The sequence below is a fragment of the Isoptericola sp. BMS4 genome, assembly GCF_011634835.1.
Classification (GTDB): domain Bacteria; phylum Actinomycetota; class Actinomycetes; order Actinomycetales; family Cellulomonadaceae; genus Isoptericola.
The window spans coordinates 3,546,768-3,601,230 of the sequence record NZ_SIRP01000001.1 but is presented as its reverse complement, the minus strand read 5'-3'; the positions used below and the strand labels follow the sequence as shown (position 1 = coordinate 3,601,230).

Below are 54,463 nucleotides of genomic sequence, written 5' to 3'. Positions count from 1 at the left end.
CACTCAACCGCCTACTCTTGACAGCCTGACGACGCGTGTTGCGACGACCGCTTGAACCCGCCTGCGTGTGAGTTGTCAGACCCTGCGCGACGTAGACGTCGCGCACACCCTGACAACTCGGCGGGACCGTGCCCACAGGGCCACGCGACGCACAGATCGCTCCGGCTGTCGGTCGCGCAGCCTTCGCCCGCACCACCCTGCCGTGATGACAGGAACCAGGAGCGTGTACGAGACAGTCCCCGGGCTCGTCGGCCTCATCCGCCGGCAGCATCGGGTCGTCACCCGCGCTCAGCTGGCTGCGCTCGACGTCGGCAGGGACGAGGTCGCCTGCCACCTCCGCGCGCTGCGTTGGCGCGAGCTGAGCCCGACCGTCGTCGTGACGCACCGCGGCCCGCTCACCTGCGAGGCGCAGCGGTGGGCGGCGGTGCTCGGTAGCCCCGCGCGCAGCGTGATCGGTGCGTGGACCGCACTCGAGGTGCACGGGATCACCGGCTGGTACCGGGAGTCGGTCCACCTGGTGGTGCCCCGTGGGGCCGAGCCCGACCGGCACCGGTGGTTGACGGTCCACGAATCGCGCCGGCTGCGGGACGACCACGTCGTCGAGGCCGCCGGGCTCCCGGTGCACACGGTGGCCAGAGCCGCAGTCGACGCCGCGGCGTGGCAGCGATCCTGGCGCACCGCGTCGGGGCTGATGGCCGCCGTCGTGCAGCAGCGGTCGGCGACGACGGACGACCTGTTCACCATGCTCGACGAGGTGGGCCGGGTGCGGCACCGCAAGGTCATGCGGCTGGCGCTCGCGGACGTCGTCGGCGGGGCGGACTCGCTCGCCGAGATCGACCTCGCGCGGCTCTGTCGCGCCGCCGGGCTGCCCGAGCCGACGCGGCAGGCGGTGCGCCGCGACGCGCGGGGCCGACGGCGGTTCCTCGACGTCGAGTGGCTGCTGGCCGGCGGGCGGCGGTTCGTCGTCGAGGTCGACGGCGTCGGGCACATGGAGCGCGACCGGTGGTACGACGACCTGCTGCGTGACGCCGAGATCGGGGCCGACGCGCGGACCGTGCGGATCCGGCTGCCCGCGATGGCGGCCCGGTACGAGCCGGGGCGCGTCGTCGCGATCGTGCGCCGCCACCTCGTCGCATGAGCCGCGCGAGTTGTCAGACCCTGCGCGAGGTATACGCCGCGCTCGGTCTGACAACTCGCCGTACGCGTGAGCTGTCAGACCGTGCGCGAGGGAAACGCCGCTCTCACCCTGACAACTCGTCGTCGCGGCGGCGGCCACGCGAGCGCACGAGCACGAAGACCGCGGCGCTGAGGACCAGGCCGGCGAGCACCACCATCCAGACGTACGCGGGGCCGCCCACCAGGTCCTCGATCAGCACCCGGCTGCGCGACGTCGGGTCGGCCAGCACGACGGCGACGAACGCGGCGACCACCGTGACGACGACGCCGGTCAGCACCCGCTCCCACGCCGTGGTGAGGGAGGCCTGGCCCATGACCCGCCGGCCGGCGCGCACGATGTGGCGGGCGCGCAGCAGCCGCAGGGCGCCGACGGCGCGGATCAGCCGCAGCAGCTGGGTGGGACCGACCGCCAGCACCACCGAGACGGCGATCGCCAGCGTGACGACGACCAGCCACCGGTTCCGCCGCACCCAGGCCCGCTTGTCGTCCGAGGCGACGAACAGCACGACCGTCTCGGCGAGCAGGACCGCGCCGGTGAGCAGGCTGCCGACGGTACCGACCGTCCGGTACGGCTCGGACAGCAGCGTCAGCCAGACGGCGGGGACGGACACGAGCGCCGCGACCAGCACCGGCCAGGCGAACCGTCGCGCCCACCGTTCCTCGCGACCTGCCCTGCCGGCCCCGTCCGGCTCGTCGCACCCGACCGCGGCCACGGGCGTGCCCTCGGCGGGATCCGGACGGTCGCGACGCACCGCACCAGGGTAGGGGAGCGGCGGGAGAGCGCCCCGGCCCCCGGTCACGACCCGGGCCGCACCAGCCCCGTCTCGTAGGCGATGACGACGGCCTGCACGCGGTCGCGGGCGCCGAGCTTGGCGAGGACCCGCCCGACGTGCGTCTTGACGGTCGCCTCGGCGACGTACAGGTCCGCGGCGATCTCGGTGTTGGACCGTCCGCGGGCCATGAGGCCCAGCACCTCTCGCTCCCGCTCGGTCAGCGCGGCGAGGGCGTCGTGCTGGGGTGCGGGCTGGTCCGCGGGCAGCGTCGTGACCAGGTGCTCGAGCAGACGCCGGGTGGACGACGGCGCGATGACGGCGTCCCCGCGGTGCACGGTGCGGATCGCGGTGAGCATCTCCTCGGGCGGGGCGTCCTTGAGCAGGAACCCGGAGGCTCCGCTGCGGATCGCCTCGAGCACGTACTCGTCCAGGTCGAACGTGGTGAGCACGATGACGCGCGGCGCGTCGGCGCCTGCGGTGAGGCGGGCCGTCGCGGTGAGCCCGTCGAGGTGCGGCATGCGCACGTCCATGAGGACGACGTCGACGCGGTGGTCGGCGAGCAGCCGGAGCGCCTGGGCCCCGTCGCCGGCCTCCAGCGCGACCTCGAGGTCGGGCTGCGAGTCGATGACCATGCGGAAGCCCGCGCGCACGAGCTGCTGGTCGTCGACCAGGGCCACGCGCACGGGCGCGCCCGACGGGTCGGTGGGCGGGACGGTCATGCGGTCTCCAGGTCTGGGCTGTCGGGGATGTCTGGGCTGCCGGTGCCGCCGGCGTCGTGGCCACCGGGCACGGGCGCCGACCCCGGCAGGGGCAGGGCGAGGTGCACCCGGTACCCGCCGCCCGAGCGCGGGCCGCTCGTCAGGGTGCCGCCGTACAGACTGGCGCGCTCGTGCATCCCGCGCAGCCCGAAGCCGGGCTCCGACTCCTCGGCGGCGGCCGCGCCGCGCCCGTCGTCGAGCACCTCGAGTTCGACCTCGTCGGGGGTCCAGTGCAGCGCGACGGTGACGGCGGGGTCGGGGCCGGCGTGCTTGCGCACGTTGCTGAGCGACTCCTGGCACACGCGGTACAGGGTGAGCCCCATGCCGGCGGTCAGCGGTCGGGGCTCCCCGAGGCGGGTGTAGGCGACCCGCAGCCCTGCCCCGCGCGCCTGGTCGACGAGGTCGTCGAGCTCCTCGACACCGGGCTGCGGCGCCGGGGAGCGCGGTGCGCTGAGCTCGGGGCGTGCGGCCGGGTCGTCGTCCTCGCGCAGGACGCCGAGGAGGCGACGCATCTCGGTCAGGGCTGTGCGCCCCGTCTCGCTGATGGTGCCGAGGACGCGGGCGGCGGCGGCCGGGTCGGACGCCGCGACGTACCGCCCGCCGTCGGCCTGGGCGACGACGATCGACAGGGAGTGCGCCACGATGTCGTGCATCTCGCGGGCGATCCGCGCGCGCTCGGCGGACGCCGCGATCTGCGCCTGCTGGTCGCGTTCGATCTCGAGCCGGTGGGCGCGGTCGCGCAGCACCTCGAGGGTGACGCGGCGGGACCGGCGGGTGAGCGCGAACGCCCACACGGCGAGCGCGGTGACCAGGCAGAAGAGGCCGACGGGCACCATGTGCACGATGCTCGCGGTGTCGCCCACGGCCAGTCCGGCGGCGATCGGGAACGCGACCAGGCACCCCGTCGCGGCCGACGAGATCGCCGTGACGTGCGCCCAGGTGGGCCCGTAGACGGTGACCGAGAACAGCGCGACCAGCACCAGCAGGTCGGACGGCATGACCATCGGGAATCCGACGACCATGTGGCCGAGCGCGACGGCGTAGATCGCGACGGCCGAGGCCACCGGCCGCACCCGGCGCCACGGCAGCGGGGCCGCCGTGGCGAGGGACCAGGCGATGACGTCGGCGCGCGAGCCGCCGTAGGCGCCGGTCTCGTACAGGTCGGTCGCCGAGGTCGCCAGGAACGCTCCGAGCAGCACCGTCGTCGTGAGGTCGACGACGAACCGGTGCGCCTCCAGCCACCGGCCCGTCCGCTCGTACCACGTCATGGCCGCCAGGGTAGGCCGGGGGCGGGCGGGTGCGCGTCCGTCCGTGGGCGGACGCGCCGGGCCGCCGTCCCGTCCCGTGGTCGGACGGCGGGCGGTGTGGCGCGCCGGGGCGCGCACGTCACAGCGACGCGGCGGCCGGGGGTGCTCGGGACCAGGGGTGATGCCGCTAGCATGAGGGAATGACCCACGTACTGCTGGCCGAGGACGACCCGGCTATTGCCGAGCCTTTGGCGCGGGCTCTCTCACGTGAGGGTTACGACGTCATCGTGCAAGGAACAGGTCAAGGAGCCGTCGACCACGCCGGGAGCGCGGACATCGTGGTCCTCGATCTCGGCCTGCCGGACAAGGACGGGCTGGACGTCGCGCGGGAGATCCGCGGCGCCGGCCTGACCGTCCCGGTCCTGGTCCTGACCGCCCGCGCCGACGAGGTCGACCTCGTGGTCGGCCTGGACGCGGGTGCCGACGACTACGTGACCAAGCCCTTCCGCCTCGCCGAGCTGCTCGCGCGGGTGCGGGCGCTGCTGCGCCGCACCCACGGCGAGGTCGGGGACGAGGAGGAGCTGCGCGCGCAGGACGTGCGCGTCGACGTCTCCGCGCACCGGGCGTTCCAGGGCGAGCGCGAGCTGCACCTGACCACCAAGGAGTTCGACCTGCTCAAGGTGCTGGTGGCCAACGCCGGCTCCGTGGTCGTGCGCGACACCCTGATGCGCGACGTGTGGGGGTCCGACCCGGTCGGGTCCACCAAGACGCTCGACATGCACGTCTCCTGGCTGCGCCGCAAGCTCGGCGACGACGCGAACGCCCCGCGGTACGTGTCGACGGTGCGGGGGCTCGGCTTCCGCTTTGAGCTCGGCGCCAGCTGACGGCGCGGCGGACGGGGGGCAGCGCCAGTGCGTCGTCGCGTCCTGCTGGCGACCATCTCCGCGGTCGCCGTGGCGGTGCTGCTCCTCGGCGTCCCGCTGGGCATCCTCGGCGCGCGGTACGTGCTGGCCAACGAGTCGCAGCGTGTCGTCGACCGGGTGGACCAGTTCTCCCGCAGCGTGGACCGGGCGCTCGCCGGCGAGGACGACGTCACGCCGGAGGCGATGGAGCGGGCGAGCCAGGGCAGCGGTGACGGCGACCTGCCCGCGTCCGTGGTCGTCACGCTGCCCGACGGCACCCAGCTCACGGCCGGCGAGCCGGTGGACGGGCCGGTGATCGAGAAGGCGAAGCTGACCGACGAGCGCGCCACGGTCTCGTTCACCGTCTCGGCGGTGGGCGCGTACGTGAAGTCGGCGCAGACCGTGCTGCTCGTCGTCATCGCCGGCATCGTCGCGGTGGCGGCGGGCGTGGCGGTCGCGGTCTGGCAGGCGAACCGCCTCTCCGCGCCGCTGGTGTACCTGGCGGCGTCGGCCGAGCAGGTGGGTTCCGGGCAGGTGCGGCCGCGGCTGGAGCCGTCGGGCATCGAGGAGATCGACCTCGTCGCGGCGGAGCTGGTCCGCAGCGCCGACCGGCTCGCCGGCCGGCTCGCGGCCGAGCGGCAGTTCACGCAGGACGCCTCCCACCAGCTGCGCACCCCGCTGACGGCGCTGACGATGCGGCTGGAGGAGATCACCCTCGCCTCGGACGACCCGGAGGTCGTCGAGGAGGCGCGCATCAGCCTTCAGCAGGTGGAGCGCCTGGTCGCGGTGGTCGACGACCTCCTCGCGGCCTCGCGCCGGTCCCAGGGCGGCACCACGGAGGCCGTGAGCCTGGCGGTCGTCGTGCATCAGCAGGAGGAGGAGTGGGGCCCGACGTTCGAGCGGGCCGGCAGGCCGCTGGTGGTCGACGTCCCGGCGGACCACCAGGTCCTCGCCACCCCGGGCGCGCTGGCGCAGATCATCGCGACGCTCCTGGAGAACTCCCTCAAGTACGGCGACGGGACGACGACGGTCCGGTCCCGCCCCTCCGGCCCGAAGGGCGCAGTCGTGCTCGAGGTCACCGACGAGGGCCCCGGCGTCGACGACGAGATCGCCCCCACCATCTTCGAGCGCGGCACCACGACGGGCGGCAGCACGGGCCTCGGGCTCGCGCTGGCGCAGGATCTCGCCGCGGCCGACGGCGGGCGCCTGTCGCTCGCGCAGCGCCGGCCGCCCGTGTTCGCGCTGTTCCTCGCCGGGGTGCCGCGCACCCTGGACCCGAAGATCGTCCTGCCGCCGGGGACGACGATCTCGTCGCGCGGGCGCCGGCGCGGATGGCTGCACCACGACCAGTGAGCGGCCGGTATCGTTCTGCACCGTGACCGGACCCACCTCAGCACCGCAGCCCGTCACCCCGACCACCTCGACGGACGCCCCCGTGCCCCTGGACGCGCCCGTGACCGTCGCCGTCGTCGGCGGCGGCCAGCTCGCCCGGATGATGGCGCCCGCGGCGTCCGAGCTCGGCGTCGGCCTCCGCATCCTGGTCGAGGACCCCGCGTCGTCCGCGGCGCAGGTCGTCTCCGACGCGCCGGTCGGCGCGGCGTCGGACGACGCGGCGATCCGTGACCTCATCGCCCCCGGCGACGGCCGCCCCGCCGCGACGGTGCTCACGTTCGAGCACGAGCACGTGCCGAACGCGCTGCTGACCGACCTCATCTCCCACGGCACGCCCGTGCACCCCGGCCCGCACGCCCTGGTGCAGGCCCAGGACAAGATCGTGATGCGCCGCCGGCTGACCGAGCTGGGTCTGCCGTGCCCCCGCTGGGCCGCGCTGCCCGAGGAGCCGGGAGCCGGCCGGGCCGCGCTGGCGGAGTTCCTCGACGAGGTCGGCGGCGAGGCCGTCGTGAAGACGTCGCGCGGCGGCTACGACGGCAAGGGCGTGCGCGTCGTGTCGTCCCCGGACGCCGTCGCCGACTGGTTCGAGGGCGTCGCCGCGGGCGGCCCGCCGCTGCTCGTCGAGGAGAAGGTGCCGTTCGTCCGCGAGCTCGCCGCCCTCGTGGCCCGCCGCCCCTCGGGCGAGGTGCGCACGTGGCCCGTCGTCGAGTCGATCCAGCGCGACGGCGTCTGCAGCGAGGTGGTCGCCCCGGCCCCCGACCTGGCGCCCGAGGCCGACGCGCGGTCCCGCGAGATCGCCGTCGCCGTCGCCGAGGGCCTGGACGTCACCGGCGTCCTCGCGGTCGAGCTGTTCGAGACGCGCGACGCCGACGGCACCGTGCGGGTGCTGGTCAACGAGCTCGCGATGCGGCCGCACAACTCCGGCCACTGGACCATCGACGGGGCGGTCACGAGCCAGTTCGAGCAGCACCTGCGGGCCGTGCTCGATCTGCCGCTCGGGGACACCGCCGCCCGCGCCCCCTGGACCGTCATGGCGAACGTGCTGGGCTCCGGGCTGGACGCCCTCACCGACGCCCTGCCCGAGGTGCTGGCGCGGTTCCCCGAGGCGCGGGTCAACCTGTACGGCAAGGGCATCCGGCCGGGCCGCAAGCTCGGGCACGTCAACGTCAGCGGCGCCGACCTCGCCGAGGTCCGCCGCCGCGCCGTCGAGGCCGCCGCGCTGCTGCGCGGGCAGGCCACCACCACCGAGAGCACGGAGCACGCATGAGCGACCAGCAGCCCGCCGTCGGCATCGTCATGGGGTCGGACTCCGACTGGCCCGTCATGGAGGCGGCGGCCGACGCGCTCGCCGAGCTCGGGGTCGGCGTCGAGGTCGACGTGGTCTCGGCGCACCGGATGCCGACGGAGATGATCGAGTACGGGCGCTCCGCGTCCGACCGCGGCCTGCGGGCGATCGTGGCCGGGGCCGGGGGAGCCGCGCACCTTCCCGGCATGCTGGCGGCCGTCACGCCCCTGCCCGTGATCGGCGTCCCCGTGCCGCTGCGCTACCTCGACGGCATGGACTCGCTGCTCTCCATCGTGCAGATGCCCGCCGGGGTGCCCGTCGCGACCGTGTCGATCGGCGGCGCCCGCAACGCCGGGCTCCTGGCCGCCCGCATCCTCGCCGCGGGGACCGACGCCGAGTCGCTGGCGCTGCGGGGCCGCATGGTCGCCTTCCAGGCGGAGCTGGGCGACGTCGCCCGCGCCAAGGGCGACAAGCTCCGGGCGGCCCGGCAGCAGCGCCCCGGCTTCTGAGAGACCTGCTCCGAGAACGACGTGGCCGCCGTCATCCCCGGGGATGACGGCGGCCACGTCGTTCTCGGCGAGCCGTGTTCTCGGGCGCCGGTCAGCCGGGCATGCCCCCCACGGTGCTGCCGGCCTCGAGGTTGCCGTCCCGGACGTCGGCCCAGAACTGCGCGGCGTCGTCCGACAGGAGCACGGTGGACCCGACGCCGGTGCCCGGGTCGTAGCCCGGGTCGGCGATCGGCGGGGTGCCGGTGACGCCGTCGGGTCCGGTCGCCGCCTTGAAGGCGAGGGCGAGGCGGCCGAGGTCGATCATGCCGGTGCTCTGGTCGACGGCGAGGGCGTCCGTGCCGGCGTTGACGAGCTGGACTTGGTTGACCGGGTTGAGCAGCACGCTGGGCTTGACGACCTTCGCGGCGGCGGCGGCGATCACCTGCTGCTGCCGCTCCGCGCGCCCGATGTCGCCCTTGGGGTCCGAGTAGCGCATCCGTGAGAACGCCAGCGCCGTCTCGCCGTCGGCCATGTGGCAGCCGGCCTCCCACTCCAGGCCGCTCTTCTTGTCGTCGACGTCGTCGTCGTAGCAGAGCTCGACGCCGCCGACGGCGTCCACGATCTCCTCGACGCTGCCGAAGCCGACCTCCGCGTAGTGGTCGACGGTCAGCCCGGTGAGCCCCTCGACCGTCTGCACCAGCAGCGGGGCCCCGCCGAACGCGTAGGCCGCGTTGATCTTGTTCGGGTCGTGCCCGGGGATCTCGGTGTACGTGTCGCGAGGGATGGAGATGAGGGACACAGGGCCGCTGGACGGTTTCTGCAGCACCATGATCGTGTCCGTGCGCGCACCCTCCGTGCCGTCGTCGGCGACCGACCCGGTGCCGCGCGCGTCGGACCCCGCGAGCAGGTAGGTGGTGCCCGGGGTGTTCTCGGCCCCGGAGAGGGCGTCGACGTGCTGGATCTTGCCGTTGGCCCACAGGATCAGCCCGATCGGCCAGGCCAGCAGCAGCACGAGCAGGAGCACCAGGATCAGGACCGCCACGCGACCCTTGCGCACCCGGAGGCCGCCGCGCCCGCCGGCGGAGGCGGCCACCGCGGCACCCCCGGCGGGCGGGCCGCTGCGCCGCGCCGTCGACGGCCGCGGCTGCGCCGGGGTGGTCCGGGCCTGGGCGGCCTGCGGTGCCGCGGCGCGCGACCCGCGCGGGGGGTACGAGCGCGGCGCGCCGCGCTGGCCGGAGCCGCGGCGCTCGGGCGGCGTCGTCGGGATCTCGCGGGACGACTGCCGCCGCACCCGCGGCTCGAGCGGGGCGGCGTCGTCGCGACGACCGACCCGGCCGCCCGTGGGCCGCGGCGCCGGTCGGCTGGTGCCCCCCACGGAGATCGCGTCGCCGGTCGGCTCCGGGCGCCCGGAGCGTCCGCCCGACGGCGTGAAGCTCGGCGGGATCCGCTGGTCGTCGTTGCTCATGCCTCGTCTGCCCCCTGCGCTCAGCCGCACACCGACGTCACGTCGGCGCCGGTGAACGCCTCCTTGCCGGCCTCACGGGTCCGCGTCGGCTCCGGCGAGGACTCGGTGTCCTGCTCGGCGTCCGGGTCGTCGTCCGCCACCGGCGTCGCGTCGTCGGCGTCCGCCCCCCCGGCGGACCCGTCGGTGCTGCCCGACGTGTCGGCGGCCTCCTCGCCGGACCCGTCGCCGGACCCGTCGCCGGACCCGTCGCCGGACCCGGACTCGTCCTGCTTGTCCTTGCCCGCGATCGCGTCGCTGAGCGGGCGATCGTGCTCCAAGTTGTCCCACACGTCGTCGGCTTCCGGACCGAGGAGGACGTTGGCCGGGTTGTTCGGGTCGGCCACGTAGGGGACGGTCATGAACGCGATGGTCCCAGGGCGCACGTTGCGGGCGCTGTATGCCAGCCCGGCGAGTCCCTGGACGGACGCGAAGTTGCTGCTCATCGTCATCGAGCTGGTCACGGCGTTGAGGAACTTCAGCGACTTGCTCGGGTCGGCGAGCGTGCCGGCGCTGAGCACCTCGCGGGCGAGTGCGGCGAGGAGCTGCTGCTGCCGGCCGATGCGGCTGAGGTCCGACCCGTCGCCGACGCCGTAGCGGGCGCGTGCGAACTTCAGCGCGGTGGGGCCGTCCAGCTCCTGCACGCCCGCGTCGAGCACCAGGTGGTCCGCCTTGGGCGAGTCGATGTCCTCCGGGATGCACATCTCGACGCCGCCGACCGCGTCGATCATCTTCTCGAAGCCGGCGAAGTCGACGACGACGAAGCCGTCCATCGTCACGTCGGAGAGCGTCTCGATGGTGTGCATCGTGCACAGGGCGCCCGAGGCGACGTCGCCGCCGGTGAGCACACCCTGGGCGAAGGCGGCGTTGAACTTGGTGCTGTACAGCGGGCTCGACTCCGCGCCCGACGCCGTCGGGCAGGACGGCACGTCGACGGTCGTGTCGCGGGGGATCGACAGCATCTCGACGCGGGTCCGGTCGGACGAGATGTGCATGATCATCGTCGTGTCCGAGCGGGCGCCCTGCGTGCCGTCGCCCACGATGTCGGCGTTCTCGCCGGCCCGGCTGTCCGAGCCCATGAGCACGATGTTGAGCGGCTCGTCGGCGTTCGGGTCCTTCGGGAGCACCTTCTCGGGCCGGTCGGTGCCGAGGATGGCATCGGTGTCGACCGACTCGATGTTGCCGGTGAGCTGCAGGGCGGCCGTCGCGCCGCCGGCGGTGGCGAACGCGAGCACCGCGACGACGGCCATGCCGACGCCCCGCAGGACGGAGTGGCTGCGCAGCGTGCGAGCGTGCGACGGGCCGCGGACCGTCTCCGGTCGGGCGGCCACGTGGCGGGCAGGCTGGCGAGTCACGGGAAGTGAGCATAAAGGGTTGATGTCTCGGGCCGGAGATGCCGCAGGTCCGGACCGGTGAAGGGAATGTGTGGGTCAAGCCTCGGGCGAGGGCGTCTGGAAGACTGGGATCGTGACGGACACGACGCCACACGTCCGGCCAGGACCCGCGGCCTCGGGCGCCGTCGTCCCCGTGTCCGGGACACGCGCGGCACGACGTGGCTCCCGTGCGTACCGCCGCGCCGTCGCGGTGCTGACGCTCGCCGTCGCCGCCTGGGGCGTCCTGTGGTCGGTCACCACGCCGGCGTTCCGTGCGCCGGACGAGCAGACCCACCTCGACAGCGTGCTGCGGATCGCGTACGGGGGCGGGTGGCCCGCGCCGGGCGACGCCTGGGTGGCCCCCGCGGTCGCCGACGCCGTGGACGAGGCCGCCTACCCGGCCGACCCGCCCGGACGCTGGGTGCACCGGCCGGACGAGCGCCAGCTCGTCGACGTCGAGCCCGTCCCGCGCGAGGACCGGACCCGCATCGGGGAGACGAACGCCGTCGGCGACGCGTCGTCCGGCACCGAGATCGACCAGATGACGCAGCACCCGCCGGCGTACTACGCGCTCGGGGCGGCGGTGCTGCGGGTGACGGGGCTCGCCGACGCGCGGTGGGACCAGGCGATGCTGGCCCTGCGGCTGCTGGACGTCGTGCTGCTGGCGCTCGTGGTGCCGCTGGCGGCGGGGACCGCCCGCCGGGTGACGGGCTCGGCGTCGGCGGGTCTGGTCGCGGCGGCCTTCCCGCTGTTCCTGCCCCAGCTGGGCCACATCATGGGGTCCGTCAACAACGACGCGTTCGTGGTGCTGGCCGGGGCCGGGGCCACGTACCTCGCGGCGCGGGTCGTGACGGGCGACCTGCGCTGGCGGGTGGCGGTCGCGCTCGGCGCGGTCGTCGGCCTCGGGCTGCTCGGCAAGGTGATGCTGGCCTTCGCCCTGCCGATGGTGGGCGTCGCCTACCTGCTGGCGCGCGGCCGCCCGGTGCCGGCGCTGCCGGCCCGGCTCGGGCGGCTGGCCGTGGCGACGGTCGCGGCGGGCGTCGTCGGCGGCTGGTGGTGGGTGCGCAACGTCCTCACGCTCGGCGCCGTGCAGCCCGTGGGGCGCCCGCGCGACCTCGACACGATGGCGCCGGTGGCGGACGGCGACGTCGCGTCCCTCATCACCGAGAAGCTGGCGCAGGCGTTCTTCGGGAACCTGTCCTGGCTGGAGATCCGCCTCGACGGCCGGTGGGTGGTCGCCGGGTCGGTCGCCCTGGGGGTCGCGGCGCTCGTCGCGGTCGCGCTGCCCGGGGCGCGGCGCGCGGCCGTGGTGCTGCTGCTGTTCCCCGCCGGGCTGGCGGCCGGGGTCGCGTTCAACGCCTGGGACTTCCACGCCGAGACGGGCCGGCTCGCGGCGGTCCAGGGCCGCTACCTGTTCGCCGGGGTGGCGGCGCTCGCCGGCGTCGTCGCGATCGCGCTGTGGCAGCTCGCGCGCCGGGCGGAGCGGCGCCTGGCCGTCGCCGTCCCCGTCGTGGTGACCCTGGCCCTCGTCACGGCCGTCGCCGGTCTGCGGTGGGCGTTCGGTGCCTTCTACCGGGGCCCGGGCGAGAGCGTCGGCGACGCCGTCGACCGGTGGCTCGCGTGGAGCCCGCTCGAGCCGCCCGCCCTGGCCGCCGTCGTGGTCCTGGCCGCCCTCGCCCTGGTGGCGGCGCTCGCCGTCGCCGTCCCGTGGCCCCTCACGACCCGGGCGGCACGGGCGGCCCGGCGGACCGGCGCCGACGGCGCGGGCGCCGACTCGTAGACTCGCGGCGTCGCCCGTGGCCGCACCCGGAAGGTGTCGATGAAGCTCTTCGTGCAGATCCCGTGCCTCGACGAGGCCACCACGCTGCCGCTCGTGCTGGCGGGCATCCCGCGGCAGGTGCCGGGCTTCGAGGCGGTGGAGGTCCTCGTGATCGACGACGGCTCCACCGACGGCACCGCGGAGGTCGCGCGCCGCCTCGGCGTGCGGCACGTCGTGCGGCACACGGCGACGATGGGCCTGGCGCGCACGTTCCGCGACGGCGTGGACTACGCCCTCGCGCACGGGGCCGACGTCGTCGTCAACACCGACGGCGACAACCAGTACCCCTCCGAGCGCATCGGCGACCTCGTGGCGCCGATCCTCGCGGGGGACGCCGACATCGTCGTCGCCGACCGGCAGACCGCGACCATCGAGCACTTCTCGCCGTTCAAGAAGCGCATGCAGCGGCTCGGCAGCCGGGTGGTCAGCGCGGCCGCCGGCACGTCGCTGCCCGACGCCGCGAGCGGGTTCCGCGCCTACTCCCGCGCCGCGCTGCTGCGCCTCAACGTCGTCACGCAGTTCAGCTACACCATGGAGACGATCATCCAGGCGGGCAACAAGCGCCTGCGGATCGCCGGCCTGCCGATCACGACCAACCCGAAGACGCGCGAGTCGCGCCTCTTCCGCAACATCTGGCAGCACATGGCCCGCTCGGGGCGTGCGATCGTGCGCAGCTGGATCATGTTCCGCCCGCACCTGGTGTTCCTCACCCTGGCGGCGGTCTTCTTCGTGGCGGCGGCGGTCCCCGCGGTCCGGTTCCTCGTCTTCTGGGCGTCGGGCGACCCGGGCGGCCACGTGCAGTCGCTCGTCTTCGCGGCGGCGATGCTCGTCGGGTCGCTCCTGTGCCTGGCGCTGCTGGTCATCGCGGACCTGCAGCGCACCAACCGCACGCTGGTGGAGGAGACGCTGGAGCGTGTGCGCGCGATCCAGTACGGCGCCGCCGCACAGGCTCCGCCGCCCGACCTCCCGGTCCGCGCGGTCGAGACCGCCGACGCCGCCGACACCGCCGGGAGCGCCGAGGACGGCGCCGAGGGGACGCCCGGGGACGCCCGGCCGTGATCGTCGCGTTCGGTACCTACGACGCCTCCCGTCACCCGCGCGTCGCCGTCCTCGTGGACGGCCTGCGCGCGCACGGGTACGCGGTGCACGAGCTGGACCGCCCGCTGGGCCTGAGCACGGCGCAGCGGGTCCGGATGCTGCGTGAGCCGTGGCACCTCGGCGGTCTCGCGCTGCGCCTGCTGGCGTGCTGGGCGGGGCTGGTGCGCGACGCGTGGGCACACCGCCGTCGGCACGGGGCGCCCGAGGCGGTGCTCGTCGGCTACCTGGGGCACTTCGACGTGGTGCTGGCGCGGCTGCTGTTCCCGCGCACGCCCGTGGTCCTGGACCACCTCGTCTTCGCCGCCGACACCGCCGCCGACCGTGGGGTGCGCGGCCTGCGGGTCCGACTCCTGCGGGGCCTGGACCGGCTCGCGACGGCGTGCGCCGACGTCGTCGTGCTCGACACGGCGGAGCACGCCGCGATGCTGCGCGCGCTCGCGCCCCGCCGTGCCCGGCGCGGCGTCGTCGTCCCCGTGGGCGCCTCCGGCGCCTGGGAGCGGGCCGGGGAGCAGGCCGAGCACCACCTGGAGGCCGTCACCGGCCCCGGTGACGGCGGCGAGGTTGTCGCCGGCCCCCTGCGGGTCGTGTTCTTCGGGCTGTTCACCCCGCTGCAGGGCACCCGCGTGCTCGCCGACGCCCTCGCAGACGCCCTGCCGCGGGCCGCCGCGGCCGGACGGCCGATCGAGGTGACCCTGGCCGGCGCGGGTCAGGACCTGCCCGCCGTCCGGGACCGGCTCGCGGGGGTGGCCGGCCTCACCTGGCACGACTGGGTCGACGCCGCCGACCTCCCCGCGCTCGTGGCGGCCCACGACGTGTGCCTGGGCATCTTCGCCGCCACCGGCAAGGGGACCAGGGTCGTGCCGAACAAGGTGTTCCAGGGGCTCGCGGCCGGGTGCGTCGTGCTGACGTCCGACACGCCGCCGCAGCGCCGGCTCCTCGGCGACCACCTGGAGCTCGTACCCCCCGGGGACGCGGCGGCGCTCGCGGACCGCCTCTTCGCGCTGACCGACCCGGAGGCGCTGGCCGGAGCGCGCCGGCGTGCCGCCGCGGGCCGCGCCCGGGTGCGCCCGGGCGCCGTCACGGAGCCCTTGGCGACGGCGCTCGCCGCGCGGGGCGTGACGCCGTGAGCGGTGGTGCGGGGGGAGCCGTGGCGCGGGCGCTGGCCGTGCTGCGCTCGCCGTGGGTGCGGTGGGGGTTCCTCCTCGCGGCCGTCGGGCTCGCGGTCTACGCCGTGGTCGCCGCCCGCGACGGCCTCGCAGAGGCGGCCGCGGCGCTGACGGCGGGCCGGCTGCTCGCCGCGCTCGTGGCGTCGGGAGCGTTCGTCGCGTGCACGTTCGGCGCGTGGCGCGCCGTCCTGGCGGACCTGGGCTCGCCGGTCGGGCTGCGGCCCGCGGTCGCCGTCTTCGGGCTCAGCCAGCTCGGCAAGTACGTGCCGGGCGGGGTGTGGAACGTGGTGGCCGCCGCCGAGATCGGGGCCGACCACGGGATCCCGCGCCGGCGCTCCGTGACGACGACGGCGGTCGCCACGCTCGTCGGCGTGGTGTCCGGGGCTGTCGTGGGGCTGGTGGCGCTGCCCGTCGTCGCGGTGGACGAGCTCGGGCCCGCGGCGCGCGTCCTGTGGGCGCTGCCCGCCGTCGCCGTGGTGCTGGCGCCGCCGGTCCTCAACGCGCTCGTCGCCCGGGCACTGCGCGTCGCGCGGCGCGAGCCCCTGGAACGACCGCTGACCTGGCGGGGGCTCGGCGCGGCGACGGCCTGGTCGGTCACGGGCTGGCTGTGCGCCGGGCTGCAGGTCTGGGTGCTCGCCGTCGGCCTCGGGATGCCGGCGGACCCCCGGGGCGCCGCGCTCGCCGTGGGCGGCTACGCGCTGGCGTGGGTCGTCGGGTTCCTCGTGGTGGTGATGCCCGCGGGAGCGGGCGCGCGGGAGCTGGTGCTCCTGGCCGTGCTCGCCGGGACCCTGCCGCACGCCGAGGTGCTGCTCGTGGTCCTCGTCAGCCGGGTGCTGGTGACCGTGGTGGATCTCGGGTTCGCGGCGGCCGGCGCGCTCGCCCGGGCGCGCCGCTGACGTGCGGGGCGCCGTGCCTGGCAGGCTGGCGGCGGCCACGGACGGCCGATCTCCCGGAAGGAGCGACCCATGCGGAGCACCACGGACGCCGCGCCCGGCGCGCCGCCCCTCACCCTCTACGGCTCGCTGCGGTGGGACGTCGTCGAGCCGCTGCTGCCGGCCGCCGGCGCGCGCGTGCTCGAGGTGGGGTGCGGCCAGGGCGCCGTCGCGGTGCGGCTCGCGGCCCGCGCGGCGGCGTACACCGGCGTGGAGCTCGACGCGTCGTCCGCGCGCACGGCGGCCGACCGGCTCGTCGCCGCGGGCACGGGCGGGCGCGTCCTGCACGGCGGCCTGGACGCGCTGGAGGACGACGAGCGGTTCGACCTGGTGTGCGCGTTCGAGGTGATCGAGCACATCGACGACGACGCGGCGGCGCTGCGGGAGTGGGTCGGCCGCCTCGCGCCGGGCGGGCGGGTCGTGCTGTCCACGCCGGCGTGGCGGTGGCGGTTCGGGCCGATGGACGCGGCCGTCGGCCACTTCCGCCGCTACGACCCGGACGCCCTGCGGAGCTTGATGGAGCGCGCGGGCCTGCGTGACGTCGGCCTGCGGCTGTACGGGATGCCTCTCGGCTACGCCCTCGAGGCGGTGCGCAACCAGGTGGCTCGGCGCCGCCCCGGTCTGGGGGACGAGGGCGGCACCGCCGAGATCACCACGGCGCAGCGCACGGCCCGCAGCGGCCGGCTGTTCCAGCCGACCACCGCGGTGCAGGGGCGGCTCGTGCAGGTCGCGACCTGGCCGTTCCGGCAGGTGCAGCGGGCGTTCCCCCGCACCGGGACCGGCCTGGTCGCCTGGGGGCGCGCGGTCTGACCAGCCGGGGGCGTGGTGGGTCAGAGCGCGCCCGCGGTGACCCGTTCGGTGTCCCGGACGCGGTCCTGCCGTGCCGTGTCGTCGCGCAGCTCCGCGGCGGTGGCGGCCGACGCGAGGACGACGGACCCGTCCGCGGACCACGCGGCCAGCAGGTCGTGCAGCACGGCGGCCGCGGAGCGGTCGCCGGCGACGAGCACACGCGCGCGCGGCTCCTGCTCGCGGTCGCCGACCCAGGGGCCGAGGAGGTCGGCGAAGGTCACGGCGCCGTCGGGGGACTCCAGCGCGGTCTCGTCCGGCTCCGTCGGCGGCGCCCAGCCGATCGCGTCCCCGTAGGTCATGACGGCGGCCGCGGCGTCGATCGCGCCCGCGGGCAGCTCGCCGTCGAACCGGCGGGCGAGCGCCGGCAGCGCGACGGCCACGAGGTCGGCCCCGCGGTCGCGCGCGACGGACCAGGAGCCCGGCCGCGACGTGACGACGACGTCGGCGCGGCGGGCGAGCCCGTCGTCGGGGCCCTCGTCCGGCCCGGCCTCCGTGGGCGGCACGACGACCGTCGCCCCCGCCCGCCAGGCGGCCAGGGTCCACGTGACCGACCGCCAGTGCGGGGGCAGGTCGACCACCACGATGCTGCCGGGCCCGGCGTCCAGCTCGGACACGAGCAGGTTCACGGTCTTGGCGACCCAGTTGGCGAGCACGGCGCCGGACAGCTCGACGCGCTCGCCGTCGTCGCCGTACCAGGTGAGCCGTGGCCGGCCCGGGTCGGCGACCAGGAGGTCGAGCAGGCGGGACAGGTCGGGGAGCGGACGTCCAGGGTTCACGCCGGTCAGCCTAGGAGCATGGCGGCCGGCGTGGCGGACGGGCCGGAGGGTGCGGGACGTGCGGGCGGCGGCCGCGCGAGTGAAAAGCGCGTGCAGATCGCGATCCCTAGCACATTTCGACTTGACGACCCCGAAGGACACGCGTGTAATTCCAGGTATGCAGTTTCCCCAATAAGGGCATGGAGGGGCACGCCATGTGGAACTTGCTGGATGGGGACCGGGGGGGCTTCCCGTCAGACGCCGACCGCGAGCCGGAGCGCGTCGCGCCGGTGCTGCCGCTCTTCGGGGAGGTGGACGACGACGACACGCTGCTGGGGTGGCAGGAGCGGGCGCTGTGCGCCCAGACGGACCCGGAGGCCTTCTTCCCGGAGAAGGGCGGGTCGACCCGTGAGGCCAAGAAGGTCTGCGGCTCCTGCGAGGTCCGGGCCGAGTGCCTGGAGTACGCCCTGGAGCACGACGAGCGGTTCGGTATCTGGGGCGGTCTGTCCGAGAGGGAGCGGCGCAAGCTGAAGCGACGCGCCGTCTGACGGCGCGCCCCGGCACGCCGACACGCACGGTCGGATATCCCACGCTGCCGGGGACGGGCGCCGCATCATGGCGAGCAGGATGACTGCTCCGCACACGACCCGCGCCCGCCCGAGCGGCGAGGCCGCGCCCGAGTCCTCGGTGACGACGACGGGTGCGGCCCCGCTCGTCGTCGCCGTGACCGCCGTCGTGGTCACGCGCGGCCGGACGCCGTTCCTGCCCGCGACGCTGGAAGCCCTCGCCGCGCAGGACCGTGCGCCGGACGAGGTCGTGGTCGTGGACGTCGGTGCCGCGGAGTCGACGTCCCGCCACCCGGACCTGCGGCTCGGGGAGATGCGCTACGTCGCCGCCGCCGGCGTCCGCGGGTTGGGCGAGGCGGTGGACCGGGGGATCCAGGCGGTCGGGGTGCCCGAGGACGGCTGGCTGTGGATCCTGCACGACGACTCCGCGCCCGAGCCGGACGCTCTCGCGCGGCTCCTGCGCGCGGTCGAGCACTCGAGCGCCGTCGGCGTCGCCGGCTGCAAGCAGCGCCGCTGGGACACCGTGCCCGACGAGGTGCCCGACGAGGCGCCCGACGACGTGTCCGGCGCAGCGGCCGACCGGGCGCCTGACGGCACCGGCGTGCTGATCGAGGTCGGCCACACCGTCTCCCCGCTGGGCCGCCGCATGACGGGCGTCGACGAGTCCGAGATCGACCAGGGCCAGCACGACGGCCGCGAGGACGTGCTCGCGGTCGGGCTCGCCGGCGCCCTCGTGCGCGGCGCGGTGTGGACCGCGCTCGGCGGTACGGAACCGGAGGTGGGCCCGTTCGGCGACGGCCTCGACCTGTGCCGGCGCGCCCGGCTCGCCGGGCACCGCGTCGTCGTCGTGCCCGACGCCGTGGTGCGCCACGCGCAGGCGTCGCTGCTGGGCCGGCGCGAGGAGCCGGACGCTCCCGCGGACGTCGAGGCCTCGCGGTACGCCCGGCGGCGCAGCCAGCTCTTCCTCCGCCTCGTGTGGACGTCGCTGCCGCTGCTGCCGGTGGTGTGGGCGGCGATGCTGGTGTGGGCGCCGTTCGCCGCCATGTACCGGCTCGCGCTGAAGCGTCCGGCGCACGCGCGCGACGAGCTCGTCGCGGCGGCCGTCACGGCGCTGCGGCTCGTCCCGCTGTACCGGGCCCGGCGCCGCGCGGCGCGCACCCGCCGGCTGCCCCGCCGCGTGCTGCGCCCGCTGCGCGGCACGTGGCGCGAGGTGGCGGCCGGACGCCGCGACGCCCGCCTGTCCCGCGCCGAGGCGCACCGGGTCCGCTGGGCGCCCGGCGAGCTCGAGCGGGCCGAGCTGCGCCGGCTGGCCCGCACCCGGCACGCGGTGCTGGGCGCCGTGCTGGTGGCCGTGGTCGCGCTCGACCTCGTGCTGTTCGGCCCGTGGCAGGGCGTGCTCGCCGACGGCGGCCGGATCGTCGGCGGCGCCCTGCTGCCCGCGCCGGGCACGGTCGGCGACGTCTGGGAGGCCGCCACGTCGGGGTGGGTGCGCGACGGGCTGGGTGCCCGCGCCGCCGCCGACCCGCTGTGGCTGCCGCTCGCCGCGCTCGCGGGCCTGGTGGGCGGCGGGGCGCAGACCGGAGTGAACACGCTGGTCCTGCTCGCGCTCCCGCTGGCCGCGCTGGCCGGCTGGGCGGGCACCGGGGCCCTGACGCGCGCCGTGGGCGTGCGTGCCGCCGGCGCGCTCGCGTGGGCCGCCGCCCCCGCCTTCCTCGCCACGCTGGCCTCCGGCCGGCTCGGCGCCCTCGTCGTCCATCTGGTCCTCCCGTGGGTGCTGGTGGCGGTGCTGCGGGCCGTCGGCGCGCACGCCCGGGACCGGGTGGACGTGCCCGGTGCGCGGACCGGCCGGCGTCGGCGCGGCTCCCTGGGCGCCGCCGGCGCGGCGGGCCTGCTGCTGGCCGTGGCCGTGTGCGCCGCGCCGGTGCTCCTGCCGGTCGCGGCCGTCGTGCTGGGCGCGGCGGCGGTGCTGGCGCGGCGGGCCTGGCGCCGGATCCTGCTCGTGCTCCTGCCCGCCGTCGTGCTGCCGCTGCCGTACTGGGTCCAGGTCACGGGCGACTGGTCCGCGGGCGGCTGGCGGCTCCTGCTGGCCGAGCCGGGCGGGCCCGTCGTCGCCGCGGGCGCGCCGACCGGCCTGGAGCTGCTGCTCGGCCTGCCGGGCGACGTCACGTGGTTCGGGCTGGACGGGGACGGCGCGCCCGGGCTGCTCGGCAGGGCCGGTCCCGCCCTTCTCGGCGCGGTGGTGCTGCTGCTCGCCCTCGTCGCGCTCGCACGTCCCACGGCGCTGCGCGGCGTGCGCCTGGCCTGGCTCGGCGCGGCGGCCGGTCTCGCGACGGCGGTCCTCGCGGCGGCCACGGCGGTCGCGAGCGGGACGACGGCGGACGGCCGGGACGCCCCGGTCACGGGCTGGCCCGGCGCCGGCCTGTCGGTGCTGCTCCTCGGCCTCGGCGCCGCCGCGGTGCTGGCGCTGCCCGACCGGCCGCTGGCGGGGTGGCACCGGCACGCGGGCCTCCGCCGGCTGCCGGCCGCCGGGCTGGCGGCCGTCGGCGTCGTGGCGCTCCTCCTGCCGGCAGCGCAGCTCGCGTCGTGGACCGTCGGGTCGACCGCCGGTGACCACGTGGGCGCCCTGCGGGCGAGCGGGACCCCGGTCGTCCCCGCCGTCGGGCAGCAGATGCAGGCACCGCCGCGGGCGGCGTCTGTGCTGCAGATCGACAGGGTGGAGCCCGGCGCGCCCGCCGGCCAGGAGGCCGGCGGCGACGTCGCCCCGGTCGTCGACTACACGCTGCTGCACGCCGACGGGTCGCGCCTGCAGGACGCGTCGAGCGTCGTCGCGGCCCGTGCCGCCGGGCTGCTGCCGGGCGACGCGCGCGACGACGTCACCCTGCTGGACGACCTCGTGGCCGACGTGGCGACCGGCCCGGCGGCCGACGCCGCCGCGCGGCTCGCGTCGCTGGGCGTCGGCGCCGTGCAGGTGCCCGCGGGTGGGGACCCCGAGCTGGTGACGACCCTCGACCTCGTGCCGGGCCTCTCCCGCGTGACCGAGGGCGGCACGCTGGTGTGGCGGGTGACGACCGACGGCCCCGCGCCCGCCTGGGCCACCGTGGTGCGCACCTCCCCGGACGAGGCTCCCGACCGTGAGCCGGGCACCGCGACCGGGGGCGAGCTGGCCGACGCCGCGACGTTCGCCCCGCGGGACGCCGGGCGGACCCTCGACGCAACCGGCATGCGCGCCTCGGGCGACGTGCCCGACGGGGCCGAGGAGCGCTCGCTGCGGATCGCGGCCGCGCACGACGGCGGGTGGCGGGCGACGCTCGACGGGCGCCGGCTGCTCGGCGTGGACGCCGGCGGGACGCAGGCGTTCGTGGTCGGCCCCGAGGCCGGGCACCTGCACGTGGAGTACGTGTCGCCGCACCGCACCGCCTGGCTCGTGCTCGCCGGCGGCGTGCTGCTGGTGTACGCGCTGCTGGCGCTGCCGGTCGGCCGGAGGAGGGGGCGATGAGCGCGCGGACCGTGACGGCCGTCGTGACGGGCGCGGCGGCCGCCGCCCTCCTGGCCGCGGTCGCCACCGTGGGGGACCAGTGGGTGCAGGAGTGGACGGGCGCCGAGCAGCGCGCCGTCGCGGCCGGGACCCGCACCGTCGCGGTGCCGCCGGGCGAGGAGACGCTCGTGTGCCCGGCGCCGGCCTCCCTGCCCGAGGGCGCCGACGTCGGCGACTCGCAGTTCGAGGCCGCGCCCGTGCGGACCGCCACGACGCTGGACGCCGCGGTGCTCGGTGCCGCCGGCACCGGGGACGACGTCCGCCCGCCGCGCACGACCGGGCTCGGCGGCGGGCGCGCGGCGGCGCTGGACGACCAGGGCGGCGACGCGGCTGCCGCGCGGGCGGAGGCCGACGGCGTGCGCACCCTGCGGGCCACGCCGGTGGCCGGGCAGACGTTCCTCGCGGCGGGCACGCTCGCCTCGCTCACCACGCAGGGGGACCTCCGGGGCCTCGCGGCGGGGGAGTGCGCCGTGCCGGGGACGTCGCACTGGCTGGTCGGCGGCAGCACGGCCGTCGGGGCGACGTCGACGCTGGTCGTGCAGAACCCGAGCGACCGGCCCGCGACGATCACCCTGGACGTGTACGGGCCGGGCGGCTCCGTCGCGCTGGGCGGCGGGGGCACCTTCACCGTCGGGGCGCACGAGCAGGTCACCACCCGCATGGAGTCGGTGGCGCCCGAGCAGGACCGCCTCGCCGTGCACGTCTCGTCCGCCGGCGCGCGGGTGACGGCGTCCCTGCAGAGCCAGGCGATCGACGGGCTCCTGCCGGTGGGCGTGGACCTGGTGGGTGCCGGGGTCGCGCCGCGCCGCGCGCTCACCGTCGCGGGCGTCGTCAGCCGCGGGGAGGAGCTGGACGACAAGCACGCGCCGCGGCTCCGGCTGCTGGCCCCGGGGGACGGGGACGGGACCGCGCGGATCAGCGTCTACGGCCCCGAGGGACGTGTCGTCCTGCGCGGCGCGTCCACGGTCGAGCTGGAGGCGGGCACGGTGACCGACGTGCCGCTGGGCGGGCTGCCCGCCGGCACCTACGCGGTGGCGGTCGACGCCGACGTGCCGGTCACGGGGGCGGCGCGGTTCGACCGGCCGGGTGCGTTGCCGGAGGATTCCGTCGTGTCGGGGACCCCGTACGACGTGGCGTGGGCGCACGCCCAGCCGGCGCCGTCCGCCGGGGCGGAGGGCGCGGCGCTCGGGATGGTGGCGCTGCCCGGCGACGCGCGGGCCGAGGTCTCCCTGGCGGGGGTGCCGGACGAGCGGGACCCGGACGTCGACCCGCGGGGCACCGCGACGGTCACCGTGCGGGCGTACGACGCGCGGGGCGCCGAGGTGGCGTCGCGGGACGTGGAGGTGGCGGCGGGCGCCACGACCGGGCTGCCGGTCGCCGACCTGACCGGCGGCGACGGCGAGGTGCCCGTCGCGGTGCGCGTCGACCGCGCCGACGACGGGTCGGGGCAGGGCTCGGGGCAGGGCGTCGTGTGGGGCGTCGTGCTCACGGCCGACGACGGCACGGCCGAGGGCGGCACCCTGGTCTCGGTGCTGGCGCCGACGCCCGCGACCGCCGCGGCGGGCGACGTCGCCGTGCGCGGCATCGACGCGGGCCGCTGACCGCGGTCCCGGCTCGCGGCGTCGCGCCCGGCGCTCAGACGGCCAGCGGCTCGCCCGGGGCGAGCCTGCGGTAGGCGACGTCGCCCGTGAGGGCGTCCAGCAGGCGGTCGGTGGCAGCCCTCCCGGCGTCGGACAGGACGGCGTCGTGGATCGGCACCGCCGTGACGGGCGCGACCGCCGCGGCGTAGTCCGCCGCCTCGGCGACCTTCGTCCAGGGTCCGCCGACCGGCAGAGCCAGCACCTCCACCCGCGTGCCCTCGGGCGGCAGGGTGAAGGAGTCGCCCGGGTGCAGCACGGCCCCGTCGACCAGGTAGGCCACGTTCGTCACCGGCGGCAGGGAGGGGTGGATGACGGCGTGCCGGCCGCCGAGGACCCGCACCTCGAACCCGGCCGTCGCGATCGTGTCCCCGGGGGACGCGGTGTGCACGCGCCCGGCGGGGGCGTCCGCGCCGCGCAGGGCCTGGGCGACCGGGGCGGGCGCCCACGCCTCGAGCTCCGGGCGCTCGGCCAGGACGGCGGCGAGCGCGTCCGGCTCGACGTGGTCGGCGTGCTCGTGCGTGACCAGGACCGCCGTCGCCCCGTCGAGCACCCGGTCGTCCGTGAACGACCCCGGGTCGACGGCGAGCCGCCGGCCCCGTCGCTCCAGGCGTAGGCCGGCGTGGCCCCAGACGGTGAGCTCGGTGGTGGGCTCGAGCGACGTCACGATCGTCTCCTTCCCTGCCGCCGTGTCGTTGCGACGGCGGCGTGCCGCCGGTCAGCGGCCCTCGTAGTGCGGGTCGATCTCCTCGGGCGTGCGTGCCAGCAGGTGGGCCACCTGCTCCACCACGACGTCGCGCACGAGCTCGGCCCGGTCGGCGTCGTCGAGGGAGCGCAGCTCCACCGGGCGGCGGTACACGACGACGCGCGCCGGCTGGCCGGCCTCGGCGGGGAAGCACCGCCCGAGCGGGACCCCGTCGTCCTCCCAGGGGGCCGGGTCGGACGGCGGCACCTCCTCGACGGCGAACTCCGTCCCGGCGAGCGGGCCGGACCATCGCCGCTCCACGAGCTCGACGACGTCGAGCACCAGGTCGTCGAAGCGCTCGGCGCGGGTCCGGTGCCCGGGCGACCCCGGGGGCAGCAGAGGCCCGCGGAGCCCACGGCCGCGGCGGTCGCGGCGCCGGACCGGCGGGTGGGAGGACTGCACCCGTCGAGCGTATACGCGCCCGGCGGACCGGTCACGACAGGTCCCCTCGGCGAGCCGCGCAGCAGGTGAGGGGCCGTTCGGCGTATCCTCCCCAGGTGAGATCGGTCAGGCAGTGCTCGCGGACGGCATGCACCCATGCCGCGGTCGCGACCCTCACGTACGTGTACGCGGACTCGACGGCCGTGCTCGGTCCGCTCGCGCAGCACGCCGAGCCGCACAGCTACGACCTGTGCGCCGACCACGCGGAGCGGCTCACGGCGCCGCGCGGCTGGGAGGTCGTGCGCCTCATGCCGGCCTTCGAGGAGGCCGGCCCGTCGCCCGACGACCTCAACGCCCTCGCCGACGCCGTCCGCGAGGCGGGGCGTGCGCGGCCCGCGCCGCAGGGGGAGCCGTCGAACGTCACCGAGACCGCGCGCCGCGGGCACCTGCGCGTGCTGCGGGCCGAGGGCGACTGACCCCCGCAGCCGCCAGGGGCTGCGGCTCGGGGCCTCAGGGCACCCAGGCGCAGACGACGTGCCCGGTGCCGGACAGGCGCAGCGCGCCGGCGGCGTCGGGCACGAACACCGAGCGTCCCCGGCGCAGCGCCGCGCCGGCGGCGCAGCGGGACGCGGCCACCGTGACGTCGCCGTCGAGGCACAGGACGATCCGCGGCCCGGCTCCGGGCAGGTCGACCTCCTCGCCGGGCTCGACGTCCGCCGCCGTCAGCGCGAACTCGGCCACGGGTGCCCGGTAGGTGCGCACCTGGCCGCGGTCCCCGGTCGTCCGCACCTCCGGCACCGCCGGCGGGCGGGGCACGAACGACGCGCACTCGACGAGTGCCTCCTCGTCGACGCGCTTGGTGGTCAGGCCCGCCCGGAGCACGTTGTCCGAGGACGCCATCACCTCGACGCCGACGCCGGCGAGGTAGGCGTGCACCTCGCCCGACGGCAGGAAGAGCGCCTCGCCGGGGTCGAGCGTGACCCGGTTGAGCAGGAACGACGCGATCGCGCCCGGGTCGCCCGGGTGCTGCTCGGCGAGGAGCACGGCGGTGGCGTCCGCCCGCGCGGTGGCCGACCCGTCCGCGAGGCGCGCGGCCACCGACGCCACCGTCGTCGCCACCGCGTCGGGCGTGCCCGGGGCGCGCCGGGCCGCGACGAGGCGCGAGAACGCCTCCCGCACCCCCCGCGAGGACCGGTCCGAGCGCAGGGTGTCGCGCACCCGCGCGACGAGCGGCCCGTCGAGGTCGTCCAGCAGGTCGAGCACCGTGCGCGGCGTGCGGAACCCCGCCAGGCCGTCGAACTCGGTGAGCGCGACCACCATCTCGGGCTTGTGCTGGTCGTCGTGGAACGACCGCCGCGGGTCGGTCGGCGCCAGGCCGAGCAGGTTCTCGCGGTTGAACCCCGCGCGCGCCGCGTGCGGCCGGGGGTGCACCTGCAACGACAGCGCCCGCCGGGCCGCCAGCACCTTGAGCAGGTACGGCAGCCGGGGCCCGTAGTCGTCGGCCACCCGGCGCCCGAGCATCTCCTCCGGGGCACGCCGTACCAGGTCGAGCAGCGAGGTCGGGGTCGTCGCGCCGGGGCCCGCCACCCGGCTCGGCGCGTTCGGGTGGGCGCCCAGCCAGAGCTCCGCGGCCGGGTCGCCGTCCGGCGTGGTGCCGAGCAGGTCGTGCAGCCGCGTGGTGGAACCCCAGTCGTAGTGCTGGACGGTGTTCTCCAGCGGGTACAGCTCCGGCACGAGTGACAGCCTTCCACACCGGCGCGGGCACGTACCCTGTGAGCGTGACGATCGACCTGACGCGGATCATCAAGGCGTACGACGTGCGCGGCACGGTGCCGGACCAGCTCTCGCCGGACGTCGCCCGCGCCATCGGCTCCGCGTTCGCCCAGGTCGTCGTCCTCGGCGGCGGGACCCGGCCGGCCGCGCCCCGGGTCGTCGTCGGGCACGACATGCGCGACTCCGGCCCGGCGCTCGCCGCCGCGTTCGCCGAGGGGGTCACCCGGGCGGGCGTCGACGTCGTGACCATCGGCCTGTGCTCCACCGACGGGCTGTACCACGCGTCGGGGGCGCTGGACGCCCCGGGTGCCATGTTCACCGCGTCGCACAACCCGGCGGAGTACAACGGCATCAAGCTGTGCCGCGCCGGGGCCCGCCCCGTCGGTCAGGAGACGGGCCTCGCGGAGGTCCGCGACCTCGCGCAGCGCATCCTCGACGGCGCCGAGCCCTCGCCCGCGGCGAGGCCGGGCGTCGTCACCGCGCGCGACACGCTCGCCGACTACGCGGCGTTCCTGCGCGGCCTCGTCGACCTCTCCGGCATCCGGCCCCTCAAGGTCGTGGTCGACGCCGGCAACGGCATGGCCGGGCACACCGTCCCCGCGGTGCTCGGCACCGGCGCCGGGCTCCCCGTCCTGCCGCTCGACGTCGTGGACCTGTACTTCGAGCTCGACGGCACCTTCCCGAACCACGAGGCGAACCCGCTGGAGCCCGCCAACCTGCGCGACCTCCAGGCTGCGGTCGTGGAGCACGGCGCCGACCTCGGCCTCGCGTTCGACGGCGACGCCGACCGCTGCTTCGTCGTCGACGAGCGCGGCGAGCCCGTGTCGCCGTCCGCGGTCACCGCGCTGGTGGGGCTGCGGGAGGTCGCCAAGGAGCTCGAGGCCGGTCGCACGCCCACCGTGATCCACAACCTCATCACCTCCCGCGCCGTGCCGGACCTCCTCACGGCGGCCGGCGCGACGGCGGTGCGCACCCGTGTCGGGCACTCGTTCATCAAGGCGCGGATGGCCGAGGCCGACGCCGTCTTCGGCGGCGAGCACTCGGCGCACTACTACTTCCGCGACTTCTTCTTCGCCGACACCGGCATGCTCGCCGCCCTGCACGTGCTCGCCGCGCTGGGCGGCCAGCCGCACCCCCTGTCGGCGCTCGCGGAGATGTACTCGCCGTACGTGGCGTCGGGGGAGCTCAACTCGCGGGTCGCCGACGCCGCGGCCGCGACGGCGCGCGTGCGCGAGGCGTACACGAGCGCGTACCCGGACGCCGACGTCGACGAGCTCGACGGGCTGACCGTCGCGCACTGGGACGACGCCCACCCGCAGTGGTGGTTCAACCTGCGCGCCTCGAACACCGAACCGCTGCTGCGGCTCAACGTCGAGGCGGCGGACGAGGACATCATGATCAAGGTGCGCGACGACGTGCTGTCGCTCGTGCGCCAGGAGGAGACAGCATGAACCAGCAGGACACGGGGCTCGACCCGTGGGTGCGCAGCATCCTGCGGTGCCCGGTCACCGGCGCCGAGCTGGTCGACGCCGTCGGCCCGGACGGCGAGCCGGAGCTGCGGTCGACCGACCCGGACCGCCCGCTGGCCTACCCGGTGCGCGACGGCGTGCCGGTGCTGCTGGAGTCGGAGGCGCGCGAGCCGTAGGCCGCGGCCGCCACGGTCACCAGTGCCGGCGGACCTTGGTGACCCACGCGGCCGGCATCGACCCGTCCGTCGTCGCGCGCCCGAGCATGCTGCGCATCCTGTCGGCCTTGCCCTTGATGACGACCTTCTTGCCGGCGGGGCTGGTCGCGGTGACCTCCCGGACCTGGCCGCTCGGCCAGCGCGACGTCACCCACAGCGACTTCACGTTCTTCAGCCCGGAGAGCTCGCGGGCCTTCTCCTGGGTGATGGTCCGGGTCCAGGACGCGTAGGAGTTGCCGGGGGCGTCCAGGCTGTGCGGGTCCTTCACGGACCGCAGGTACGGCACGGCCGACGACCACACGTCCTCCGAGTCGGCGGTGCGGCCGCCGCTGGACGAGTAGTAGTAGGCGGCGACGGGGTCGCCGTCGTAGGTGAGCACGCGCGCCTCCCGCGGTCCGCGCACGGTCGCCTTCACCGAGCGCTTCCACACGGCGCCGTACCGGCCGTCGGCGCCCTCCGACTCCTTCTCCCAGCCCGTGTAGTTCTGGTCGCGGACGTCGTCGACCAGGTGGCACCGGCACGACGACTTGAAGTCCTTCGTCATGGCGTAGGAGCGGGCGGTGATCGCCTGCGCGCTGAGCGCGCCGCGCCCGCCGTTCAGCCCCCACGACGACGGCATCTCGGCGATGCCGTACAGGTACTCGGTGTTGAGCAGCACGTCGTTGGTGATGTTCGGGACGCCCTCGCGGGCGGTGACGGCGAGCCGGCCGTGCCGGTACGTGCCGTGCGCCCCCTGGACGGAGGCGACGGCGGGCGACCCGGAGCGCTTGAAGTAGCGGGTGCCGGACCAGTGGATACGCAGCAGCTTGCCGTAGTACGTCTTGCCCTCGACCGTGATCTTGGCGCGCCCCGCCTTGGTGGTGGCCACCGTGAACGTCACGGGGCCCGACCCCTTGGCGAGCGTCTTCGGCTCGGCGCTGCGCAGGCGCCAGTCACCGCCGCGCACCGTCACCTTCGTGGTCGTGCGGGTGTCGCCCATGCTCGGCGACGAGTACGGGTCCGGCCCGTGGACCTGCACCAGCATGGTGCGGGGCGTGGTGCGGTAGGCCGCCGACGCGCCGGAGTAGTAGTACTTCAGGATGCCCCGGCCCGTCGCGCCCTCGCGGGACAGCTGGTAGGCGCCGTACTGCGGCATCCCCACGCCGTGCCCGTAGCCGGAGCCGTGCAGGACGAACTTCTTCGGGACGTCGGCGGCCTGCGCCGGTGCGGCGGCGCCCGTCGCGCCGCTCACCGCGAGCAGTCCGGCGACGAGCCAGGCGAGCGGTCCGCGGGTGAAGTTCCGCCGCGGGCGGGTGGTGTCGTGCGTGCTGTCGTTCATGTCGTCCCCCTGCATGTCGTACCCCCTGCCAGCCACTGTGCCCCACGGCGTGCGGCCCAGCATCCTCGGCCCCGCCGGCCGCCCCCGGGATGCGCTCCGGTGTCGAGGGCGGCCGGTTGCGCCTACCGTCGCGGGGAGCGGACGCAGGGAGATCACGGTGCGACGAACCACACGACGGACGGACGAACGGCGGACGGCGGGCGGGAGACGGAGGAGGACGGCCTGGCGACCGCCGGCGGCCGCCGGCACGGTCGTCGCGCTCGCGGGCGCGGGGGTGGTCCTGCCGACGGTCGCACTGCCCGTGCCGGAGGCGCGGGCCGTGCCGCCCCGCGTCGACGCCGTGGAGGTCCACGGCGTCGACCGGGCGGCGAGGGCGCGGGCCGGTGCCCTGGCCGAGGCGGTGGGGCACGGCCACGACGCCCCCGAGGGGGCGGCGGACGGTTCCGCGCGCTCGGCGCAGCAGCAGGACGACGGCCACGGGGAGGGCGCCCTGGCGGCGCTGAACGCGCGGACGACGACCGACGAGTTCCTCGTGGCCGGAGTCACGTGGGACGCCGGCACGCCGGTCGAGGTCACCGAGGTCGCCCTGCGGGTGCGCGAGGACGGGCGGTGGACGGAGTGGCAGTCCCTCGGCGTCGACGGCGGGGGCGGCGACGAGGCCGATCCCGGCGCCGGGATCGAGGGCGCACGGGCGGGCACCGAGCCGTTCATGACCACCGGCGCCGACGGCGTCCAGCTGCGGGTGCGCACCGCGGACGGCGGTCCGCCCGCCGGCCTGCGGGTCGACCTGGTGGACCCCGGCACGTCGCCCGCCGACGCGAACGTGGGCGCCGACACAGGCCCGGCGTCGTCGGCGAACGCCGGCACCGGCTTCGAGATCCGGCCGGACAAGATGCTCAGCCGCAAGCAGTGGGGTGCCGACGAGTCGCTGAGGTCGAGCTGGCCGGAGGTCTCGGGCAGGCTCAAGGCGGTGTACGTGCACCACACGGCGGGCACCAACAGCTACTCCGAGGGCCAGTCGGCGGCCCTCGTGCGCGGCATCTACGCTTATCACACGAAGTCCCGGGGCTGGCCGGACATCGGCTACCAGTTCCTCGTCGACAAGTTCGGGAACATGTTCCAGGGGCGGCACTACGCACGCGTCGACAACCCGATCGGGGCGCAGGCGGGCGGTTTCAACACCGGCACCATCGGTGTCTCGGCCATGGGGAACTACGAGACCGCCCGACCCACGCGGGCCCTCATGCGCGGCCTGGCCAAGGTCATCGCGTGGAAGACGTACCAGTACAAGATCGATGCCGAGGGGAGCGTGCCCCTGACGTCCGGGGGCGGGGGGACCGCCCGGTGGAGTGCGGGCACGACGGTCACGGTGCCGCGGGTCCTGGGCCACCGCCGGACGAACAGCACGGCCTGCCCGGGCAGGTACCTCGTCGCGGAGATGGACGACCTGCGGCTCAACGTCGAGAAGCGGCGACAGACCGCGCTCGACCGGCACGGGGCGATCCGGTGGGCCGTCGGCCGCCCCGACCGTGACGCCCCCACGTCGGCCCAGGCGCCCGTGCAGTGGAAGCCGACGTCGACCTATCGCTGGAAGCCGGTACCGGGTGCCGCGTTCTACCAGGTGCTCTACCGCCAGGCGCACTGGGACGAGGACATGCCGCGCCGGCCGTACTGGCGTGTGCTGCGTGCCAGGACGACCTCGACGTCCTACACGATGACGATGTGGCGAGGAAAGGCGCGTCAGCTCGCCGTCCGGGCCGTCGGTCCCCACGGCGAGCGTGGCCCGATGACCACGCTCGTGCGCACCGCCCGGGTGGTCCTGCCGAAGTCGTGGACGTTCTCCGACGACTGGACGCGCGTGACGAACTGGCGCTTCCACAGCGACGAGGCGTTCCGCACCAGCACCCGGGGCGCCACCATCAGGCTGAAGAGCGCGAACGAGGTCAGGCGCGTCGTGCTGCGGGCCGCGACCAGCCCGGGCGACGGGCGGCTGCAGGTTCTCGTGAGCGGCGAGGCCTTCGGCACCTTCGACCTCGACCGGTCGAAAGACCTGAACCGCATCCTGGAGTTGCGGCTGCCGCGACGGGTCGACGGCACCGTGACCCTGCGCGCGCTCGACGGGGACAGGGTGCGGATCAGTCGGATCGCCCTGCACCGGTGGTAGCGCGGCCCGGGTCGTCGTTCAGGTCACGTCGAGGTCACGACGGTCTACTACAGTCGTCCCCGTCGCGTCGCGGGGCGCCGACCTGACGAGCCTGACGGGCCTGACGAGCAAGGAGCGTGGATGTCGACGAGTGGGGGCACGACCGGGGTGCAGCCGCTGCCCGAGCAGGGGCTGCTGCTGCACATCGGGCTGATGAAGACCGGGACGACGAGCCTGCAGAACGCGGCGTACTCGTTGCGCCCGGAGCTCCTGGAGCGTGGAGTTCGGTATCCGGGACGCCACAAGAACCATCGCAGCGCCATGAACGACTTCATGGGCCACGCCTGGGGCTGGGGGACGACGCCCGTCCACGGCGCGTGGGCCAAGCTGCGGGCGGAGATCGACGCCGACACCGAGAACCGGATCTGGATCGGGCACGAGTTCGTCGCGAACGCGGACGACGCCACCGCCGCCCGGTGGCGCACGGAGCTCGGCGAACGCGCACGGGTCGTCGTCACGCTGCGCAACTACGCGTCGATCCTGCCGTCGGTGTGGCAGCAGCAGATGAAGGACGGCAGCACCATCTCCTTCGACTCGTGGCTCACGGCCATCCTGTCCGAGGACCCCGGGGACGCGCTGCGCTCGTACAAGGAGCGCCACGACCAGGGCGACGTCGTGGCGCGGTGGGCAGAGGCGTTCGGCCCGGAGAACGTCACGGTGGTGGTCGTCGACAAGTCGACGCCGGAGCTCCTCTTCGACGCCTTCGAGTCGATGCTCGGCCTCGAGCACGGGCTCTTGAGCACGGCGAAGCTCGACGGCAACTCGTCGAACCGCGGGATGTCCGTGGAGGAGGCAGAGCTGCTGCGGGCCCTCAACCACCGGCTCCGCGAGCAGCTCACGTGGCACGAGTACTGCAAGTGGCTCCGAGACGCCGGGGCGAACACGCTGCTCAAGCGGCGCAGACTGGGCGACCACGACACACGCTTCGTGCTGCCGACCTGGGCCGCCGAGCGAGCGCACGAGCGCGCCGTTGGCTACGTCGAGCAGATCGAGGCCTCGGGCGTGCGGGTCGTGGGCGACCTCGGGCTCCTCTCGGCAGAGGTCCCCTCGGTGGACCACCCCATGCTGAGCGCCGAGACGGTCCCGATCGACGCGGCCGCCGAGGCGATCCTGGGAGTCATGAGACAGGGGCGCCGCGACGAGGCACGGCTGTCGAAGGCACGGGAGGCGCTGAAGGAGCGGTCGGCGAACGCCTCGGCGGTCGAGCGCGCCGCGGCGTCGCCGGTGCCGGCGCTGGAGTCGGTGAGCGGCCGCGAGCTCGCGCGCGAGCTCGGGGGACGGCTCAAGCGGCGTCTCGGCCGTCGCTAGGCTCGCGCGCGTGCACCTCGCCCAGCAGCTCGTCCTCCTCGACCAGCCCGACCGGCGCGCCCTGAGCCTGGAGGACGGCCCGGCCGTCCTCGAGGACGCCGGCGTCCGCGTCCCCGCCGGCACCCGCCAGGGGTTCGCCACGTACTTCAACGCGTTCCCCGCGGCCTGGTGGGCGCGGTGGGCGGGGGCGACGACAGCTCGCCTGGAGATCGGGCACGTGATCGTGCACGAGGCGGGGCAGGAGGGCGCCGGCACCCTGCGGGTGCTCCGCTCGGACGCGCGCGGGGACGCCGTCGTGGTCGCGACGGAGGAGCTCGCCGGCGGCCCGGCCGCCGTCTCGGTCGACGTCGAGGTCGCCGGCATGGTCGACGGCGGATGGCTGTGGTTCGAGGTCGCCGCCGCGGGCGGGGACGTGGTGCTGACGGACGCCCACTGGTCGGTCGACGTCGCGCCGCGGCGCGACGGCGGCGTCTGCCTGTCGATCACCACGATGGACAAGCCCGGGTTCGTGGTCGCGACCCTACGGCGCCTCGCGGCCTCGGCCGCCCTGCGCGAGGTGGTGTCGACGGTCTTCGTCGTGGACCAGGGCACGGACCGGCTCGTCGACCACGAGGACTACGCGGAGGTCGCGGCCGCGCTCGGCGACCAGCTCGCCGTCGTCGAGCAGCGCAACCTGGGCGGGTCCGGCGGGTTCTCCCGGGGGATGCTCGAGACCCTCGACCGCCACGCGGAGCACCTCGACGCCGACGCCGTGCTGATCCTCGACGACGACGTCGAGGTGGAGCCCGAGGCGCTGCTGCGGGCGATCCGGTTCCACCGGGCCGCCCGCACCCCCGTGGTCGTCGGCGGGCACATGCTCGACCTGAACCGGCCGACGGTCCTCAACTCGTTCCGCGAGGTCGTGCACGAGCGCACCTTCAACTGGGGGCCGCCGGCGCGGGACCAGCAGTGGCACGACCTCGCCGCCGGTCCGTTGCGCGACACGCCGTGGCTGCACCCCGCCGGGAGCAGCGACTTCAACGGGTGGTGGATGTGCCTGCTGCCCACCGCCGTGCTGCGCGACGTCGGCCTCTCCCTGCCGCTGTTCCTCAAGTGGGACGACGCCGAGTTCGGGCTGCGGGCCCGGGACGCAGGGCACACGACCGTGTCGCTGCCGGGCGCGGCGCTGTGGCACGTGGCGTGGACGGAGAAGGACGACACCGTCGAGTGGCAGGCGTACCTGCACGTGCGCAACCGGCTCGTCACGGCGCTCCTGCACGCCCGCCGGCCCCTCGGCGGCCTGCTCCTGGCGAGCCTGCTCGCCACCGACCTCAAGCTGCTGCTGGGCATGCGGTACTACCCGGTCGACCTGCACGTGCGCGCAGTGCGGGAGCTGCTGGCGGGCCCGGCGGACCTGCACGCCGGGCTGGACCGGGTCGTGACCGGTGCCCGCGGGGTCGGCGCCGGCCACCCGGAGACCGTCGTGCACCGGCCGGGCGACCCCGTGTTCGACGCGGCCCCGCCGCCGGCGGACGGCGAGGCGGGGGAGCGGCCGTCGTCGCCCGCCGACCTGGCGCGCGTCGCGCTGCGGGGCGTGCTGCGCCAGCTGCGCCCCGCCCCCCGCGGGACGGCGCCCGCGGCCACGCTGACACGCGAGCAGGCGACGTGGTGGCGGGTCCCCGAGCACGACTCGGTGCTGGTCCTGGCCACCGGCGGTGGGCAGGGGTTGTGGCTGCGGCGCGACCCGCGCCGCTTCCGGCGGCTGGCGGTCGCCACCGTCGGTGCACACCTGCGCCTCGCGGTGAGCTGGCGGACGGTCTCGCGCCGCTGGCGCCGCGCCGCCCCGCGTCTCGCCGCACCGTCGGCCTGGCGGGCGACCTTCCGCGCCCCGGGACGCCACTAAGATGTGCGGGATGTCCACTCCCACCGTCGTCGCCGTCGTCGTGTCGTTCAACCGGGCCGAGCTGCTCGGCGCGGCGCTCGACGCGCTCGCCGCCCAGACCCGGCCGGTCGACCGCGTCGTCGTGGTCGACAACGCGTCGACCGACGACGCCCTCACGGTGGCGCGCGAGCACCCGAGCGGCCCCGAGGTCGTCGCGCTCCAGCGCAACACCGGCGGGGCGGGCGGGTTCGCCGTCGGCCTGGCGACTGCCGTCGCCGACCTCGGCGCCGACCTGGTCTGGCTCATGGACGACGACACCGTGCCCACGCCCACGGCGCTCGCCCATCTGCTCGGTGCCCGCGACGCCTACGACGGCGACGTCACGGCGCTGGCGAGCCGCGTCGTGTGGACCGACGGCAGCGACCACCCGATGAACACGCCCCGGACCCGGCCCGGCACGTCGCCCGCCGAGCTGCACCGGGCGCGCGCCGCTGGCGCGGTGCCCGTGCGCTCCATGTCCTTCGTGTCGATGCTGGTGGACGCCGGCGCGGTGCGGCGCCTCGGCCTGCCCGTGGCGGACTTCTTCATCTGGAACGACGACTTCGAGTTCTCGACCCGTGTGCTGCGCCGCGGGACCGGCCTCTACGTGCCGGGCAGCGTCGTCGAGCACCGCACGGCCCGCCTCGTGGGCACCGACCACGACCCGGGACCGCGGTTCTACTACGAGGTGCGCAACAAGGTCTGGACGTTCACGCGCTCGGACGCGCTGGGCGTCGGGGAGCGGCTGCTCTACGGCGGGTCGACGCTGCGGCGCTGGGTGCGCACGTTCGCGCGCTCGCAGGGCCGCGGCACGCTGCTGCGGGCCGGTGGCCGTGGCCTGTGGCACGGCGTCGTGCGCCGCCCCCGCGCCGACACCGAGGTGCTGGCCGGCGTTGGCCCCGCCGCGCTGAGCGTCGCGCGCCTGGAGACCGGCACGGAGACCGGGCACGACCTTCCGGCCGCGGCCCCCGCCGTCCGGCCGGCCCCGGCCGCCGGGGCGGGTGTGGCGGGTGGCGTCCTCGACGACCACCGCTTCTCCGTGCTGCTCCCCGTGTACGCGGGGGACGACGCCGCGCACCTCGAGCGCGGCTTCCTGTCCGTCACCCGCGAGCAGACGCTGCGCCCCGACGAGGTCGTGGTGGTGCGCGACGGGCCCGTCGGCACCGACGTCGCCGCGGTGCTCGCCCGCCTCCACGAGCTCACCGACGTGCCGGTGACGCTCGTGCCGCTGGAGCGCAACGTCGGGCTGGCGCGCGCGCTCGAGGCCGGCCTGGAGGCGTGCAAGCACGAGATCGTGGCCCGTGCCGACGCCGACGACATCTCGCGCCCGGAGCGGTTCGCCGTCCAGGTGCCGTTGGTGGCGGCCGGGCACGACATCGTGGGCTCGGCCATCCAGGAGTTCGACGACGACGAGACCGACCCCGGCATGGTGCGGGTGCCGCCCACGGGCGAGGAGATCGCCACCGCGGCCCGGTTCCGCGACCCGTTCAACCACCCGTCGGTCGTGTACCGCCGCTCGGCGGTCGCCGGGGCGGGCGGCTACGAGCACCTCGACCTCATGGAGGACTACCTCCTGTTCGCCCGGATGATTGCCGCGGGTGCCGAGGCGGAGAACGTCACCGAGCCCCTGGTGCTCTACCGGGTGGGCGCGGGGGCGTACGCCCGCCGCGGCGGGCGCCGCCTCCTGGCCTCCGAGCTCGCGCTGCAGCGCACCCTCCACTCGGAGGGGTTCCTCACCGGGCCGCAGATGGTGCGCAACGTCGTGGTGCGGGCGGGCTACCGCGTCGTGCCCGAGCGGGTGCGCAAGGTGGGCTACCGCACGTTCACCCGCCTGCGCGGCGGGTACGTCCCCGACTGAACACCCCCCGGACCGTCCCCACCCTCACCAGGAGGCATCCCCATGACCGACCTCGTCGTCGTCGGCACCGGCCTGTTCGGCCTGACCGTCGCCGAGCGGATGGCCGCGCGCGGGCGCAAGGTCCTCATGATCGACCGTCGTGACCACGTCGGCGGCAACGCGTACAGCGAGACCGACCCGGCCACCGGCATCGAGGTCCACCGGTACGGGGCGCACCTGTTCCACACCTCGAACGAGCGGGTGTGGGAGTACGTCAACCGGTTCACGTCGTTCACGTCCTACACCCACCGCGTGTACACCACGCACCGCGGCGAGGTGTTCCCCATGCCGATCAACCTCGGCACGATCAACCAGTTCTTCCGCTCCGCCCACGGGCCGGACGCCGCCCGGGCGCTGGTGCGCGAGCAGGCCGCGGAGCTCGGCGGCAAGCGGCCGGAGAACCTCGACGAGCAGGGCGTCTCCCTCATCGGGCGCCCGCTGTACGAGGCGTTCATCAAGGGCTACACGGCCAAGCAGTGGCAGACCGACCCGACCGAGCTGCCGGCGTCGATCATCTCCCGCCTGCCGGTGCGGTACACGTACGACAACCGGTACTTCAACGACACCCACGAGGGCCTGCCCACCGACGGGTACACCGCGTGGCTGGAGCGGATGGCGGACCACCCGAACATCGAGGTGCGGCTCTCCACGGACTTCTTCGACGACGCCCAGCCGGTGAGCAAGAAGGCCGCGGTGGGGCAGGTGCCGGTCGTGTACACCGGCCCGGTGGACCGCTACTTCGACGACGCCGAGGGCGAGCTGAGCTGGCGCACCCTGGACTTCGAGCGCGAGGTGCTGCCGGTCGGGGACTTCCAGGGCACGCCGGTGATGAACTACGCGGACACCGACGTCCCGTACACCCGCATCCTCGAGTTCCGGCACTTCCACCCGGAGCGCGAGTACACGGGCGACAAGACCGTCGTCGTGCGGGAGTACTCCCGGTTCGCCGAGCGCGGCGACGAGCCGTACTACCCCGTCAACACCCCCGCCGACCGCGAGCGGCTCAAGCGCTACCGCGAGCTGATGGCGGGGGAGCCGCAGGTGTTCTTCGGCGGCCGCCTCGGCACCTACCAGTACCTCGACATGCACATGGCGATCGGCTCCGCCCTGTCGATGGTGGACAACAGGCTCACCTGACCCGCACGGTCACTCCAGGACTCCCGCGGTCCGCAGCTCGCGCAGGAGGTACGGGGTCAGCGTCCGGGTGAACGTCGTCGTGAGGTGGCTGGAGTCCCGGTAGACGTTGACGCCGCCGATGACCGACGGGCAGCGGCCGTCGGCGCAGTAGTACCGCGTCATGTCCACGTACGTGGCGCCGTCCACGGCCTCGGCGGCCGCCTTGAACGTGTCGTCGAAGGGGAAGGCCTCGGCCGTCGAGACATCGCAGCTGTCGGGCCGCACGGACGACTCCTCCTCCAGGCACCGGGACGGCTGGAAGTCGTGCCACGGGTTGTCGGACAGCGCGACGACCGGCACGCCGGCCTCGGTGACGGGGCGCCAGGCCGCGGCCATCTCGCCGGTCTTCCGGTCGGCGTCGCCGGAGATCATCTTGAGGTAGGCGGTCGTCACGACGACGTCGGTGTCAGCGGTGTGCTCCTCCAGCCACGGCTGGAGCCGGCCCTTCCACTCCTCGCAGGTGTCGGCGCGCTTCTCGTCCCCGGTGCTCACCGCGCCGGTCGTCCAGGCGCACCCCGACTTGAGGTGCGCGGTCAGGCTGATCCGGCCCTGCCGCGCGAGCTCGAGGAACGCCGGCAGCATGGCGCGGGCGTGGGAGTCGCCCACGAGGGCGACGTGCGGGACGTCCGGATCGTCGACCGGGCCGAAGCTGCAGTCGCGCAGGTCGCTCTCGTAGACGTCGACCCAGCACTCCGGGTGCTCGGCGACGTCGTCCTCGGTCGCTTCCGGCGCGGGGACGAGGAGGCCGTCGAGGTCGGGGTTGTGGCAGGGGTCCTCGGGGTCCATCGCGGCGGCGCCGAGGCAGTCGGGCGGATCGGTGGCGACCTGCCGCGCGATCTGCTCCTGCTCCGCGACCCGGTGCTTCGCCACGCCGAGGCCGCAGCCCGCGGCGAGGGCGAGGACGACGGTGCTGGCGGCCGTGAGGCCGAGCACCCTGCGCGTGCGGTGCAGGTCCCAGCGCCGGGCGAAGCGGACCGGGTCCTCGACGTAGCGCTTGGTGAGCGCCGACAGCAGGACGGCGCCTGCGAGCAGGAGCACCCGCTCGACCAGGCCTGGATCATGGCCGAGCGCGAAGGGCGCGAACACGATGACGGGCCAGTGCCACAGGTAGAGCGAGTACGAGATGCCGGCCGTGTACCGGACAGGTCGCCACCCGAGCAGCGGCGCGGGGGAGAGGCGTCCGGCCGGCGTCCCCGCCCAGATCACGGCCGCGGCGGCGAGCACGGGACCGAGCGCGGCCGTGCCCGGGAAGGGCGTGCCGGCGTCGTAGAGCAGCGCGCACGCCAGGATCGCGGTGAGGCCGGACCAGCTCACCGCCGTGCGGACGCCGTCGCCGAGGACCGGCCGGCGGTCCGGGCGGGCGAGCAGGAGGGCGAGCAGCGCGCCCGCGCCGAACTGCCAGGCGCGCGTCGGCGTCACGAAGTACGCCGGCGCCGGGTTCTCCACCGTGAGCCACAGGGAGTACGCGAACGAGGCGAGGGTCGCCGTCGCGAGGACGACGCCGGTGGTCGCGCGCGTGGAGCGGCGGACGCGGACCGCGACGGCGGCGGAGGCGAGCACGAGCAGCGGCCACACCAGGTAGAACTGCTCCTCCGTCGACAGCGACCAGTAGTGCTGCACCGGCGAGGGGTCGGCCTCGGCGGCCAGGTAGTCGACGGCGTCGGCGGCGAGCACCCAGTTCTCCGCGTAGAGCGTGGCGCCGAGGATCTCGCGGAACCACTGCTGCCACAGGGCGGGCGGGGCGACCAGCAGGGTCGCGGCGACCGTGACGGCGACGACGAGGTAGGCGGCGGGCAGCAGCCGCCGGGCCCGCCGGGCCCAGAACCGGCCGAGCCGGACACCGCCGGTGGACTCGGCCTCGCGCAGCAGGTGGCCGGTGATGAGGAAACCGGAGATCACGAAGAAGACGTCGACGCCGACGTAGCCGCCCGGGACGCGGCCGGGCCAGAGGTGGAAGAGGACCACGAGCGCGACGGCGAGCGCGCGCAGGGCCTGGATCTCGCCGCGGAGTGCGCGCGGCTGGCCGTCGGTGGGGCGGTGCGCCGGGGGGCGCCGCGGAGACGGAGGACATGCGCGATCACGTATCCGGTGCCGGGGTCGGGGACGCCGTCCTGCCGGGTCGGTGCCGGGGTGGGCGGCGGCCGATCGAGGAAGGTCACGGTACGGTAACGGCTCCCCGGGTGACCTGTGCAAACGCTGGACGACCCCGCGCGTGTCGGCGCCACCCCGCACGTGTGGGGGCCTGCCGGCCGCGGTCGGGGGCAGGATGGGACGTGAGGCCGCTCACCCCGCGGCCCGGCACGGTCCCCGTGGCTCACGAGGCCACCGACGAAGAGGTTGACGATGACCACCGCACTGCCCCTGCCCGCATACGACCACGAGCGCGTGGAGGTGGTGACGGGGCGGCGCAGCGGCCTGGTCGTCGTCGTCGCGCTCCACTCGTCCGCCCTCGGCTCCGCGATCGGCGGCGCCCGGGTCTGGACCTATCCCCGCTGGGGCGACGCCCTGGGTGACGCGCTGCGCCTCTCCGCCGCCATGACGCGCAAGAACGCGGTCGCCGGGCTGGACTCCGGTGGTGGCAAGTCGGTGATCGCGCTGGAGCCCGGCACGCGGCTCGACGGCGACCGGCGGCGCGCCGCGTTCCTCGACCTCGGCGACGCCGTGGACCTCCTGGGCGGGCTGTACCGCACCGCGGAGGACGTCGGCAGCGGCACGGCGGACATGCTCGTCGTGCGGGAGCGCACCGAGCACGTTGTGGGCCTGCCGACGGGCGCCGGGGGAGCGGGCGACCCCTCGGGCGCCACGAGTCTCGGCGTGCTCGAGTCGATCCGGGCCACGCTCGAACGCGTCACGGGCTCCCCGGACCTGGCGGGCCGGCACGTCGTGGTCGCCGGCCTCGGGCACGTGGGCGGCCAGCTCGCGGCCCGGCTGCACCGGGCGGGCGCCCGGCTGACAGTCACGGACATCGACCCGGCGAAGCAGGGGCTCGCCCGCGAGCTCGGCGCGACCTGGGTGGAGCCCGGCACGGAGCACCTCGTGCCCGCGGACGTCTTCGCCCCCGCCGGCGTGGGCGGCGTCCTCACCGGAGAGGTGATCGACACGCTCGCCGCCGCGGCGGTGTGCGGCCCGGCGAACAACCCGCTGGCGGACCACGACGGCGCGGCCAGGCTCGCCGCCCGGGGGATCCTCTATGCCCCCGACTTCGTCGTGAACGCCGGCGGTGTCATCTACCTCGACCTGGAGTCGAAGCGCCTCGGCACGCACGACGAGATCATGGCCCGCGTCGCGGGCGTCGGGGACACCGTCCGCGGCGTCTTCGACGCCGCGGAGCGCCGGGGCGTCACCCCGCTGGAGGCGGCCGACGGTCTCGCCGCGGACCGGCTCGCGGCAGTCCCGGCACCGGTGGCACCGCCGGCGGGCGCGGCGCCGACGGCCGTCCCGGTCGCGTAGCTCAGGGCACCCAGGCGCAGACGACGTGCGCGGTGCCGTCCACCGTCAGCGCCCCGGCGGCGTCGGGGACGACGCACGACTCGCCGCGGCGCAGCGTGACGTCCCCGGCGGCGGTGAGCAGCCGCGCCTCGCCGTCCAGGGCCAGGACGATCCGCGGCCCGCTCGCGGCGAGCCCCACAGGGTCGCCGTCGACGACGTCGGCGAACGTCAGCGCGAACTCGTCGACGGGGGCCCGGTAGGTGGTCACGACGCTGTCGGCGCCGGTCACGGTCGTCTCGGGCCGCGCGGGCGGGCGGGGCGCGAACGAGGCGCACTCCAGCAGTGCGCCGGCGTCGACGTGCTTGGTGGTCAGCCCGGCGCGCAGCACGTTGTCCGACGCCGCCATGATCTCGACGCCGAGGCCGGAGAGGTAGGCGTGCACCTCGCCCGCCGGGACGAACATCGCCTCGCCCGGCTCCAGCGTGACGCGGTTGAGCAGCAGGGAGACCAGCGCGCCGGGGTCGCCGGGGTGCTGCTCCGCGAGGGTCAGCACGGTCGCGTCGGCCCGCGCGGTGGCGGCCGGCCGGGCCGGGTCGGCGTGCCGCGCGGCGACCGAGGCGACGGCCTCGGCGACGTCGGCGGCGCAGGTGGGCGAGGTGCGGGCGGCGACCAGGCGCTCGGTCGCGGCCCGCACGCCCGCCGTCGACGAGGTGCCGTCCAGGATCGTGCGGAGGTCGTCCACGAGCCTGCCGCCGAGGCCGTCGAGCAGGGCGCGCACGGACCGCGGGCTGCGGAACCCGGCGAGCGCCTCGAACGTGCTCAGCGCGACGATCATCTCCGGCTTGTGCTGCTCGTCGTGGAACGAGCGGCGGGGGTCCCCGGCGGGCAGGCCGGCCCGCGTCTCCCGGTGGTACCCGGCGCGCGCCAGGTGGGGGCGCGGGTGCACCTGCAGGGACAGCGCCCGCTCCGCGGCGAGCACCTTGAGCAGGAACGGCAGGCGGGGGCCGAACCGGTCCGACACGCGGGTGCCGAGCACCGTGCCGGGGTCCGCCTGCACGAGCTCGGCGAGCGAGCGCCCCCCGGCCCCCCGCAGCCCCGACGGCGCGCCCGGGTGGGCGCCGAGCCACAGCTCCGCGGCCGGTCGGCCGTCGGGCGCGCGGCCGAGCAGCTCGGGGATGAGCGTGGGTGATCCCCAGTCGTAGTCGCGCACCGGGTTGTCGAGCCGGTGGACCAGGCCCGTGCGCGAAGTTTGCCGAATGTTCATCGTCATGTCATCGCCTTGTCGTCGACATTTCTCGGTGTACTCCGGTGTGGCCGGGGGCGCCATTCGTCAGAGTGGTTCCGGCGAGGAGCGGAACGACATGTCGCGCGCGGCGACGGTGTCGGGTGCGGGCCGGTCGAGCGGGTCGTCGGGGTCGCCGTCCGGCGCGTTCGGCACCGTCCGACAGCACCATCAAAGGGCACGAACAATGGTCGACGGGACCATCCGGCGAGGGTGTCGAAGAATGTTCACCGGGCCGCAGTCGAATGTTCTCCCGCAGTTACCGCAACGGCGTCGGGTTCGTCGTGTCGGGCTCTTAGTGTCAGCCCCATGAACGACATCCACTCGAGTGGTGGCGCGCTGGTCGTAATCCCCGCTCGCGGAGGTTCCGCCGGGATCCCGCTCAAGAACCTCCAGCGGGTCGGGGGCACCACGCTCGTGGCCCGCGCCGTGGCCGCCGCGCTCGCCGCGCCCTCGGTCACCGAGGTCGCGGTCTCCACGGACCACCCCGACATCGCCGGCGAGGCCGCCGCGGCCGGCGCCCGCGTCGTCGAGCGGCCAGCCGCCATCGCCGGGGCCACCGCCAGCTCGGAGTCCGCCGTCCTGCACGCCGTGGACGCCGTGGCCGACGGCGGCCCCGAGCCGGCGGTCACCGTGCTGCTGCAGGCGACGTCCCCCTTCATCGATCCGGACGACCTCGACGCCGCCGTGCGCCGCGTGGCCGCCGGGGAGCACGACGTCGTCGTCGCGGTCGCGCCCACCCACGACTTCCAGTGGCGCCTCGACGGCGACGTCCCCTCGCCCGTCGGCCACACCACCGACCACCGCCCCCGCCGCCAGGACCGCGCCCCGCACTTCCGCGAGACCGGCGCCTTCTACGTGATGCGCACGGCCGGGCTGCGGGACGCCGGTACCCGGTTCTTCGGCTCCGTGGGGCTGCAGCCCGTCGACCCGGACCGGGCGCTGGAGATCGACGAGCCGCGCGACCTGTGGCTCGCCCAGGAGCTCGCGCGTCCGGCGGCGACGACGGCGGCCGACGCGCCGATCGACGCCGACGCCCTCGTCACCGACTTCGACGGCGTGCACACCGACGACGCCGCCTACGTCAGCCAGGACGGGACGGAGAGCGTGCGCGTGCACCGCGGCGACGGCATGGGCGTGGCCCTGCTGCGCCGCGCCGGCGTGCCGATGCTCATCCTGTCGACCGAGACCAACCCCGTCGTCGCGGCCCGCGGCCGCAAGCTCGGCGTCGACGTGCGGCACGGCGTCGACGACAAGGCGACCGCGCTGCGCGACTGGTGCGCCGAGAACGACCTCGACCCCGCGCGGGTGGCGTACGTCGGCAACGACGTCAACGACCTTCCCGCCCTGACCCTCGTCGGCTGGCCCGTGGCCACCGCCGACGCCCACCCGCAGGTGCAGGACGCCGCGCGCGTCGTCCTGGCCCGCCCGGGCGGCCACGGCGCCGTCCGAGAAGCGTGCGACCGCGTCCTCGCGGCCCGTCGCGCCGACCCCGCGGGCCCGCCCGCACGCCCCGTCACCCGAAAGGACATCCCCATGACCGCGACGAACGAGACCCCCGCGACCGTGCAGATCGGCGACCACGAGGTCGGCGCCGGCCGGCCCGTGTACGTCATCGGCGAGATCGGCATCAACCACAACGGCGACGTCGAGAACGCCAAGAAGCTCATCGACGTCGCGGCCGAGGCCGGCTGCCAGGCGGTGAAGTTCCAGAAGCGCACCCCGGAGATCAGCACCCCCAAGGACCAGCGGGACAAGATCCGCCAGACGCCCTGGGGCGAGATGACCTACCTGGAGTACAAGTACAAGGTCGAGTTCGAGCACGAGCAGTACACCGAGATCGACCAGTACGCGAAGTCCCGGGGCATCCAGTGGTTCGCGTCCCCGTGGGACGCGCCCTCGGTGGCGTTCCTCGAGGAGTTCGGCGTGCCCACGCACAAGATCGCGTCGGCGTCGGTGACCGACCACGAGCTGCTGCGGGCGCTCGCGGACACCGGCAAGCCGATGATCCTGTCGACCGGCATGTCGACGCTGGAGCAGATCGACGCGGCCGTGGGGATCCTCGGCACCGACGACCTGGTGATCCTGCACTCCACCTCGACGTACCCGCTGCCTCCCGAGGAGGCCAACCTGCGCACGATCGGCACGCTGCAGGAGCGGTACGGCGTGCCCGTCGGCTACTCGGGCCACGAGACGGGCCTGCAGATCTCGCTGGCCGCGGTCGCGCTCGGCGCCGTCGCCGTCGAGCGCCACATCACCCTGGACCGGGCGATGTGGGGCTCCGACCATGCCGCCTCGCTCGAGCCGAAGGGCCTGACGAACCTCGTGCGCGACATCCGGATCCTCCAGGACGCCCTGGGCGACGGCGAGAAGCGGGTCATGCCGGGCGAGCTCGCGCCGATGTCGCGCCTGCGCCGCGTCGACGCCTGACGGACCGCGGATGCTGGACAGGCGACCCAGGCGGCCGGCGGTGTCGGTCGTGGTCCCCGCCCGGGACGCGGCCGCGCACCTGCCCGACGCGTTCGGCAGCCTGGCGCGCCAGGGCCCCGGGGGCGGCGACCTCGGTGACGACCTCGAGGTCGTCGTCGTCGACGACGGCTCGGTGGACGACACCGCCGAGGCGCTCGAGGACGCCGGCTCCCGCCTGGCCCGGCTGGACGTCGCGCGGCACCCCGTGCCGCGCGGCGTCTCCGCGGCGCGCAACCACGGGGTGCGCCGCGCCACCGGCCGGTGGGTGACGTTCCTCGACCCCGACGACTGGTTCTACCCGGGCCACCTCGCGGCCATGCTGCGCAGCGCGGACCGGCACGCGGGCAGCGCCGGCGGCGTGGACTTCCTCGTCTGCGACCAGGTGCGGGCCCGGGGCAGGGACCGGCGGGTCGTGCGGGCCCCCGAGCCGCGCCGCGAGGCGGTGCTCGACCCGCGCACGGGCATCATGCCGACCACCCGCAGCACGCTGGTCAACTACGTGCAGGTCTCCAGCCGGTTCCTGTCCCGCCGGGTCGTGGACGACGGGCTGGCGGTCTTCGACGAGGACCTGCCGACGGCGGAGGACCGGGAGTGGGCGTGGCGCCTGCTCCTCGGGACCAGCGCGTACGCGGTCGCCGACTCCCCGGGGTACGTGTACCGGCGGCAGGTGGCCGGGTCCCTCACCGACATCGGCGACGCCCGGCAGCTCGGGTTCCTCGCCGCGTACGACGCCGTCCTCGACCGGCTGCGTGCCGCCGGCCTGCCCGAGTACGAGCCCAAGGCCCTGCGCGACGTGCTGGTGGTGCTCCACCATCACGTGCGGCGTCGCGGCGCCTATCCGGACGACGTGCGGGCGCAGATGGTCACACGGGCCAACGCGCTCGTGTCCCGGTTCGACCGGGACGTCGTCGTCGCCCAGGCCGCCCGGATCGGCCACGACCGGGCGGCCGCCGTCCGACGCCAGGGAGTCCACCTGTGACGGTCCAGATCATCACCGCCTCGACGCTCTTCGGGGCCGCCTCCGTGGCGGCCGCGTGGGACGCGGGCGTGCTGCCGCGGCGCGAGCGCACGCTGCTGGTGGTGCAGAACAACGTGCCCGTGCCGGAGGCGCACCCCGCGTTCGCCGACGGGCCGGGCTTCGCGCCGCTGCGCGCGCGCTTCGACGACGTCGTGGCGTGGAACGACGTGGTGGCGCCGTACCACCCCCAGCAGTGGTCGCCGCGCGAGCAGGACGTGCCGCTGTGGCAGCGGCTGCTGCGCGAGCGCTGGGGCCTGGGCGACGAGCCGCTGGAGCTGGTCGGGGAGTCCGTCGCGACGTCCCCGACGTCGGCGCTGGTGCGCATCTTCTCCGGCGCGGCGGTGACGGTGTACGCGGACGGGCTCATGGTCTACGGGCCCACCCGGTCCCGGCTGCCGTTCGAGGTCGGCGGCCGGATCGAGCGGCTGGTGCACCTGGACCTGCTGCCCGGCGTGCGCCCGTCCCTGCTCGCGGAGTGGGACGTGCCGACCGCGGTCGTGCCGGGCGAGGCGTTCCGCAAGGTCGTGGCGGGCCTCGGCGCGGCCGACGACGACCCGCTCGTGTCCCGCCTGCCCGGGCCGGGCTCCTACGCCCTGCTCCTGGGGCAGTACCTGTCGGCGATCGGCCTCGTCACCCCCGAGGAGGAGGCGGCGCTGCACCGCACCATGGTGCGCACCGCGGCCGACCGTGGCTTCACGGACGTGGTGCTCAAGCCGCACCCGTCGGCGCCGCGTCAGGGCACGGCGGACCTCGCGGAGCACGCCCGCACGCTCGGCGTGACCCTGCGCACGGCCCCGCCCGGCGTCCTCGCCGAGCAGGTCTTCGAGGCCGCGGCGCCCGGGCTCGTGGTCTCCTGCTTCTCGACGGCGCTCGCGACGGCGTCCGCGGTCTTCGGGCTGCCGACGGCGAGCGTCGGCACGGCGATGCTCCTCGACCGCCTGGAGCCGTACGAGAACAGCAACCGGGTGCCGGCCGTCGTCGTGGACGCCCTCGACCGGGCCGACGGGCCGTGGCGGGACCCGGAGCGCCTGCAGCGGCTGGTCCGCGCGGTGTCGTACTGCCAGCAGCCGCGCCACCTGGCGCGGTTCCGCGCGCCGACGGAGGATCTGCTCGGCGAGCTCGACGACGCCGAGGTGCGGCTGTGGTTCCGCCGCAGGCGGCTCACCGCGCTGGGCCTGCCCGGCGGCTTCGGGCTCTCGCCGTGGCGGTCGTCGCGGCTCCTGGCCGTCGCGGACCGGCTGGACCGCCGCACCGGGGGCGCGCTGCGCCGCCTGGCCCGCGGCCGGTACGCCCGTGCCGGGGAGGACGTGCGGGCCGCCATGGGGGCCGTGGAGAGCCGCCGTGGCTGAGGCGACGGTCGGCCGGCGGACGGGCACGGGGGAGCGGCCCACCCCCGGCACCGGGGCGGTGGAGCGGAGCGTCGCCGTCTTCGTCGTCGCGTGCGTGCGCGACGAGGAGGCGTACCTCGCCGAGGCGGTCGCGTCCGTGCTGGCGCAGGACTACACCGGGCCGCTGCGGCTGGTGCTCGCCGTCGGGCCCTCGCACGACGGCACCGCGCGGGTGGCCGAGCGCCTGGCCGCCGCCGACGAGCGTGTGGTGGTCGTGGACAACCCCACGGGCTCGCGGTCGATCGGTCTCAACCTGGCGATCGAGCGCACCGGCGCCCTGCGGGACGGCGCCCCCGGGGTGGCGGGGCCGGCCGGCGAGGACGTGCTCCTGCGCGTCGACGGGCACACGGTGCTGCCGGCCGACTACGTCCGCCGGTGCGTGGCGACGCTGGAGCGCACGGGCGCCGTCGCCGTCGGCGGTCTCATGCACCCGGTCGGGACGACGCCGGTGCAGCGGGCGGTCGCGCGCGCGATGAGCCACCCGGCGGGGATCGGCGCGGCGTCGTTCCACGTGGGTGGCAAGGCCGGCCCGTCCGAGACGGTCTACCTCGGGGCGTTCCGCCGCGGGGCCGTCGAGGCCGTCGGCGGCTACGACCCGTCGCTGGTGCGCGCCGAGGACTGGGAGCTGTGCCTGCGGCTGCGCCGGGCGGGCGGGCTGCTCTGGTTCGACCCCGCGCTCGTCGTGACGTACCGCCCGCGGCGGACGCTGCGCGCCGTCGCCAAGCAGTTCTGGCGCACCGGCATGTGGCGCCGGGAGGTGATCCGCCGGGACCGCACGACGGCGAGCGCGCGCTACCTCGCCCCGCCCGCCCTGGTCCTGGGACTGGGGGCCTCGGCGGCCGCCGTCGCGGCGGGCCTCCTGGTGGCTCTGCCGGCGCTCGCGCTGCTCGGGGCGGTCGTTCCTCTCCTGTACGGGCTGGGCGTCCTGGCGGCGACGGCGCACGCCGCCGTCCGCCGTCCGGCGCTCGCACCGGGGGAGGCGCTGGTGCTGCCGGTGGTGATCGTCGTCATGCACCTGGCGTGGGGCGCGGGGTTCGTGCGAGGCCTCACCGCCCGCGCCGTGGCCGACCATCGCGCGTAGCCGACCTGCCCGAACGCTGTGGGTACGAAGATGGCGTGGGATCCGAGGGATCCCACGCCATCTTCGTACCCACAACGGGTTCAGGTGAGGGCGGCGGGGACGGCGGAGCGCAGCACCGTCCAGCCGTGCCGCTTCCACGACCACGGGGAGACCGTGCGCTCGGGCAGGGTGCCGGCACGGGCGCGCTCGGTCAGCCGGGCGACGACGGCGGGAACCTGCGACGCGTCGTCGTGCAGGTAGTGCTCCGCGCACCAGGCGGGGTCCGGCACCGGACCCCCGGCCCGCAGCGACGCCGCGACCTCGTCGAGGTGCAGCAGGCAGCCCGAGCCGGCGAACGGCGGGTTCAGCAGCTCGGGCCCGACGCCGAAGTCCGCGAGGAACACCGTGGGCAGGCTGAGCGCCAGGGACTCGAGCGCGGCGGTCGAGCTCACCGTGAGCAGCGCGGTGCCCGGGGTGAGGAAGCCGCTCATCGGACCCGTCGCGAAGCGCAGCGTCCCCGCGGCGTGGCCGAGGCGGCGGTGCTCGGCGGCCCACAGCGCGTCGAGCGGGTGGGCCTCGTTGTGCGTCTGCCGCTCCCCGGAGCGGGCGCGGAGCTTGACGACCACGTCGAGGCCGCCCGACGAGAGGCGGGCAATCCCGTCCAGCAGGTGCACGCGGTCCGACCAGGCCGACGGCACCTTGGCCTGGGCGGCGAGCACGGCCCGCCGGACCCTCGGGGCGGGGCGCGCGCGGTCGCCGACGCCGGGCAGGCCCGGCAGGAGCCCGGCCCCCGGGGCGTGCTCACCGTCGCCGTGCGGTGCCCGGGCGAGGAAGGGCAGGCGGGTGAGCGCCAGCTCGGGCGTCGCCCCGTGGGCCGCGAACGCGGCGGCGTACGGCGCGCGCTCGACCCTCGCGTGCACGAGGAACGCGTCGCACCACCGCCGCCACCCGGTGCCCGGTTCCGTGGCCGGCAGGGCCATCCCGGGCAGGCCGGCCACCAGGGCCGGCCGGTGCGGCGCCGTGGCGCCGACGACGTGCCGCGCGACCAGCTCGGCGACCGGGCCGGTCGCGGCGACGAGCACGACGTCCGGGCGCGCCCGGCGCGCCAGCCGCCGCACCGCGGCGGGTGAGAGTACGGGCGGCAGCGGCAGCCCGGTGCCGGTGACCGCGGCCGCCGCCTGCTCGGGCGTCGGGGCGATGGGTGAGCGCACCACCACGGCGGACACCTGCGGGACGTCCGTCCGCCCCGCGGCGGCGTCGTCGCGCAGCCGGGCCAGCGTCCACACGGCCCACTTCAGGTACGAGTCCGAGTCGGCGACGGCCAGGACCCGGGGGGCGCTCATGCGCGCGCCGGCGACATCGTGCCGTCGCCCGCGGGGTCCAGGCGCGCCGGCGCGGGCGCGGCCGGGCGGGCGCGGAGCGCGAGGTCGCGCGCCGTGCCCAGGTGCTCCCGCAGCGCGTCGTCGACCCGCCCCGTCCACCACTCGGCGGGGACCGCGTGCGGCACGACGCCCACGCCCGCCGGGGCGAGGAGCCGCGTCAGCGTGATCGCGGACGTCGACGGCAGCGACACGACGCGCTGCCCGGCCCGCATGCCGCGCAGGCGGACCTCCACGGGGGCGCCCGGGGCGTCGACCGTGACGCCCGGCAGCCGTTCCAGGAGCGCCGTGACCAGCGGGTCGTGGCGGCGGTGCGGCAGGTAGCGCACCGGGCCGTCGGCGGCGATCCCGCGGATCCACGCGGCGTACCGGTCGGCGTGCACCAGCCCGTCGGCGACGAACGCGGAGCCGACCACGACCGTGTCCTCGGCGGGAGCCTCGGGGCGCGGACGCGACCGCAGCCACTCGAAGCCGTGCGTCTCGACGTGCACCCCGAGCGCGCGCAGGCCGGTGACCAGCGGGGCCGGCAGCGGCAGCGTCGTGCACAGCACCACGCGGCCCCCGCGCGCCAGGCGGCGCAGGCGGCGCCCGGCCAGCGCGCCCAGCCCCAGGCGCAGGGGGTCCGGCAGGGTGCCCGGCCGCACGAGGGGGGCGGACGAGACCAGGCGGCGGGCGAGGTCGAGGGTGGCGAGGCCGTCGTCGACGACGACGAGCCGCCGCGGCGGGCGCGGCGCCCGGACGAGCGCGGACTGGAAGGCCCCCGAGAACGCGTCGCCGACGGTCACGACACCGTCCGGCAGCCGCCGGGGCGGCGGGCCGACGACCGCGTCGAGCCCGTCGGGGAGCCCGAGCGCCTCGACGGTCGACACCGTCGCGGCGAGGGTGGCCACGTCGGCACGGGCACGCACCAGCGTGCGCGCGTCGCCGTGCCCGGCGGCGTGGGCCTCCACGGCGCACAGCAGCTGCAGCGGGGACTCGACGACGGCGGTCGCGGTGGGCCTGGTCACGGCGTCATGCTCGCACCGGCGTCGGGCGGTGCGGCGACGTGCCGGCGACGGGGGGACGACGCCTGGGTGACGGGTCGGTGAACACGTGCCGGTGCCGCGGCCTCCCGCAGCGCGCGGGTGTGGCTCGGTACGATCGCACGGTGCCCACGACGTCCGGACACCGCCCCACGGTCTCGTTCCCTGCCGGGACCCACGCCGCCGCGACCTGGACCGTCCCGGCGGCCTACGGCGGGATGACGTCGGCCCTGCTGCGGCGGTCGCGCGCCTTCGCCCGCGAGGCCGGTGTCGACGTGCGCGTGCTGACCTTCGACCCCCTGCTGGACGTCGCGGCGGCCCGCTCCGACCTCGAGGCGCGCGGCGAGCTCGTGCCGGGCGTGACGCTGCACAACGTCTGGGAGGACGTCCGGGCGCTGTCCGACGACGAGATCGCGCCGCCGCCGGGCGCGGTCGCCCTGGACCTCCCGTCCGCCGGCCCCGGCGAGATCGTCCGCGTGGAGGGCGACGGCGAGGACGGTGCCGGGGCGGAGGACGAGGACGCGGGGGAGAGCGACTCCTCCGCCCGCAGGATCCTGCACTTCCGCGCGGACGGCACGCTCGCGGCCGCGGACGAGCGCAGGGCGCTCGTGCGGCGGATCACGACGTACACGCGCGGCGGCCGCGCCGGACGGTCGTGGACGTCGGCGTTCGCGCTGTACCGCGCGTGGGTCGACGTCGTGCTGCCGGTCAGGCCGGGCTTCGTGATCGTGGACAGCAAGACGATGGTGGAGTTCTTCGCGGCGCTGCGGAGCAGGCACACCTCCGTGCTGCACCTGGTGCACGGGGCCCACCTGGCCGCCCGCGCGACCGACGCCCACGGCCCGCTCACGGTCGCCCGCACGCCGATGGTCGAGCACGTCGACGACTTCGACGGCGTCGTGTTCCTCACGCAGGGGCAGCGGGCGGACGTCCTGGAGCGCGTCGGCCCGCGCGACAACACGTACGTCGTGCCGAACAGCACGGACCTCCCGGCCGGGCCGACCCCCGACCGCCCTGAGGGCCACCGCGGAGCGGTGCTCGCGAGCCTGAACGGGCGCAAGCGCGTCGCCCACGCGATCGACGCCGTGCGCCGCGCGCGGGAGGCCACGGGCCTGGACGTGGGCCTGGACGTCTTCGGCGACGGCCCGAACCGCGAGCGGCTGGAGGCGAAGGCCGCGAAGGTCCCGGGCGTGGTGCTGCACGGCTTCGTCCGCGGCGCCGCGGACCGGCTGGCCGAGGCGTCGTTCCTCCTCCTCACGAGCCGTGCGGAAGGGCTCCCGCTCGTCTTCGCGGAGGCGATGTCGCGCGGCTGCGTCCCGATCGCCTACGACATCAGGTACGGGCCCGCCGACATCATCACGGACGGCGTCGACGGGTTCCTCGTGCCCGACGGCGACGTGGACGCCCTCGCGGCGGCGATCGAACGCTTCGTCCGGCTCGACGCCCAGGCCGTGCGCCGGATGCGCCGGGCCGCGGTCGCCACGGCGCAGGGGTACTCGGACGCCGCGGTCGTGGCCCGGTGGGCCGACGTCCTGGCCGACGTCGCCCGGCGGCGCCCGCGGCGCGGTGCGGGGCGGGGCGCGACGTCGCTCACCGCGCCGCGCTCCCCGGCAGACGCGCTCCCGCCGCAGGGCCTGCGGCGCCTGGCCGGTATGCTGCGACGCGCCCCCCGCTGACGCGACCACGACGTTCTGGAGACCCATGCATGCCACACCCCGGGGCGCCACGTTGCGGCGCCGCCTCAGGTCCGCCGGCGGGCGGGTGATCCGCCGGCTGGGGCTCCTTCCCGGGGGGATGCCGGACCGGCTGGGGGAGGACGCCGCGCTGCTGGGGACGTCCTGGCCGTACGAGGTGATCGTCTACTTCGCGGACACCCCCGAGGCGCTGTACCAGATCGAGCAGTGGTACGACACCTTCCGGGCGCTGGACGCCGAGCACCGGGTGGTCGTCGTGGCGCAGGACTCGCGCACCGCCCGCGCGCTGCGCCGGGACAGCGGCCTGGACGTGCGCACCGTCGCGCACTACACGACGCTCGACGACGTGCTGGGCCGCTCGGCGACGAAGCTCGCGCTGTACGTCAACCACAACCCGGAGAACTTCAGCTGCCTGCGCTTCGGCGACCTGGTGCACGCCTCGTTGATGCACGGTGACAGCGACAAGCTCGTGACCGTCTCCAACCAGACCAAGGCGTACGACTTCTCGTTCGTCGCCGGGCAGGCCGCCGTCGAGCGGATGGCGCGGTTCTCCACCCTGTACGACGCGCACGCCCGCTGCGTGCCGGTGGGACGCCCGCAGCTCGACGACCAGCTGCGGCTGCGGGCGGACACCCCGCGCGGACCGCTGCCGACCGTGCTGTACGCGCCCACCTGGGAGGGCGGGCAGCCGTCCGCGGAGTACGGCACCGTCGCCACCCACGGCCTGGCGGTCGTCCGCGCGCTCGTGTCCTCGGGCCGTTACCGCGTGCTGTACCGGCCCCACCCGCTGACCGGGGTGCGCGACGCCGCGTACGGCGACGCGGACGCGGCGATCCGGGACTACCTGGCCTCCGCGCCGGCGCCGGCGGAGGGCCTGGCGCACGGGACGGACACGCACCGGGACGTCGGCCCCGCCTTCGCGGCGGCCGACCTGCTCGTGTGCGACGTCTCGGGCGTGGCGATGGACTGGCTGGCCACGGGGGCGCCGCTCGTCGTCACCCGGCCGAGCACGGAGGCCGTCATCGCGACGAGCCCGCTGCTCGAGCTCGCGCCGGCGCTGCCGGCCGGCGCGGTGGACGCCGTCGTGGCGCTGGTCGACCGCGAGCTGGGCGAGGACCCGACCCGGGACGAACGGCTCCGGCTGCGGGAGCACTATCTTGGCGACACGACGCCTGGTGCGTCGACGCGCCGCTTCATCGACGCCTGCGAACGCCTCATGGCGGTCCGGGACGGGGAGATCGCGCGCATCGCGGAGGAACGGGCCGGAGGCGCAGCGACGTCCGGCGGACCGGCCGACAGGTCGACGGACAAAGAGAGAGGAATGCGATGAGCATCCAGACAGTGATCCTGGCGGCGGGGATGGGGACCCGGCTGGGCCGGCCGCACCCCAAGCCGCTCACGGAGCTCCGCGACGGGCGGACGATCCTGGCCCAGCAGCTGGGGAACCTGCGCTCGGTGTACGGCCGCGAGGCCGAGGTCCTGGTCGTCGTGGGCTTCAAGCTCGAGATGATCCTCGAGGCGGCGCCCGACGTGACGTACGCCTACAACGAGGTGTACGACCAGACGAACACGTCGAAGTCCCTCATGCGGGCGCTGCGGGTCACGGGTGACCGGGGCGTGCTCTGGATGAACGGCGACGTCGTCTTCCACCCGGACGTGCTGCGCCGCGTGCAGCCGCTGATCGACGAGGGGCGCTCGTTCGTGTGCGTCAACACGTCGTCGGTGGGCGACGAGGAGGTCAAGTACACGGTCGACGACGACGGGCACATCGCCGAGCTGTCGAAGACGGTCCAGGGAGCCCTCGGCGAGGCCGTCGGGATCAACTACGTGGCGCCGGCGGACAAGGCGAAGCTGCTCGAGCGGTTGGCCGAGGTCGACGACCAGGCGTACTTCGAGCGCGGCGTCGAGCTCGCGATCGAGAACGACGGCCTCAAGGTCGTGCCGGTGGACATCTCCGACCTGTACGCGGTCGAGGTGGACTTCGCGGAGGACCTGGAGCGCGCGAACCAGGAGCTCTGACGACGGGTACCGAGCCCGCCGTGCCGCCCACCGACGAGGGGCGGCCCGGCGGGCTCCGTCGTGCAG

At 75.8% G+C, this 54,463-nt stretch carries 43 protein-coding genes and 1 pseudogene; 30 read left to right on the top strand and 14 right to left on the bottom strand.

Annotation, left to right across the window (positions count from 1 at the left end; genetic code table 11):
* Nucleotides 1-205 precede the first annotated feature (205 nt).
* Nucleotides 206-1,138 carry a hypothetical protein gene (locus EYB28_RS16185; protein ID WP_166849945.1) on the top strand — a complete coding sequence of 311 codons (933 nt, stop codon included), beginning with the start codon at nt 206-208 and terminating at the stop codon, nt 1,136-1,138.
* Between the two features lie 103 nt (nt 1,139-1,241).
* Here EYB28_RS16185 and EYB28_RS16180 read toward each other — a convergent pair whose 3' ends face one another.
* From EYB28_RS16180 to EYB28_RS16170, 3 genes are read right to left on the bottom strand one after another with little or no spacing between them, the layout of a single operon-like run.
* The gene (locus EYB28_RS16180; protein ID WP_240930600.1) at nt 1,242-1,928 is read right to left on the bottom strand and encodes a hypothetical protein; all 687 of its coding nucleotides are present in this window, start codon (nt 1,926-1,928) and stop codon (nt 1,242-1,244) included.
* Nucleotides 1,929-1,972: 44 nt separating this feature from the next.
* Nucleotides 1,973-2,668, bottom strand: coding sequence for a response regulator transcription factor (locus EYB28_RS16175; protein ID WP_166849942.1), 696 nt, complete (start codon nt 2,666-2,668; stop codon nt 1,973-1,975).
* Nucleotides 2,665-3,975: a sensor histidine kinase gene (locus EYB28_RS16170; protein ID WP_166849939.1), complete on the bottom strand. Its 1,311-nt coding sequence runs from the start codon at nt 3,973-3,975 to the stop codon at nt 2,665-2,667. Before EYB28_RS16170 ends, EYB28_RS16175 begins: the two co-directional genes overlap by 4 nt.
* A gap of 179 nt (nt 3,976-4,154) precedes the next feature.
* Between EYB28_RS16170 and EYB28_RS16165 the strand changes: the two genes are divergently transcribed.
* The 4 genes from EYB28_RS16165 (at nt 4,155) to purE (ending at nt 8,042) form a co-directional block, all read left to right on the top strand.
* Nucleotides 4,155-4,838, top strand: a complete 684-nt coding sequence (locus EYB28_RS16165; RefSeq protein ID WP_166849937.1) for a response regulator transcription factor — start codon at nt 4,155-4,157, stop codon at nt 4,836-4,838.
* A gap of 27 nt (nt 4,839-4,865) precedes the next feature.
* Nucleotides 4,866-6,209, top strand: a complete 1,344-nt coding sequence (locus tag EYB28_RS16160; protein WP_166849934.1) for an ATP-binding protein — start codon at nt 4,866-4,868, stop codon at nt 6,207-6,209.
* An 88-nt stretch (nt 6,210-6,297) separates the two neighbouring features.
* Nucleotides 6,298-7,515, top strand: a complete 1,218-nt coding sequence (locus EYB28_RS16155; protein WP_166852586.1) for a 5-(carboxyamino)imidazole ribonucleotide synthase — start codon at nt 6,298-6,300, stop codon at nt 7,513-7,515.
* Nucleotides 7,512-8,042 carry a 5-(carboxyamino)imidazole ribonucleotide mutase gene (gene purE, locus EYB28_RS16150; protein ID WP_166849931.1) on the top strand — a complete coding sequence of 177 codons (531 nt, stop codon included), beginning with the start codon at nt 7,512-7,514 and terminating at the stop codon, nt 8,040-8,042. The genes EYB28_RS16155 and purE overlap by 4 nt, the downstream gene beginning before the upstream one ends.
* Before the next feature lie 91 nt (nt 8,043-8,133).
* Here purE and EYB28_RS16145 read toward each other — a convergent pair whose 3' ends face one another.
* Both EYB28_RS16145 and EYB28_RS16140 read right to left on the bottom strand, forming a co-directional pair.
* The gene (locus tag EYB28_RS16145; protein ID WP_166849929.1) at nt 8,134-9,486 is read right to left on the bottom strand and encodes an LCP family protein; all 1,353 of its coding nucleotides are present in this window, start codon (nt 9,484-9,486) and stop codon (nt 8,134-8,136) included.
* Between the two features lie 20 nt (nt 9,487-9,506).
* Nucleotides 9,507-10,877 (bottom strand): LCP family protein, encoded by a 1,371-nt coding sequence (locus tag EYB28_RS16140; RefSeq protein WP_240930599.1) that lies wholly within the window; start codon nt 10,875-10,877, stop codon nt 9,507-9,509.
* Nucleotides 10,878-10,989: 112 nt separating this feature from the next.
* On the opposite strand from EYB28_RS16140, the gene EYB28_RS16135 reads away from it, so the two are divergent.
* From EYB28_RS16135 to EYB28_RS16115, 5 genes are all read left to right on the top strand, one after another.
* On the top strand, nt 10,990-12,675 hold the full coding sequence (locus EYB28_RS16135) for a DUF2142 domain-containing protein (protein ID WP_240930598.1): 1,686 nt from the start codon (nt 10,990-10,992) through the stop codon (nt 12,673-12,675).
* A gap of 39 nt (nt 12,676-12,714) precedes the next feature.
* Nucleotides 12,715-13,773: a glycosyltransferase family 2 protein gene (locus EYB28_RS16130; RefSeq protein WP_166849926.1), complete on the top strand. Its 1,059-nt coding sequence runs from the start codon at nt 12,715-12,717 to the stop codon at nt 13,771-13,773.
* Nucleotides 13,770-14,939 carry a glycosyltransferase gene (locus EYB28_RS16125; RefSeq protein WP_166849923.1) on the top strand — a complete coding sequence of 390 codons (1,170 nt, stop codon included), beginning with the start codon at nt 13,770-13,772 and terminating at the stop codon, nt 14,937-14,939. Before EYB28_RS16130 ends, EYB28_RS16125 begins: the two co-directional genes overlap by 4 nt.
* Nucleotides 14,936-15,874: a lysylphosphatidylglycerol synthase domain-containing protein gene (locus EYB28_RS16120; RefSeq protein WP_240930597.1), complete on the top strand. Its 939-nt coding sequence runs from the start codon at nt 14,936-14,938 to the stop codon at nt 15,872-15,874. Before EYB28_RS16125 ends, EYB28_RS16120 begins: the two co-directional genes overlap by 4 nt.
* 69 nt (nt 15,875-15,943) lie before the next feature.
* Nucleotides 15,944-16,720, top strand: coding sequence for a bifunctional 2-polyprenyl-6-hydroxyphenol methylase/3-demethylubiquinol 3-O-methyltransferase UbiG (locus EYB28_RS16115; RefSeq protein WP_166849921.1), 777 nt, complete (start codon nt 15,944-15,946; stop codon nt 16,718-16,720).
* A gap of 20 nt (nt 16,721-16,740) precedes the next feature.
* Here EYB28_RS16115 and EYB28_RS16110 read toward each other — a convergent pair whose 3' ends face one another.
* Complete coding sequence (locus EYB28_RS16110) at nt 16,741-17,535, bottom strand: TIGR03089 family protein (RefSeq protein ID WP_166849919.1); 795 nt, start codon at nt 17,533-17,535, stop codon at nt 16,741-16,743.
* Nucleotides 17,536-17,729: 194 nt separating this feature from the next.
* Here EYB28_RS16110 and EYB28_RS20550 point away from each other — a divergent pair, with 194 nt between their 5' ends.
* From EYB28_RS20550 to EYB28_RS16095, 3 genes are all read left to right on the top strand, one after another.
* Nucleotides 17,730-18,062: a WhiB family transcriptional regulator gene (locus tag EYB28_RS20550; protein WP_304599263.1), complete on the top strand. Its 333-nt coding sequence runs from the start codon at nt 17,730-17,732 to the stop codon at nt 18,060-18,062.
* Between the two features lie 79 nt (nt 18,063-18,141).
* Nucleotides 18,142-21,576 carry a glycosyltransferase gene (locus tag EYB28_RS16100; protein ID WP_166849916.1) on the top strand — a complete coding sequence of 1,145 codons (3,435 nt, stop codon included), beginning with the start codon at nt 18,142-18,144 and terminating at the stop codon, nt 21,574-21,576.
* The gene (locus tag EYB28_RS16095; protein WP_166849914.1) at nt 21,573-23,216 is read left to right on the top strand and encodes a DUF5719 family protein; all 1,644 of its coding nucleotides are present in this window, start codon (nt 21,573-21,575) and stop codon (nt 23,214-23,216) included. The genes EYB28_RS16100 and EYB28_RS16095 overlap by 4 nt, the downstream gene beginning before the upstream one ends.
* Nucleotides 23,217-23,250: 34 nt before the next feature.
* On the opposite strand, the gene EYB28_RS16090 is transcribed toward EYB28_RS16095, so the two are convergent.
* The gene (locus EYB28_RS16090; protein ID WP_166849912.1) at nt 23,251-23,919 is read right to left on the bottom strand and encodes an MBL fold metallo-hydrolase; all 669 of its coding nucleotides are present in this window, start codon (nt 23,917-23,919) and stop codon (nt 23,251-23,253) included.
* 51 nt (nt 23,920-23,970) lie between these two features.
* Nucleotides 23,971-24,333 (bottom strand): metallopeptidase family protein, encoded by a 363-nt coding sequence (locus EYB28_RS16085; protein ID WP_166852571.1) that lies wholly within the window; start codon nt 24,331-24,333, stop codon nt 23,971-23,973.
* Between the two features lie 161 nt (nt 24,334-24,494).
* On the opposite strand from EYB28_RS16085, the gene EYB28_RS16080 reads away from it, so the two are divergent.
* Nucleotides 24,495-24,854 carry a DUF3499 domain-containing protein gene (locus tag EYB28_RS16080; protein WP_166849909.1) on the top strand — a complete coding sequence of 120 codons (360 nt, stop codon included), beginning with the start codon at nt 24,495-24,497 and terminating at the stop codon, nt 24,852-24,854.
* Nucleotides 24,855-24,888: 34 nt separating this feature from the next.
* On the opposite strand, the gene manA (EYB28_RS16075) is transcribed toward EYB28_RS16080, so the two are convergent.
* Nucleotides 24,889-26,112, bottom strand: coding sequence for a mannose-6-phosphate isomerase, class I (manA, locus tag EYB28_RS16075; RefSeq protein ID WP_166849907.1), 1,224 nt, complete (start codon nt 26,110-26,112; stop codon nt 24,889-24,891).
* Nucleotides 26,113-26,156: 44 nt separating this feature from the next.
* Between manA (EYB28_RS16075) and EYB28_RS16070 the strand changes: the two genes are divergently transcribed.
* The gene (locus tag EYB28_RS16070) at nt 26,157-27,602 is read left to right on the top strand and encodes a phosphomannomutase/phosphoglucomutase (RefSeq protein WP_166849904.1); all 1,446 of its coding nucleotides are present in this window, start codon (nt 26,157-26,159) and stop codon (nt 27,600-27,602) included.
* Nucleotides 27,599-27,796, top strand: coding sequence for a Trm112 family protein (locus EYB28_RS16065; RefSeq protein ID WP_166849901.1), 198 nt, complete (start codon nt 27,599-27,601; stop codon nt 27,794-27,796). The genes EYB28_RS16070 and EYB28_RS16065 overlap by 4 nt, the downstream gene beginning before the upstream one ends.
* 16 nt (nt 27,797-27,812) lie before the next feature.
* Here the strand turns inward: EYB28_RS16065 and EYB28_RS16060 are convergent, their stop codons facing one another.
* Nucleotides 27,813-29,153, bottom strand: a complete 1,341-nt coding sequence (locus tag EYB28_RS16060; protein ID WP_166849899.1) for a SpoIID/LytB domain-containing protein — start codon at nt 29,151-29,153, stop codon at nt 27,813-27,815.
* 157 nt (nt 29,154-29,310) lie between these two features.
* Between EYB28_RS16060 and EYB28_RS16055 the strand changes: the two genes are divergently transcribed.
* From EYB28_RS16055 to glf, 5 genes are all read left to right on the top strand, one after another.
* On the top strand, nt 29,311-31,317 hold the full coding sequence (locus EYB28_RS16055) for an N-acetylmuramoyl-L-alanine amidase (protein ID WP_166849897.1): 2,007 nt from the start codon (nt 29,311-29,313) through the stop codon (nt 31,315-31,317).
* 120 nt (nt 31,318-31,437) lie between these two features.
* A complete protein-coding gene (locus tag EYB28_RS16050; RefSeq protein WP_166849894.1) occupies nt 31,438-32,664 on the top strand; it encodes a hypothetical protein in 1,227 nt (408 codons plus the stop codon).
* A gap of 10 nt (nt 32,665-32,674) precedes the next feature.
* Nucleotides 32,675-34,546, top strand: a complete 1,872-nt coding sequence (locus EYB28_RS16045) for a glycosyltransferase (protein WP_166849892.1) — start codon at nt 32,675-32,677, stop codon at nt 34,544-34,546.
* A 10-nt stretch (nt 34,547-34,556) separates the two neighbouring features.
* Nucleotides 34,557-36,422: a glycosyltransferase gene (locus tag EYB28_RS16040; RefSeq protein WP_166849889.1), complete on the top strand. Its 1,866-nt coding sequence runs from the start codon at nt 34,557-34,559 to the stop codon at nt 36,420-36,422.
* A 42-nt stretch (nt 36,423-36,464) separates the two neighbouring features.
* Complete coding sequence (gene glf / locus EYB28_RS16035) at nt 36,465-37,598, top strand: UDP-galactopyranose mutase (protein WP_166849887.1); 1,134 nt, start codon at nt 36,465-36,467, stop codon at nt 37,596-37,598.
* A gap of 9 nt (nt 37,599-37,607) precedes the next feature.
* On the opposite strand, the gene EYB28_RS16030 is transcribed toward glf, so the two are convergent.
* Complete coding sequence (locus EYB28_RS16030; RefSeq protein ID WP_255461543.1) at nt 37,608-39,869, bottom strand: acyltransferase family protein; 2,262 nt, start codon at nt 39,867-39,869, stop codon at nt 37,608-37,610.
* A gap of 111 nt (nt 39,870-39,980) precedes the next feature.
* Here EYB28_RS16030 and EYB28_RS16025 point away from each other — a divergent pair, with 111 nt between their 5' ends.
* A complete protein-coding gene (locus EYB28_RS16025) occupies nt 39,981-41,087 on the top strand; it encodes a Glu/Leu/Phe/Val dehydrogenase family protein (protein WP_166849882.1) in 1,107 nt (368 codons plus the stop codon).
* Between the two features lies 1 nt (nt 41,088).
* On the opposite strand, the gene manA (EYB28_RS16020) is transcribed toward EYB28_RS16025, so the two are convergent.
* Nucleotides 41,089-42,336 carry a mannose-6-phosphate isomerase, class I gene (manA, locus tag EYB28_RS16020; RefSeq protein WP_240930596.1) on the bottom strand — a complete coding sequence of 416 codons (1,248 nt, stop codon included), beginning with the start codon at nt 42,334-42,336 and terminating at the stop codon, nt 41,089-41,091.
* Nucleotides 42,337-42,657: 321 nt separating this feature from the next.
* On the opposite strand from manA (EYB28_RS16020), the pseudogene EYB28_RS20165 reads away from it, so the two are divergent.
* From EYB28_RS20165 to EYB28_RS16000, 5 genes and pseudogenes are all read left to right on the top strand, one after another.
* Nucleotides 42,658-43,713: pseudogene (locus EYB28_RS20165) on the top strand (cytidylyltransferase domain-containing protein); the annotation flags it as partial.
* Between the two features lie 171 nt (nt 43,714-43,884).
* A complete protein-coding gene (locus EYB28_RS20160; protein WP_205711053.1) occupies nt 43,885-44,778 on the top strand; it encodes an N-acetylneuraminate synthase family protein in 894 nt (297 codons plus the stop codon).
* Nucleotides 44,779-44,788: 10 nt separating this feature from the next.
* The gene (locus EYB28_RS16010; RefSeq protein WP_166849877.1) at nt 44,789-45,796 is read left to right on the top strand and encodes a glycosyltransferase family 2 protein; all 1,008 of its coding nucleotides are present in this window, start codon (nt 44,789-44,791) and stop codon (nt 45,794-45,796) included.
* Nucleotides 45,793-47,184: a polysialyltransferase family glycosyltransferase gene (locus tag EYB28_RS16005; RefSeq protein WP_205710943.1), complete on the top strand. Its 1,392-nt coding sequence runs from the start codon at nt 45,793-45,795 to the stop codon at nt 47,182-47,184. The genes EYB28_RS16010 and EYB28_RS16005 overlap by 4 nt, the downstream gene beginning before the upstream one ends.
* Nucleotides 47,177-48,304: a glycosyltransferase family 2 protein gene (locus EYB28_RS16000; RefSeq protein WP_240930595.1), complete on the top strand. Its 1,128-nt coding sequence runs from the start codon at nt 47,177-47,179 to the stop codon at nt 48,302-48,304. Before EYB28_RS16005 ends, EYB28_RS16000 begins: the two co-directional genes overlap by 8 nt.
* 80 nt (nt 48,305-48,384) lie before the next feature.
* Here EYB28_RS16000 and EYB28_RS15995 read toward each other — a convergent pair whose 3' ends face one another.
* Together EYB28_RS15995 and EYB28_RS15990 are read right to left on the bottom strand one after the other, a co-directional pair.
* Complete coding sequence (locus EYB28_RS15995) at nt 48,385-49,626, bottom strand: DUF6716 putative glycosyltransferase (RefSeq protein WP_166849875.1); 1,242 nt, start codon at nt 49,624-49,626, stop codon at nt 48,385-48,387.
* Nucleotides 49,623-50,669 (bottom strand): hypothetical protein, encoded by a 1,047-nt coding sequence (locus EYB28_RS15990; RefSeq protein ID WP_166849873.1) that lies wholly within the window; start codon nt 50,667-50,669, stop codon nt 49,623-49,625. The genes EYB28_RS15995 and EYB28_RS15990 overlap by 4 nt, the downstream gene beginning before the upstream one ends.
* 140 nt (nt 50,670-50,809) lie before the next feature.
* Between EYB28_RS15990 and EYB28_RS15985 the strand changes: the two genes are divergently transcribed.
* Genes EYB28_RS15985 through EYB28_RS15975 form a run of 3 tightly spaced genes read left to right on the top strand, consistent with a single transcriptional unit; the run spans nt 50,810 to nt 54,397 of the window.
* Entirely contained in the window at nt 50,810-52,360 is a 1,551-nt protein-coding gene (locus EYB28_RS15985; protein WP_166849871.1) for a glycosyltransferase, read from the top strand.
* 25 nt (nt 52,361-52,385) lie between these two features.
* On the top strand, nt 52,386-53,708 hold the full coding sequence (locus tag EYB28_RS15980; protein ID WP_166849868.1) for a CDP-glycerol glycerophosphotransferase family protein: 1,323 nt from the start codon (nt 52,386-52,388) through the stop codon (nt 53,706-53,708).
* Complete coding sequence (locus EYB28_RS15975) at nt 53,705-54,397, top strand: NTP transferase domain-containing protein (RefSeq protein ID WP_166849865.1); 693 nt, start codon at nt 53,705-53,707, stop codon at nt 54,395-54,397. The genes EYB28_RS15980 and EYB28_RS15975 overlap by 4 nt, the downstream gene beginning before the upstream one ends.
* Nucleotides 54,398-54,463 lie beyond the last annotated feature (66 nt).

Bases quoted from the DNA above. Each gene is read 5' to 3' on its own strand.
- EYB28_RS20160 (WP_205711053.1), top strand. From the start codon at position 43,885: ATGACCGCGACGAACGAGACCCCCGCGACCGTGCAGATCGGCGACCAC.
- glf (WP_166849887.1), top strand. From the start codon at position 36,465: ATGACCGACCTCGTCGTCGTCGGCACCGGCCTGTTCGGCCTGACCGTC.
- EYB28_RS16100 (WP_166849916.1), top strand. From the start codon at position 18,142: ATGACTGCTCCGCACACGACCCGCGCCCGCCCGAGCGGCGAGGCCGCG.
- EYB28_RS16050 (WP_166849894.1), top strand. From the start codon at position 31,438: ATGTCGACGAGTGGGGGCACGACCGGGGTGCAGCCGCTGCCCGAGCAG.
- manA (WP_240930596.1), bottom strand. From the start codon at position 42,336: ATGACGATGAACATTCGGCAAACTTCGCGCACGGGCCTGGTCCACCGG.
- EYB28_RS16185 (WP_166849945.1), top strand. From the start codon at position 206: ATGACAGGAACCAGGAGCGTGTACGAGACAGTCCCCGGGCTCGTCGGC.
- EYB28_RS16175 (WP_166849942.1), bottom strand. From the start codon at position 2,668: ATGACCGTCCCGCCCACCGACCCGTCGGGCGCGCCCGTGCGCGTGGCC.
- EYB28_RS16040 (WP_166849889.1), top strand. From the start codon at position 34,557: ATGTCCACTCCCACCGTCGTCGCCGTCGTCGTGTCGTTCAACCGGGCC.
- EYB28_RS16115 (WP_166849921.1), top strand. From the start codon at position 15,944: ATGCGGAGCACCACGGACGCCGCGCCCGGCGCGCCGCCCCTCACCCTC.
- purE (WP_166849931.1), top strand. From the start codon at position 7,512: ATGAGCGACCAGCAGCCCGCCGTCGGCATCGTCATGGGGTCGGACTCC.
- EYB28_RS15980 (WP_166849868.1), top strand. From the start codon at position 52,386: ATGCATGCCACACCCCGGGGCGCCACGTTGCGGCGCCGCCTCAGGTCC.
- EYB28_RS16165 (WP_166849937.1), top strand. From the start codon at position 4,155: ATGACCCACGTACTGCTGGCCGAGGACGACCCGGCTATTGCCGAGCCT.
- EYB28_RS16010 (WP_166849877.1), top strand. From the start codon at position 44,789: ATGCTGGACAGGCGACCCAGGCGGCCGGCGGTGTCGGTCGTGGTCCCC.
- EYB28_RS16130 (WP_166849926.1), top strand. From the start codon at position 12,715: ATGAAGCTCTTCGTGCAGATCCCGTGCCTCGACGAGGCCACCACGCTG.
- EYB28_RS16060 (WP_166849899.1), bottom strand. From the start codon at position 29,153: ATGAACGACAGCACGCACGACACCACCCGCCCGCGGCGGAACTTCACC.
- EYB28_RS16170 (WP_166849939.1), bottom strand. From the start codon at position 3,975: ATGACGTGGTACGAGCGGACGGGCCGGTGGCTGGAGGCGCACCGGTTC.
- EYB28_RS16095 (WP_166849914.1), top strand. From the start codon at position 21,573: ATGAGCGCGCGGACCGTGACGGCCGTCGTGACGGGCGCGGCGGCCGCC.
- EYB28_RS16145 (WP_166849929.1), bottom strand. From the start codon at position 9,486: ATGAGCAACGACGACCAGCGGATCCCGCCGAGCTTCACGCCGTCGGGC.
- EYB28_RS15975 (WP_166849865.1), top strand. From the start codon at position 53,705: ATGAGCATCCAGACAGTGATCCTGGCGGCGGGGATGGGGACCCGGCTG.
- EYB28_RS20550 (WP_304599263.1), top strand. From the start codon at position 17,730: ATGTGGAACTTGCTGGATGGGGACCGGGGGGGCTTCCCGTCAGACGCC.
- EYB28_RS15995 (WP_166849875.1), bottom strand. From the start codon at position 49,626: ATGAGCGCCCCCCGGGTCCTGGCCGTCGCCGACTCGGACTCGTACCTG.
- EYB28_RS16065 (WP_166849901.1), top strand. From the start codon at position 27,599: ATGAACCAGCAGGACACGGGGCTCGACCCGTGGGTGCGCAGCATCCTG.
- EYB28_RS16025 (WP_166849882.1), top strand. From the start codon at position 39,981: ATGACCACCGCACTGCCCCTGCCCGCATACGACCACGAGCGCGTGGAG.